The following is a 54014-nucleotide window of genomic DNA, read 5'->3' as shown; positions in this document are numbered from 1 at the left end:
TATTGGCCGCTTGTCTCATCCCATTCCCAGGCCGACCCGCCGAAATCGCTGATCCAGTTGTTGGGTGGCCCGCCGTCCGAGGCCGGATCGCGCCATATATACCAGTCACGCTTCGGGCTGCTTCGCGAAGCGCGGCTTTCGAGAAACCAGGGATGGCGATCCGACGAATGGTTGGGCACGAAATCGAGGAGCAATTTCAACCCTCGGCTGTGCGCGGCGGCGAGCAGCCGATCGAAATCTGCAAGGGTGCCGAACACCGGGTGGACATCGGTGTAGTCCGCAACGTCGTAGCCGAAATCGACCATCGGTGACGGGTAGATGGGGGAGATCCACAGCGCGTCGACGCCCAGATCGGCAAGATAATCCAGCCGCCGCTCGATCCCCGCAAGATCACCCACCCCATCGCCGTTGCTGTCCTGGAAGGAGCGGGGATAGATCTGATAGATCACGCCGCTCTGCCACCATTGCGTGTCGCTCATGCGAACCGGCTCTTGGGAATATGGGTGATGCGGCAGGCGAGATCGGCTTCGCCGCTCGCCACGATATAATCATCGCCCCCGTCGGCGATGCCGGTGGAGAATACGACTTCGGTGGGCAAATAGAGCTGATGCGCGATCGGCGCGGTCAGGGCCGGGGCGGCCTCGATCAGCGGCGCGCCGTCTTCCAGGCGCAGGATCTTCCAGGGTTCGTCCGCATCGAGCAGCGCCCAGAAGGTTCGATAGACGCCCACCTTCGCGCGCGTTTCCACGCCATGATACAGCATCAGCCAACCGCTATCAGTTCGAATAGGCTGCGTCCCGCCACCCAGCTTCATCGATGAAGTCGAGCCCTTGCGGGCGCGCAGGAACGGCTGATCGAGCGGCTTCCAGTGCAGTGCATCGGGCGATTGCGCGAGGTTGATCGAAGGCCCGCCTCGATAAGGGCTTTCATCCGGATAGGCGAAATAGACCTCCCCCAATGGCCGGGTCAGCGCCATGAACTTACCGCCGATCCGGCCTTCGAACAGGATCATGTCCTTGTTCTGATGATCCAGCACGATGCCGAGCAGCTCATAGTCGAGCCCGTTGGTGGAAACGTGCAGCGTGGTTGAATGGCGTTCCGCCGAGACAGAACAGGTGGTCATGTACCATGTGTCGCCGATGCGGGTGATGCGGGCATCCTCGACGCCATATTGCTGATAATCGGCGGCCGGCTCGATCGCCTTGTCGTAATGAACCGCAACGACGGCTTGCGCATCGGGAGTCAATTCGACCGGCAGCAGCCACGAGATCGAGGTCAGCGCCAGCGTGCGGTAATTACCGCCGGCGACATCGAACTGGCGCGGGTCGGTCATTGCAACGCCGGTAAGCAGATGGTTGTCGAGCACGTAGCCGGCGGCCGTCCAGCGGATCGCGCGGACATGATCGCCGATCACCGGTTCCAGCAATGCCTCTGCCACGCGTACCATCATCAGCAAATTGCCGTTGGGCAAGCGCGTGAAGCCTGGATTGAAGGCGCCCAGGACGTAGGTTTCAGCGTCGAGCGATCCTCGCAGCGGCGAGCGGGCGAGATCTACGTCGCCGGGTGTGAAGATCAGATAATCGCGCTTTCGATCCATTCCGCCCCCGAGCGTTGGTTTATACGGCAACAAATGACGCGCCTCGCGTTTGGCTCCCTCGAAGCGTTGAGAGGAGGCAGGACATGGCCGGACTGGGCAAGGGCGACAAGGTAAGTTGGAAATCGCACGGCGGCACAGCGCATGGCCATGTCGTGAAGGAACAGACCAGCCCGACCACCATCAAGGGCCATAAGGTCGCGGCATCAAAGGATAATCCGGAATATATCGTCGAAACCGACGCCGGTAAGCGTGCGGCACATAAGAAGAAGGCGCTCACCCCGGACTAAGAGAGGCTTGCCAAAGGCGCCTCCTCGCGGAATAGCAGCGTCAGCCTTGAGAGAGGGGCCGCAAGAGGAGGACTTTAACATGGCAACAAAGACCGGTGGCATTCACAAGCCCGTAACCCCGTCCGCTGAACTGGCGGCCGTTGTCGGCAAGGGCCCGATGCCCCGCAGCGAGATCGTCAGCAAGCTGTGGGAATATATCAAGAAGAACAATCTTCAGGACAGCAAGGACAAGCGGCAGATCAACGCCGATGGTTCGCTGGAAAAGGTGTTCGGCAAGAAGAGCGTCAGCATGTTCGAGATGAACAAGCACGTCTCCAACCACGTCAAGTAATTGAATTGAAAGGGCTGGCGCTGGTCGCCGGCCCTTTCATTTCTGGCACGGTCCCGGGATGCGATCGGAATGCATCCCGAAGTTGACAATCCGTCTGCGAATTCCGCCAGCAAAATTGCTCGCCCCCGCCGTAACGATCTGCTAGTTCGTGTCGCCTATACATAGGCCTCACACAGGGCAGCGAAACAATGGCCGAAGAACCCGCAATCGAACTCCTGGCGCTGACGGCGGACATTGTTGCCGCGCACGTCGCCCATAACCGCGTGACTGTCAGTGAATTGCCGGAGTTGATCGGCAAGGTCCATTCCGCACTGGCCGGTCTTGGCGAAACCGTCGAAACGGCGCCCGCAGAGCAGAAGCCGGCGGTTTCAATACGTGCTTCGATCAAGCCCGACCATCTTGTCTGCCTCGAAGATGGCAAGAAGCTGACCATGCTTAAGCGTTATCTGCGCACCAACTACGACATGACTCCGCAGCAATATCGCGCGAAGTGGAAGCTGCCGGCGGACTATCCGATGGTGGCGCCCGATTATGCGGACAAGCGTCGTACGCTGGCGAAGGCGATCGGCCTTGGCCGCAAGCGCGGTGCCGCCGCGCCCGCCTCCAAGCGGGGTCGTCCCGCCAAAAAGTAGGACGTCCTGGCGCGGAGTGCGCGCACACCGCAACTTCATTCCCGGATAGCCCATGCCCGTCTCCAACCAGCGCGCGGTGCGCTTCGTCGTCCTGACCGTGCTGATCGATGCGATCGGGTTCGGCATCGTCATGCCGGTGCTGCCGGGGATCGTGATGAAGCTTGGCCATGTCGGGCTGGCGGATGCGACGCGCATCGGCGGATGGCTGGGCGTGATCTACGCCGCCGTCCAGTTCCTGACCGGCCCGCTGGTCGGCAATCTTGGGGACAGGTTCGGGCGGCGTCCAGTGATCCTCGGCTCGCTCGCCGGCTTCGCATTGGATTACGCGCTGATGGGATTCGCGCCTTCGCTTGGCTGGCTTTTTGTCGGCCGCGCGCTCGCCGGTCTGTTCGGCGCGTCGTTCGGACCGGCCGGGGCAGCGATGGCGGATCTCTCGGCGCCGGAAGATCGCGCGCGCCACTTCGGCATGATCGGCGGAGCCTTCGGCGTAGGCTTCGTGATCGGGCCCGCAATCGGCGGACTGCTCGGCGAAATCGGGCCGCGCGCCCCTTTCTATGCGGCAGCAATGTTGGCGGCGGCCAACTTCCTGTTCGGGTTGGCCGCCTTCCCGGAGACGCACAAAGCGGAAAATCGGCGCGCGTTTCAGTGGAAGCGCGCCAATCCGCTCGGCGCATTACTGGCATTGCGGCGCCATCCTGGAGTGCTGCCGGTCGCCTTTGCCAGCTTCTGGTGGAACCTCGCCGGTATGGTCTACCCGGCTACGTGGGCTTATTTCACCATCGCCGCCTTCAACTGGACGCCAGGCATAATTGGCGCGTCACTGGCGTTGGTTGGGCTGCTGATGGCGCTGTCGCAGGTCTTCGTCGTCGGCCGCGTGGTGAAACGCGTCGGCGAGCGGCACGCGGCCGAGATCGGCATCCTGTGCGGGATGATCGGCTTTATCGCCTATACCTTCCTCCATACGGGCTGGCTGGTGTTCGCTTTCCTGTGCCTGACCGCCATGCAGAGTCTGGTGATGCCGTCGATGAACGGTCTGATGTCACGGCGGGTACCTGCCGACGCGCAAGGGGAACTGCAGGGGTTCGGCGGCAGCATCGCCGCATTGGGTGCGATTGCGGCTCCCGCGCTCTACAACCCTGCGCTCGCCTGGTTCACCCGCCCGGACGCGGTGTTCCGCTTTCCGGGCATCGTCTTTGCGATGGCGACGGCGGCGGCGCTGGTAGCGCTGCTCACGCTTTTGCTGATGCGGCGCGCGCCTCAGATCCCGCCCGCGACCGGCGCATAGCCCAACGCGACCAGCGCCGCTGTCAGATCGGCGGTGCAGGCCGTAAGCTTGGCCTCGTCAATCGATCGGATCACGAAATTGGCGCCGGTCCTGCCGTCGCGGAAGAATGGGTATGACCCGATCTGACAGCCCTCATGGCTTTTCTCGGTCTCCCCCAGCAGGTCGGCAATCTCGCTTTCCTGCACCCAGCAGCCGATCGTCGCGGAAACCACCGGACGACCCCCCTCCAGCTTGCCGGTGAGGCTGTCGAGCATGGCGGCGGCAATATGCGGGACGCCGGCCAGGATGAAGATGTTGCCGATGCGGATGCCGGGCGCGCCGGACCGCTCGTTGACGATCAATGACGCGCCCTCCGGCGTGCGCGCCATCCGCAGCCGCGCCTCGGTCAGTCCGCCGCGACTGACATAATAATCCTCGAGGATAGCGCGCGCCCCAGAATGGACGATCACCGGCACGCCAAGTGCCGCCGCGATCGCATCGACCGTGATGTCGTCGTGGGTCGGGCCGATGCCGCCGGTCGTGAACAGATAGTCGTTGTCATGCGCCAGCGCGGTCACCGCCGCGCCGATCGCCTCCATTTCGTCTGCGACGACCCGAACCTCACGCAGCCTGATTCCCTGCAGGTTCAGCCACAAAGCGAGCTGCGCGATATTCTTGTCCTGGGTTCGCCCGGACAGGATCTCGTCGCCGATGATCGCGAGGGCGGCAGTCCAGATACGCTCAGACATAAGCTTCGATAGCGGCTCGCCGGGCTCTCGCAAAGCCCGCGAGCGTCTTCTATATGAGGTTTATGACCCAATATCAGACTATCGCGGCGGGCGAGGCAGTCACCCGCACGGGCGCGATCAAGCTTTATGGACCGGAAGGCTTTGAAGGCATGCGCCGCGCCGGCCGGCTGGCGGCCCAAATTCTCGACGAGCTTGCCGCCCATATCAGGCCGGGCGTGACGACCGAAGAGATCGACCGGATCGTCTATGACATGACGCTCGCGGGTGGTGCGGTGCCGGCGACGCTCAATTATCGGGGCTATACCCACAGCTCGTGCATCAGCCTGAACCATGTTGTCTGCCACGGCATTCCCGGCAGCAAGACGATCAAGGAGGGCGACATCGTCAACGTCGACGTGACACCCTTGCTCGACGGCTGGCATGGCGACAGCAACCGCACCTATCTCGCCGGCGACGTGCCGCTAAAAGCGCGCAAGCTGGTCGAGGTGACCTATGAGTGCCTGATGTTGGGGATCGCGGCGGCAAAGCCCGGGGCGCGGCTGGGCGATATCGGCCACGCCATCCAGACGCATGCCGAGAAGCATCGCTACGGCGTCGTACGCGACTTTTGCGGTCATGGGGTCGGGCGCCTGTTCCACGACGCACCGGAGGTGGTTCATCTCGGCCGCCCAGGCACGGGCCCCGAACTCAAGCCGGGCATGTTCTTCACGATCGAGCCAATGATCAATATCGGCCGCCCCGACGTGAAGGTGCTGGACGACGGCTGGACGGCGGTAACGCGCGATCGCTCACTCTCGGCCCAGTTCGAACATTCGATCGGTATCACCGAGACCGGCGCAGAAATCTTCACCAAAAGCCCCAAGGGCCTCGACCTGCCGCACCGCCCTAACGAGGGCTAGGGCTTCACCTTGCTGCGGCGTGATATTCGGCCCGCGTCAGCAGCAGGTCGAGATCGTCGCGGCTGATGTCGAAGGCATCGCCCATATCGGCAAGCGCATAATCGATATCGGTCCGGTGGAAGAGCGCCGGTGCCGCGGGCGCCAGCTTGGTCGCCGGCCGGTGGGGATAGCTATGGCCGGATACGAGGTGGAACAGCCACGCCACTGCGACCAACAGGATGGCGTCGGCCGCGATCGGCAGCAGCGCGAATCCATAGCCCGACGCGGCGATGGCGGGCGATGCCATTGCGGTAACGAGGGCGGTGCCCCCGCCGGGCGCATGAAGGCAACGCAGCAGCGACATGGCAAGGATCGCCGCCGCTACCGCGACGCCGGCGGCGATTTCCGGTCGCGGAATCAGTTGCGCGGCGACCGTGCCGACGATGGCCGAGGCGATATTGCCGCCGATCACCGGCCACGGCTGCGATAACGGGCTCGCCGGTACGGCGAATACGAGCACGGCGGAGGCGCCCAGCGGTGCGGCGAGATAGGGTAGCCCCGGCGCGAGCGGCAGCAGGCGGTGGCACAAGGCGGCGACGACGGTGATCGCGAGCAGCGCGCCGACGCTCGCGATCAGCCGGTCGCGCGAGGAGGCGCCGGCGAGCAGCGGCGCGAGCAAAGGCAAGGTCGAGCGAGCTGTCTTTTGCGTCATGGCGGATCGTTAGAAGCGGATTGACGTCCATGCACCATGCGCTTTTCTTGAGCGGCCGAAAGCGACCAATTGCATATGGGGGTGATCCGAGCGTAGCTCGCACATCGATTGAAACGGAGGATGCCATGCCGACCCTCACCCGCCCTGAAGGTACTCAAGCCGAAGACCTGCACATTGGCCGTCGCCCGGCGGTGACGATGTTCTTCGCCGGCTATGCGGTGGCGGCGCTCGCGGCCGATGCCAAACCGATTCGCACGCCCGATGCCGGGCTGGTGATCGACGAGGTGCTGATCCCGAACGGCGCGCCCAAGCCGCTGCCGGCTTATGTTGCGCGGCCCAAGGGCGCGGGGCGCCATGCCACGATCATCGTCGTCAACGAGATTTTCGGCATACACGATTATATCAAGGACATCTGCCGGCGGCTGGCGAAGCTCGGCTACGTCGCGGTCGCGCCCGATTTCTTCTATCGCTCCGGCGTCAACCTGCCCGCGATCGGCGATTTCAAGCAGATCATGCCAATCGTCGCCCAGGCGAGCGAAGCCCAAGTCGACGGCGACGTGCGCGCGACCACCGCCTGGATCAAGCAGACCCCCTTCGCCAAAGCCGACCGCATCGGCATCACCGGCTTCTGCTGGGGCGGGGCGGTGGTGTGGCGCTCAGCGATGGTCAATCCCGACATCCGCGCGGGCGTCGCCTGGTACGGCCATGTCGAGAAACTGATCGCGCGGGCGGGCGAACTGCACGCGCCGGTGCTGGGACTATATGGCGCCAAGGATCAGGGCATCGGCCAGGATCAGGTCCAGGCGATGGCGGAAGCGCTGCGCAAGGCGGGCAAGAGCGGCTCGTCGATCCACGTCTATCCCGATGCGGGTCACGGCTTCCACGCCGATTATCGCGACAGCTACAATGAAGCCGACGCCAAGGATGGGTGGGCGCGGATGCTCGCGCACTTCAAGGCGAATGGCGTCGGCTGACGCGTTTCCTGTTTAGCGGGAAGTCGCGTTTCAGGGCGGCAACGGGGGTCCGGTGGCGCTCCATTACCGTCACCCCGGCCTAGGCCGGGGTTCATGCGGCAGCTTGGCGCGTCACGGAAACCTGGGCGGCATTGCTTATGACACGATCGACCCCGGCGTTCGCCGGGGTGACCGCTGAGAAGGTCAGGCGAGCAGTTTCTCCGCCTGGTCGAGCACGTCGGAAAAGCTGCGGATGATCGTCTGATAGGGCGTCGCGGTGGCCATATCGAGGCCTGCCTTCTTGAGGATGTTGTAGCCGTAATCCGAACCGCCGGCGCGCAGCACCGACAGATAATTCTCGCGATCATTGGCCGTGCCGCGCATCACCTTGTCGGCGAAGTAGTTCGCCGCGGTGATCGAGGTCGCATATTGGAAGACGTAGAAGCCGTAGAAATAATGCTGAATATAGGCCCATTCGATGCCGTAGGCCGGGTCCATCACGAATTTGGGTCCATGATATTTCTTGAGCAAGTCGAGATTGACGGTCGTCATCTTCTCGCCTGACAGGCCCTCGCCCTTCTCGGCGAGATCGTGGACGGCGAGCTGGAACTCGGCGAACATCGCCTGGCGGTAAAAGGTGCCGCGATAATTCTCCATCATCTGGCCGAGATAGAAGAGCTTCTCCTGCTTGGTCTTGGCCTGACCGAGCATGTAATTGGCGAGCAGCAATTCATGGCAGGTCGAGGCGATCTCGGCGGTAAAGGTCGGGTAGCCGGCGGTCTCGAATGGCTGCGCCTTGTTGGCGAGCAACGTGTGCATCGCGTGGCCCCATTCGTGGGCGTAGGTGGTCAGCCCGTCATATTTGTCGCTGAGATTGAGCAGCAGATAAGGGTGCACGTCATAGGCCGAGCCCGACATGTAGGCGCCCGATTGCTTGCCCGGACGCGGGCGCGGATCCATCCATTTGTTGGCGGTCGCCTTGGCGAATTGTGCGCCGTAATCCGGCCCGAGCGGCTTGATCGCCGCCAGTGTCAGCGACCGCATCTCGTCGAGCGTGAAGCTCCGGTCGAGCGACACCAAAGGCGGGTAAATATCGTAATAGGCGATTTCGGGCAGGCTGAGCATGCGGCGCCGCAACTCGAAATAACGGTGCAGCACGGGCAGGCCCTTATTCGCCTCCGCTACCAGCGACCGGTAGACGCCTTCGGGGATGTTCGGGCCTGACAGGGCCGAGGCCAGGGCGCTGGGATATTTGCGCGCCTTCGCCTGAAACATCTCCCCCTTGGTCTGGCTGGCGAGCGACGCGCCGAGCGAGCTTTCGAAGCTCTTATAGCTTGCCCAGAATTGATCGAAGACGAGCTTGCGATCGGCACGGGCGGGAGCCGTGCGGCCGAGCGTATAGCCCTGATCGTCGAGCCGCAGCTTCCTGCCATCCGACAAGGTGACGGTGGGGCGCGGCATGTCCGACGAGACCAGCTGGACGCGGATGTCGCCCGGACCGGCGAGCGGCGCCGCAGTGGAGGCGAGCAAAGCCTCGCCTTCGGGCGACAGGGTATGCGGCGCCTGGCGCACGACGTCTTCCAGCTGGAAGCGGAATTTGGCGAGGCCGGGATCGGCCGCAAGGTAGGATTGGACCTTGGGCGCGCCGAGCGCGAGCAGCTCTGGGTTCACCCACGAACTTGCCTCGCCGAACGAGGTGAAAAGGTCGACCGCCTGCTGGCGCCGCTCCTGATTGGGCGCCACGCGCAAATCCTCGTCGCCCTTGAGCCCGGCATAGGTGAACAGCCGATAGACTTTTAGCGCGAGATCCGACTGCAGCTGGAGCATGGCGCGCAGCGTGCCCGCGCCCTCGCCCAGGCGGCCCTTATAGGCGGTGATCTCAGGCAGGCGGGCCATCACCGCATTGCGCTCGGCCGCCCAGGCGGTATCGTTGGGATACAGATCGGTCAGATCCCACACCGCGCCGGCCGGGGCGGCATCGGCGGCGGCGGCGCCTGCCGACAATGCGAGCGCACCGACGGCGGCGGCCGAGATCATGGCTTCGCGGCGGGAAAGTTCGGTCATGGATGCCCCATCAAGAAGATCGCCCGCAGCCACGGGCCTGCACGCTGTAAAGCGCATAAGCCGCCGCGCCGCTAGTGGCGGGATCGAGCGAGCGCGCCTAAACGTGGCCGCCCATTGCACCCGCAGGGCCGCTCGCCATATTGTCCGCGGGAATGGTTCGGGGGCGGGGCGGCATGAGACTTCGGATCGGATTGCAGGCGGCGATGTTATTCGCCTTGGTAGCCGGCGTGAGCGCATGCCGCGAGCAGCCGGCAGCCGCCGAGCAAAAGCCGCAGGCGGCCAAGCACAAGCTGCAGCTATTCCATCGCAAGAAGCCGCAATGGGCGCAGCCCTCGCCGACGGCGCACCTGATCCTCCTGCCCGACAGCGCGATTTCGGTGGAGCGCGGATCGACCGAAGAGCAACTCGCCGCCTTCCTCAAATCAGCCCAGCCGGCGCCGCGGAAATTCCGCTTTACCGGCATCGAATTCGAGCCGTGGCAGAGCAAGCCCAATCCCGCGACCCTGCGGACCATGTATGCGGTCGCGCAGATCCTGCGCGCCTATCCACATGCCCAGGTGACGCTGATCGGACATACCGACAATGATGGGACGCCCGAGCAAAATCTGGCGCTGTCGCGCGAGCGGGTCGAGCGCATGGCGGCGCTGCTGCTGCGCAGCGGCATCGAGCCGCGCCGGATCGCGACCGACGGGCGCGGGCTGACCCAGCCCGTCGCTAGCAATGCGACGCCGGCGGGGCGCGCGAAGAACCGGCGGATCGAACTGGTAGTCACGGCGAAATAGGATCGCCCGGGCCAGCCGACACGAGGTGGCGCGACCTAGAACAATTTGCGTATTGTAAACTTGAGGGTGCGGCCGACCGGCGTGAGCAGCGCCGCCTGAAAGCGGCTGGGGACGCGACCATTCCCGTCGCGAACGCGCTGGCGGCTGTTGAGCGCATCCGCCACGTCGAGGCTGAACTTCAGCTTCTGCATCCATGCCGGAGCATGCGGAATGAGCATGCGCGGCCAGATGTAGATGCCCACATCAAGATTGGGCTGCGCCAAGAAGCGGAGATCTGCGGCGGGCGCGTCGCCGCGCACCCGGCTGCTGCCGACCCACTGCGCATCGAACTTGGCGCCGAGCCCGCGATAGCCGATCCCGCCCCAGCTGTAGATCACGGCATGGGGACTACCGCCGCCGGTGATCGTGCCGCCCTCTATAATGTCCAGCGTCGGCGTGCCCGGCATGAGGCGGAGGCGGTTCTCGAGCGTCAGATAGGCACCGATCCCGCTATAATAGAATGCACGCTCGACCGGCTTGGGATTGGCCTCGCCGGCCTTCGGCGGCCGAGGAGTCGCCCCGATCTGCCCCGACGCATTGAGCTGGAGATTGAGGGTTTTCGTCCAGGTGCGATCGATGTTGATCGGCCGGAAGATCACCGCCGTGAGCTGCCCCTTGGCGTCGGTCACGAAGAGATTGGGGAGCGTTGCGCGGGTGAACGGCGTGAGGGCATAGACAGTCGCGACGGCGTCGCGCACGCGCGTCGCTTCGAACGTGGCGCTGAGACGCAGCTCGCTTTTCGCGAACGGCTTTATGGTGAGCGCGAGCGAACGAACCCTACGCCGCTCCGGCGCCAAGTCCGGATTGCCGCCGCTGACGATGGTCGCGATCAGCGTCCGCCCGGTCGCGTAGTCGAGTATGCTGGCATTGTCGCCGCGCGTGACCGGGTTGGAGCGCGCGGCCATGTCGGGCGCGGCCTGGCTTTGCTTGGCCGTCGCCAGCAATTGCACGCCCGCAAGCGGGCTCCAGCTGGCTCCGTAGGTGGTATCATGGAGCGTGCCATAGCCGGTCACTGCCCGTGCATTGGCCGAGGCGTTGATCGACAAATCTCCGACGAACGGCAAGATTCCGGCCTGCTTGCTGGTGATCGGCAGATCGATGGCGAGGCTGCCTTCGGCGCGGTTCCGGCCGAGGCTTGCACGGTAGGGATCCGAGCCGCGGGTGGTGGCGTCGGCGGTCGCCCGCTCCGCTTCCGCGCTCGCGGTCAGCGTCGCCTTCCCCGCCGGCAGCAGCAGGGGAGAACCGGTGACGACCGCCTTGCTGTTGGCGGTGGTCACCAGACTGTGCAGCCGATCGATGAGGCGGGCGCCGAGCAGGGACGGGTCCAGCGGCAGGAACGGATTGGCCCCGGCGGCGATCGCGGCATTGGCGGCGGCAAGATCGACCGAACGGCCGTTGCGCGCATTGGCTTCCTGCTGGTCGTAGGCGCCGGTTACGTCCCACTGCCAGCCCCTTATGGCGCCGCGCAATGTCCCCCCGGCGTGCAGCGTGGTCTTGACCTGATGCTGCCGCAGCGGGTCGGCCTCGGTCAGCGAGCGGTAAAGCAGCACGTCGCGATCGAACGGCGAGAAGGGGTTGCCACCCGGTATGGTAAGCACCGCCCGCGCCGGACCGGCGAGGCCACGTTCGATGCTGCGTTCGGCCGAAAGACTGATCGTTCCGGCGACCGATCTGCTGATCGGACCAGACAGAATGGCGTTCCCCTTAAGCGTGTCGTTGGTCGCGGTCAGCGAGCGCAGCCGGCCCGGTTCGAACGGCCGCAGCGTGCCCGCGCCGGCGGCATAAGCCGCCAGATCGGACCGTTGCGCGACCGCACCCGGCACCGGCGCCCTGGTGACGACGGTACCGGCCAACCCCGTAAGGAGCGGGTCGATCTCGCCGCCGCCGATCCCGCCCACATTGCCGATCGCATCGAACGGTACTTCGGGATCGGCGACGATCGGCCGCTGCGAGGCACGCAGACCATCGGTGTGGCTATAATCAGTCGACAAGGTCAGCCGGCTCTTGTTGCGCAACCGCGTCAGCGCCCCATGAACAGTCGCGTTGCCGGCCCCGCCATCGGTGGATGCACCGGCCGACAGACTCGTCTCGATCGTCCGGAAACGGCGCTTGGTGATGAAATTAACGACGCGCCGCGTTGGGGGATAGCCGAACTTGAGCGCTGCCGGCTCGGGCAGCACCTCGGTTTTTTCAAGCGCCTCCGGCGGCAAGGTGCCAATCTCGTCATAGCCCGAAACCCGCTGCCCATTGAGCAGATAGATGGGGGGCGAGCCGTCGGCGGCTGTGGTTACGGAGCGGATCGCGCGCAACAGCTCGGCCATGCTGCTGGCACCGGTGGCCGCGATCGTATCTGCGTCGAGCGTGGCCAGGGGGGCGATGTCAGTCACGGCCGATCCGCGGCGGCCGGTCACGACCACCTCAGCAGAGGGCGATGGCTCCGTTTGATCGGGCACGCGCGCCGTGTCCGCGGTCGGGGCGGTGCCAGCGGCCAGCAGCATGACGATCGCAAACCCGCAGCTGGTGAAGCCCAATCCCCCCTCCGCCGCGTTGCGATGGTCCATCCGTGCGGTGGCAGGTTATCGCCAGACTGCCGCATTTGAGAAGAGCGCCGCCCCAGAAAAAAAGCGTCTAACTGGGAGCGCCAGGAACAGTCGGCTGGAACGGTCGAATAAACATAGGTAAAAGAAATCGGTTGGCATCACCCTCAAAAGGCGGCGTCAATTCGTGCGCATGCGAGGCGGCGCCGAACCAAAGGAGATCTTCTTGGCAGCTGCCAGCCCTGTCGCCGAGCGTAAAAGGGAGCTCCTCGGCGGCGGCTCTCGTACCAAAACGTGATGGCGCTGAGGCGGGTGGCACGCATCGCTTCGATCGGCGCGCTACTCGCACTTTGTGCGTGCAGCAATGAGGCTCGCCAAGTCGGGCCGACGCCGCCGCAGACCCTTCCCGCCGGCGATAATGACCCGCGCATCGCTCAGTATCAGGCCAATCTTAATCAGGTGTCGCAGGGCGGCCGCTATTTCGCCTGGTACGGCTGTTCGCGCTGTCACACGGAAAGCGCCGACAAGGTGCTGAACCTGGCCGATAGCGATTGGCGCTACGGCTTCGGCTTCGCCCATGTCTATGATGCGATCACCGCGCGCCATGGCCGGCTCGATTACGGCCGGCGCATCCCGGTCGAGCAGCTGTGGCAGATCACCGCTTACGTGCGTGACCTGTCCAGTCATACTCCGGAGAAGCGGCGGCGCGTAGCGCTGGACCAGCGGGCGGAGCCGGTCGGCGACAATTGGCAGGGGCCGCAATGAGACGGCTGATCGCCATGTCCGCCCCGCTCATGCTCGCTGGGTGCGGCGGCAATCAGTCGCCCTTGTCGCCCGGCGGCGATCAGGCGGTCGCACTGTACAACCTGCTGCTGCTGTCCATTGTCGTGTGCGGAATAATCTATGTGCTGGTGTTGGCCGGGCTGGGCTGGGGCTTGTATCGCAGGCGCACAGGATCAGCGGTCGATCAGTCGGCGCTCGACCGCGGTGTGTGGGTCGCTGCCGGGGTGATCCTGGTCGGGCTGACCGTACTGATCGTAGGCAGCTTCCTTGCAGATCGCGCGGTGTTCGCGACGCGCGGCCGCGACGCGATGAAGGTACGCGTGACCGGCCATCAATATTGGTGGCGGATCGAATATCGCGATGCCGCAACCGGCCGCTGGATTGAGACGGCCAACGAATTGCACTTGCCGCAGGGCCGCACGACGCGCGTGTCGCTCGGCTCGGCCGACGTGATCCACAGCTTCTGGGTACCCAATGTCGCGGGCAAGCTGGATATGATTCCGGGCCGGCGCAACCTGATCGATCTCACGCCGCGCCAGCTCGGCTGGTTCCGTGGGCAATGCAGCGAATATTGCGGTGCCCAGCACGCGCACATGGCGTTCGACGTCAAGGTCGAACCACCGGCTGCGTTCGACGCCTGGCTGGCGGCGCAGGCGCTTCCGGCGGCCGCGCCGTCCGACCCGGTCGCGCAACGCGGCGCCGCTGCGTTCGCCGGCCCCTGCGCGGCCTGCCATGTCGTACACGGAAGCGCTGCCGCCGGCCGGGCAGGCCCCGATTTGACCCATCTCGCCGCGCGCCGCTCGATCGCGGCAGGCACATTGCCGATGACGCGGGGCAATCTGCAGGGATGGATCACGCAACCGCAGGCGCTGAAGCCCGGCACCATGATGCCCACCATCCCGCTCAATCCAGCCGACGCGAATGCGATCGCGCATTATCTGGCGACGCGGCGGTGACGCCCGATCAGGGCCAGCACGATCAGCTCGCCGCGACCTGGCGCGACCCGCCGGGACTGTGGGGGTTCCTGGTCACGGTTGATCACAAGCGGATCGCCGCGCGCTACATCGTGACCGCGCTGCTGCTGCTGTTCCTCGCCGGCATGCTGGCGCTCGACATGCGCTGGCAGCTGTCGGTGCCCGAAAATACCCGGATGAGCCCGCAGCTCTATAATGAGAGCTTCTCGCTACATGGTTCGACGATGCTGTTCCTCGTCTCCGTGCCGATCATGGAGGCGATGGCGATGTGGCTCGTGCCGCTGATGCTGGGCGCGCGCAACATGGCGTTCCCGCGCCTCGGCGCGTTCAGCTTCTGGCTGTATCTGGGCGGCGTGCTGACCCTGTGGATCGCGCACGCGATGGACATCACGCCCGATCTCGGCTGGTTCGAATATCCGCCGCTGGCGGGGCCGAACTATTCTCCCGGCCACCGCGCCGACATCTGGGCACAGATGATCACCTTCACCGAAGTCGCCGCCTTGTGCGCGTCGGTCAACGTCACGGTGACCATCCTCAAGATGCGCCCGCCAGGCATGACGCTCGCGCGCATGCCGGTGTTCCTGTGGGCGATGCTGATCGCATCAATCATGACGATCCTGTCGATGCCGGCGATCATGCTGGTGACCAGCATGCTGATCTCGGACCGGCTGGTTTCCACCCATTTCTTCTCGGCGGCGGCGGGCGGCGACGTCGTGCTGTTCCAGCATCTCTTCTGGTTCTTCGGCCATCCCGAAGTCTACATCATCTTCATTCCCGCCACCGGCTTCGTCTCCGCCATCGTCGAGACCTTTTCGCGCCACCGCCTGTTCGGCCACAGCGTGATCGTCCTTTCGATCATTTCGATCGGCGCGCTCGCCTTCGGCCTGTGGGTGCATCACATGTTCGCCGTCGGGCTGCCGCGGCTCGGCAACGATTTCTACACCGCGGCGAGCATGGCGATCGCGCTTCCGGCCGGCTTGCAGATCTTCTGCTGGATCGCGACGATCTGGAGCGGGCGGCCGCGCCTCGACACGCCGATGCTGTGGATGCTGGCCTTCTTCGCGACCTTCGTCATCGGGGGGCTGTCGGGCGTGATGACCGCCTCTGCGGCGCTCAACCTGCAGCTGACCGACACCTATTTCATCGTCGCGCATTTCCATTACGTGCTCGTCGGCGGCGCTCTGTTCCCGCTCTTCGGGGCCTTCTGTTATTGGTATCCTAAGGCGACCGGCCGGCTGATGTCGGAGCGCTGGGGCAAGGTCGCGCTGGCCGCGATCGTCGGCGGCTTCAACCTCGGCTTCTTTCCGATGCACCTGCTCGGGCTGCTCGGCATGCCACGCCGGGTCTATACCTATCCGGCGGGCATGGGCTGGGACCTGCTCAACCAGATCGCCACCGCCGGCAGCGTCATATCCGTATTGGGAGGGCTGGTCTTCGTCGCCAATGCGATCATCAGCTATTGGCGGGGTGCGCCGTCCGGGCCGGATCCATGGCAGGGATCGACGCTGGAATGGGCAACCGGCTCCCCGCCGCCGCCCTGGAATATGGATTATATACCGGTCGTCCACAGCGCGGCGCCGCTATGGGACGACGAGCCCCGGCTTCCCGTAATGCAGGGCCTGGCGAACGATCATCGTGAAGTGCTGATCACATCGGTGACCGATAGCGCCCCCATCTACCGCCACAAGAGCAGCGGGCCTTCGATCTGGCCGGTCATCGCGGCGCTGGCCGTCAGCGTCATGTTCATCGCCAGCATTTTCACCGCATGGGCAGTTCCCATCGGCACGGCGTTGATTGGCGTCGCACTGACCGGCTGGTTCTGGCCGCAGCGGGGGCGCGCGACGACCGGGCCACTGGGTGTGCGATCGTGAACAGCCCGCGCGAGATCGAGATCGTCGGCAATGTGGCCGATCTGCCGACTAGCGCCAGCGGTCCGCGCCATCTGGTGTGGTGGGGCAATATCGGCTTCATGGTAATCGAGGGAACCGGGTTCGCGCTGGCGGCGGCGGCATATCTTTACCTGATGACCCAGGCGGCGGCGTGGCCGCCCAAGGGCGATCAGCTGCCGGGCTTATTGTGGAGCGGCATCTTCACCGCATTGCTGCTGGTGAGCGAAGTCGTGGCAATATGGGTGCTGCGCCGCGCCCGCGCCCACGATGCCAACGGCGTTCGCTGGGGCACGCTCGTCATGTCCTTGTTCGGCCTAGCGCTACTGGTCCCGCGCGGCTTCGAATTCGCGCATCTCGGTGTGAGCTGGCATCAGGATGCCTACGGATCGGTCGTGTGGCTGCTACTGGTGCTCCACACCACGCATATCGTGACGGAGTTGGGCGAATGCCTCGTCCAGACCGCCTGGCTGTTCACCCACCGCATCGGCGACGACCAGTTTTGCGACGTCGAGGACAATTGCAATTACTGGACGTTCGTCGTCCTCACCTGGCTGCCTATCTATACGCTCATCTATTGGGCGCCGAGGGCGATATGAGCATTCGCGCCCGCGCCTGGACCGCGCTCCTGCTGCCGCCGGTGACGTGGTTCCTGTTCGAGCAGGGCTTGTCCGCCTTGTTGCACGCCGATTGCACGCGGGCCGGCGTCGGCATCGCCTGGGGTGTGGCCAGCCTGGCCGTTTGCGCCGTCGCCTTCCGGATCGCCTGGCCGTTGCACGCACATGAGGGCGTGCTGGTCCATCCGTGGCTGGCGCGGCTGGCATTGGTGGTCGCGGGCTTCTTCGCGCTCGCCATCGCCTTTCAGCTGCTCGCTTTGCTGATGGTGCCGCCATGCCTGCGCTGAGAAGGCAGCTAGCACCGCTCGCCGGGCTGTGGGCAATGCCGGCCTGGGCACACGACACGGGCGCCGCCCATTTCGAGACACCCGGCTGGACGTGGGACCCCTGGATAATCGTGCCGCTGGCGATTGCGGCAACGCTGTTCGCGTTTGGCTGGCGGCGGCTTCATGCGCGTTCGTCGCTCGGCGCCTACCGCCTGGTGGCGCGCGCCCGGCTGTTCGCCGGCGGGTGGCTTGTTCTTGCCATCGCGCTAATCTCGCCATTGCACCAGGCCGGCGAACGCTCTTTCGCGGCGCACATGTTCGAACATGAGCTGATCATGCTGCTGGCCGCGCCGCTGCTGGTGCTTGCGGAGCCGCTCGCGGTGATGATCTGGGCGTTCTCGCCGGGCGACCGGCGCCGCATCGGCCTGCTCGCCAATGCCCGCCCGGTCGAAAGCGCATGGCATTTCCTCACCGGCCCGGTCACGGCGACTTTGCTCCAGGCCGCCGCCTTGTGGTTATGGCACGCGCCCGCCTTATTCGACCTCGCGCTTGCCAGCGAGGGTTGGCATGCGGCGCAGCATCTGTCCTTCCTGATCAGCGCGCTCCTATTCTGGACGGCGATGCTGAGCCGGCGGACCGCGCCCGGCATTGCCGCACTGTGCCTGATCGCCACCTCCATCATCTCCGGTGCGCTCGGTGCGCTGATGGCGTTCGCGACCAGCCCCTGGTATGCTGGCTATGCCCGACTGGGGATTGCGCCGTTCGGCCTGTCGCCCGCCGAAGACCAGCAATTTGCCGGCCTATTGATGTGGGTGCCGGGCGGCCTCATCCATGCGGGCGCCGCTTTGCTGGTCGTCCGGCGCTTGCTGAGGCCGGCTTATGCGTAAGCGCCACGTCCCCTCCACCCTGATGTTTCTTGCCGCGCTCGTGCTGCTGGCGATCGCCGCCGCCGGGATCGGGGGTGTTACCCTCTATCTGCAAAATCGCGGACAAACCCAGGCGCGGGCCGAAGCGATCACCGGCGGCAAGGTTGCGAACGGCCCCGCGTTGATGGCCGGTTATGGCTGCGGAAGCTGCCATATCATTCCGGGTATCACCGGAGCCAATGGCAAGGTCGGGCCCGACCTCTCCGGAATTTCCAAGCGCACCACGATCGCCGGATCGCTGCCCAACGATCCGAAGACAATGATCCTTTGGCTACAGCATCCCCAGGCGTTGCGGCCGGGAAGCGGGATGCCGGAAATGGGCGTGACCGATGCCGCCGCCCGCGACATTGCGGCTTATCTCTATGCGCGGTCATAGCGGCGGCCGAACTGTTGCATTGCCTGTCGCGGAAGCGTCACGAACCGCGAACACAAGTGTCACATTCCCGCGCTAGCGCGTCGGCAAAGGGGCATTCCACCATGCGTATTCGCTTGCTTGCCGCCGTAGCTCTCGCGGCCCTGGCTTCCGCCGCTCATGCTCAGGTCGCTGCCGACGATCCGGCGCCCGGCGAAGAGGTCGTCATCACCGGGCAGCGCGCCAGCCAGCAGCGCGCGATCACCGCCAAGCGGGACGCGTTGGGCGTGCTGGACGTCGCAGCGGCCGACGAGATCGGGCGCCTCCCCGACCGCAATGTCGCTGAGGTGATCGAGCATCTGCCCGGCGTCGGCGTGACCTACGACCAGGGCGAGGGCCGTTACGTCTCGATCCGCGGCGTGCCATCCTATCTCAACAATTACACGTTGAACGGGCTGGAGATCGGCAACCCGGACGGGGCGACGCGTTCGCTGCCGCTCGATATCGTCTCCGGCCAATTGCTCAACCGGGTCGAGATCGCCAAGGTCAAGACCGCCGATATGGACGGCCAGGGCATTGGCGGCGTGGTCAATCTGGTCACGCAGACCGCGTTCGACTTCAAGGAAAGCTTCTCGCTCGCCGCCAGCGGCAAGGCCGGCAAGCAGCAGCTGAACGACAAGGTGCCGGTGCAGGGCGACGTCAGTGTCGCCAAGCGCTTCGGCGCGGACGAGCAGTTCGGCGTGACGCTCGGCGCGAGCTACTCCAACCGCGATTTCGTGAGCGAGGGCTTCTATCCGGACAATTGGCGGCCCGACGCGCGCTTCGCGCGCGGCGGCGTGCCCGACAATGTCAAATATACCGAATATTCGCTCGACCGGAAGCGGATCGGCGCGACCGGATCGTTCGATTGGCATCCGAGCGATACGCAGAGCTTCTTCGTGCGCGGCGTCTATTCCAAATTCACCGAGGACGAGGTCCGCCCGCGCTACCGGCTGGATTTCGCGACCGCCGCGCTGGCCGGCACGCCGGCATTCGTGCTCAACGCCAATGGCTTGACCGGCACGGTGGCGGGCACGCCGAGCTCGCAGACCGGAACGCCCGGCACCGGCCCGGAGCGGCGCGAGGATTTGCGGCTGGATTATAAGTCCAAATATCTGGCGACCGGCATGGCCGGCGGATCGACCGAGCTGGGTGCGCTCAAGCTGGATTATGAGGGCGCCTACAGCCGTAACCAGACGCTCGACCGCTACCCGATCTGGCAGTTCCGCTGCAATACCGGGCCGGTCAATTTCGATTTCAGCGACAAGGTCTATTCCGCCGCGCCGGTGACCGAATGCACCGCCGACCAGATGCAGTTCCGGCAGTATACGAAGTTCCACCAGCTCAACACCGAGAAGATCTGGCAGAGCAAGATCGACGCCAAATATGATCTGGGCGGGGGCAGCCTGCTGCAGTTCGGGGCGAAATATCGCAATACCGACCGCGATTTCGACCAGGACAACCCGACCTATGTGCGCGCGACGCCCACGGCCAATCGCTTCACGCTCGGCCAATATGGTCTCGGCGGGCCCGGCATCTGCGTGCAGCCGAACAGCGCCGACACCAGCCAATGCTATAATAACAGCCCGACCTTCAATATCCCGGCGCTGCAGGCCTTCACCGCCACCAATCTCGGCGGGCCGCTAATGCCGATCGACCCGGCGGCAACATTGCTCGCCAACACCACCGCCGATTTCAAGCTGACCGAGGATGTCGGCGCGGCCTATGCGATGGCGATCCTGCGCTTCGGTGCGCTGACGGTGACGCCGGGCGTGCGCTACGAACATACCAAGCTGGACGTGACCGGCTTCCAGCTGACCGGCACCAGCGTGACGCCGGCGGCGCGCACCAACCGCTATGGCGACTGGCTGCCGTCGCTGCTGGTGAACGTCCGTCCGTCGGGCAATACCGTCTTCCGGCTGGCTTATTCGCGCAGCCTGGGCCGGCCGGAATATAGCAATTTGTCGCCCGGAGGATCGATCGACACGGTCAACGGCGCGGTTTCGCTCGGCAATGTCGACCTCAAGCCCTATCGCGCCGACAATTACGACGCGACCGCCGAATGGTATTTCGCGCGCGGCGCGGTGCTCAGCGCGGGCGTGTTCTACAAGAAGGTCGCCAATCCGATCTTCAGCGCCACCACCGTGTTGCGCAACACCGTTTATCAGGGCGTATCCTATGCCACGCTCGCGATCACGCAGCCGCTCAATGCCGACAGGGGCGACATTGCCGGAATCGAGGCGCAATATCAGCAGCAGTTCAATTTCCTGCCGGGCCTGCTGTCGGGCTTCGGCATCCAGCTGACCGGCACGCTGACCGAGTCGACGCTGACCCTGCCCGACGGGCGCAGCTCCACCTTCCCCAACCAGTCCAAATATCTGTACGGCGCCGAATTATTCTACCAGAAGGGCCCCGTCGAGGCGTCGATCGCCTATCACAATACCGGCCATGCGTTGCTGGCGATCGGCACGCCTTCCTATAACGATCAGTACAATGACGATCTGCGCCGGCTCGACGCCAAGGCGAGCGTGGCCCTGCTGCGCAACGTGCAGATCTTCTTCGAGGCGCAGAATCTGACCGACGAGCCGACCCGCCAATATCAAGCGGGCAATCCCGATTGGCTGATCCAGAACGAACGTTATGGCCGAACCTTCTATGGCGGCGTATCGGTCAAATTCTGATGCTCGCCATGCCGGTCATCCTCGCCGCCGCGATGGCGCTGCAGGCGCAGGAGCTGCGCCGGATCGCCGCGGCCGATGCGGATCAGGGCGTCGCGTCGGACGGCCGCCACGTCTATGCGATCGACAACCACACCATCGCCAAGATCGACGCCCGGACCGGCCGGCAGGTGGCGCGATGGACGGGCGATCCGGCGCATTTCCGCCATATCAACAGCTGCACGGTCGAGCATGCGACCCTTATCTGCGCCGCGTCCAATTATCCGGACGTGCCGATGGCGAGCATGATCGAGCGCTTCGACGCGCGCGATCTGCATCACCTCGGGACGCAGGATATCGGCCACGGCCAGGGCTCGCTGACCTGGGTGTTACGCCACAAGGGCAGCTGGTGGGCGTGCTTCGCCAATTATGACGGGCATGGCGGTGAGCCGGGCCGCGACCACCGCACTACGACGTTGGTACGCTACGACCCTGAGTGGCATGAACAGGCGCAATGGGCCTTCCCGGAGGCTGTGCTGGGGCGGATGGCGCCAAAAAGCGCGTCGGGCGGCGCGTGGGGCAAAGACGGCCTGCTATACGTCACCGGCCACGATCGCGCGGAAGTCTATGCGCTGCGCGTTCCGGACGAAGGCGGGGTGCTCGAGCTGGTGGCAGTGATCGCCATGCCTACCGGCGGCCAGGCGATCGACTGGGATCGCCAGCGGCCGCGCACGTTATGGTCGATCGAGCGGGCGACTAAGGAGTTGGTGGCTAGCCGGGTCCCGCCGATCCTCCCGCGTTAGACTAGGGCCGCCAGCGCCGCGACGGCGGGCAACCGTCAATTAGGCAAATTGGCCGCGAAACGGTGCGGCCTGCGCTGGTGGAGTGGCAGGCTCGCCAACTGCTGGGCCAGCCGCGCGGCGGCAGCGAATTGTTCGAGGCGCGCCTCCGCACGCTCAGCCGAAAGCTGCAAGATGATCCGTTCGGATTCGATGCTCACCGTGCCCTAACGTATCAAACGCCACAAAGTTCGATTGGGCGTGAGGCACAACCGCGATTCGGGGCGCGGCTAAGCAGGTCCTGTTGCGCCGGCAGCCACTGCTGGAAAAAAGGGCAGATTACCGCGCGCTTGCCGGGTTTACGGGCAAAGTTTCGGCGTTGCAGCATTGATTTCGCGCCGCGCCTTGCGTGCGCTTGGGTGGCACGCTTATTGAAAGCGACAGCCACCGGGACGGGGAGCGTTGACGTGAAGAAGATCGAGGCGATCATCAAGCCGTTCAAGCTCGATGAGGTGAAGGAGGCGCTGCACGAGGTGGGCGTGTCCGGCATCACCGTAACCGAAGCGCGCGGTTTCGGCCGCCAGAAGGGCCATACCGAACTCTATCGCGGCGCCGAATATGTCGTCGACTTCCTGCCGAAGGTAAAGCTGGAGGTCGTTGTCGACGACGCGCTCGCCGAACGCGTGGTCGAGGCGATCCAAAATGCGGCCCAGACGGGACGTATCGGCGACGGCAAGATTTTCGTTACCACCATCGATACGGCGGTCCGCATCCGGACCGGAGAGAGGGACGCCGACGCGGTCTGACGACGCACGCCTCGTTATCCTGACGAAAGTCAGGATCGCGGGAGGTGGGCGTCAAGCCGAATGGGCAATTCACAGAAGACCCCAGCCTCCGCTGGGGTGACGGCTTAAAGAAGTCGCTGCGGCGACGACACGGGGAAGACAGACATGGCGAACAAGGCGTCCGACGTTCTCAAGATGATCAAGGACAAGGAGATCGAGTGGGTCGATCTTCGTTTCACCGATCCCAAGGGCAAGTGGCAGCATCTGACGATGGTCGCGAGTGTTGTCGGTGACGACGAGCTCAACGACGGCTTCATGTTCGACGGCAGCTCGATCGAGGGCTGGAAGACGATCAACGAATCCGACATGATCCTGAAGCCCGATCTGGACGCGGTGTGGATCGATCCCTTCTCGGCCACCCCGATGCTGATCCTGGTGTGCGACATCGTCGAGCCTTCGACCGGCGATCTTTACAGCCGCGATCCGCGTTCCACCGCCAAGCGCGCCGAGGCCTATCTGAAGACGCTGGGTATCGGCGACACGGTCTATGTCGGCCCTGAGGCCGAGTTCTTCATGTTCGACAATGTGCAGTTCGATACCACCTACAATGAGAGCTATTACAAGATCGACGATGTCGAGCTGCCGACCAACACCGGCAAGGAATATGAGCAGGGCAACCTCGCCCACCGGCCGCGCGCCAAGGGCGGCTATTTCCCGGTCGCGCCGGTCGACAGCGCGGTCGACATCCGCGGCGAGATGGTCTCGACCATGCTGGAAATGGGCCTGCCGTGCGACAAGCACCATCACGAGGTGGCCGCCGCCCAGCACGAGCTCGGCCTGACCTTCGGCACGCTCGTAACCACCGCCGACCGCATGCAGATCTATAAGTATGTCGTGTGGCAGGTGGCGCAGGCCTACGGCAAGACCGTCACCTTCATGCCGAAGCCGATCGCCAAGGATAATGGCTCGGGCATGCACACCCACATGTCGATCTGGGACGGCGGCACGCCGTTGTTCGCCGGTAACGGCTATGCCGGCCTGTCCGACATGTGCCTGTATTTCATCGGCGGCGTGATCAAGCATGCCAAGGCGCTGAATGCCTTCACCAACCCGACCACCAACAGCTACAAGCGCCTGGTGCCGGGTTACGAGGCGCCGGTGCTGCTGGCCTATTCGTCGCGCAACCGCTCCGCCTCGTGTCGCATCCCGTACGGCGCGGGCGCCAAGGCCAAGCGCGTCGAGTTCCGCTTCCCCGACGCGATGGCGAACCCTTATTATTGCTATGCCGCGCTACTTATGGCCGGTCTCGATGGGATCGAGAACAAGATCCACCCCGGCGAGGCGATGGACAAGAACCTCTATGACCTGCCGCCGGAGGAGTTGAGCCTGGTGCCGACCGTGTGCGCGTCGCTGCGCGAGGCGCTCGACAGCCTGGCCGCCGACCACGCCTTCCTTCTCAAGGGCGGCGTGTTCACCGAGGACCAGATCGAAAGCTATATGGAGCTCAAGTGGCCGGAAGTCGCCCGCTGGGAGATGACCCCGGCGCCGGTCGAGTTCGATATGTATTATTCGGCCTGATCCTGTCAGATCGAGCGAGCGAGACGCCCGGGGGGAAACCTCCGGGCGTTTTGTTGTGAGCCTTTTCCTTGGTTGCGGCCTGGGTTGCTTCGCTGCGCTCGCGATGACGCTCATAAAGCAATCTCGGTCCAGCCGTTAACCGGCCGCCAACTCGCCTTCAGGATAATCGGTCCCGAGTGCAAGATCCCGCTGGCTTTCGATCGTGGCGAGCCGTTCGCGCAGCGCCTTGGTGACCGCATCATAGCCCCAGGCGCCGAGCACGACATTGCTCGGCGGATCGGCCATCTCGGTCAGCGCGATCATCGCTTCGCCGGCCCGCACCGGATCGCCCGCCTGCGTGCCGCTGACGGCCCTGGTCCCTTCCAGCCTCTTGCCGGCGGTTTCGGCATAATCGGCGATGCGGTTGGGCGTCTGGCGGAGCGAACGGCCGGCCCAATCGGTGCGGAAGGGCCCCGGCTCGACGCAGATAACCTTGATACCGAGCGGTGCCGCTTCCGCGCGTAGCGCATCGGACCAGCCTTCGACCGCGTGCTTGGAGGCCGCGTAATAGCCCGAGCTGGGGAAGCCGACGAGCCCGGCGACCGAGGTGATGTTGAGGATATGGCCGCGATGCTGGCGACGCATCAGCGGCAACACCGCACGCGTCAATGCGAACAGGCCGAACACGTTGACGTCGAACTGCGCGCGTATCTCCGCCTCTTCGCCCTCTTCGATGCTGGATTGGTAACCGTAGCCGGCATTGTTGACGAGCACGTCCACGCGCCCGAAGCGCTCCGTCGCTGCCGCGACGACAGCGTCGATCTGCCCCTGATCGGCGACGTCGAGGGCCAGCGCCAGCGCACGATCGCCATAGGGCTCGGCCAGTTGCGCGACCCGGCTGGCATCGCGCGCGGTGACGACCGCGCCCCAGCCACGGTCGAGCACCAATTTGGCAAGCGCATTGCCGAAGCCGGTCGAACAGCCGGAAATGAACCAGACGGGCGTGTCGCTCATGATCGTTCCTCAGGAATGGAATGTCGCCACAACGCAGCGACGGCGGCGAATGTCCGGCGCGATATGGACTAAAATGCAACCCACCATTGCCCTTTCCGCACTTGGCCGATTCACGCCGGAGTCGCATTGTTGCGCCATCGCAATGAGCCACAGCCCAGGAGATTCGCCATGCCTTTCGTCACCACCGCCGACGGGACCGAATTATTCTACAAGGATTGGGGTCCCAAGGACGCCACGCCGATCTTCTTCCATCACGGTTGGCCGCTGAGCGCGGACGACTGGGACATCCAGATGATGTATTTCCTCGGCAAGGGCTATCGCGTGATCGCCTATGATCGCCGCGGGCACGGCCGCTCGACCCAGACCGACACTGGCAACGAAATGGATACCTATGCCGCCGACGTCGCGGTGGTCACCGACCATCTCGACTTGAAAGGCGCAATCCATGTCGGCCATTCGACCGGCGGCGGCGAGTGCATCCATTATGTCGCGCGCGCCAAGCCGGGGCGCGTCGCCAAGGCGGTGCTGATCGGTGCGGTCCCGCCAATCATGGTCAAGTCGGACAGCAACCCCGGCGGCACCCCGATCGAGGTGTTCGACGACATCCGCCAGCAGACCGCCTTCAACCACGCGCAATTTTATATCGATCTGCCGACCGGGCCTTTCTACAGCTTCAACCGGCCGGGCGCGAAGATCGTCCAGGGCGTGATCGACAATTGGTGGCGCCAAGGAATGATGGGCGGGATCAAGGCGCATGTCGATTGCGTGAAAGCCTTCTCCGAGACCGACTTCACCGAGGATCTGAAATCGGTCGACGTGCCGGTCTTGTTGATGCATGGCACCGATGACCAGATCGTGCCGATCGCGGACGCTGCTTTGATCGGGATCAACCTGCTCAAGCACGGCACGCTCAAGACCTATGAGGGCTTCCCGCACGGCATGGCGACCACCCATGCCGACGTGATTAATCCGGATCTGCTGGCCTTCATCGAAGCCTGAGCTAGGCTCTCAATCGTCACCCCGGATTTGTTCCGGGGTACACCACGCAGCAAGCGTATCGCTCGTGGGCGGGTGGGTGCCGGAACAAGTCCGGCATGACGGTTGCGGGAGCTCAAGCCCGCCTGAACATCCGCCCCAGAATTGATCGATCCTGCAGGATCGCCTTGGCAGCATTATGCCCCGGCGCGCCGGTGACGCCGCCGCCGGGGTGCGTGCCTGCACCGCACATGTAGAGCCCGGCGATCGGCCCGCGATAGGCGGCGTTGCCGAGAATGGGCCGCGCCGACCACAATTGATCGAGCGACATCGCGCCGTGCATGATGTCGCCGCCCATGAGCCCAAAGGTCCGCTCCAGATCGAGCGGCGACAATATCTGCCGGCCGAGCACGCTGTTGGTGAAACCCGGCGCCCATTGCTCGACCGTGGCGATGATCAGATTGGCGGCGGCTTCGCGCTCGTCGTCCCAGGAGCGGCCGTCGGGCAGGACCGGCGCAAACTGCTGGCAGAACAGGCTGGCGACATGCTGACCCTTGGGTGCGAGGCTGTCGTCGACGGTCGACGGGATAAGCATCTCCACGATCGGCGCCTTCGACATGCCGGTGGCGCGCGCATCGGTGAAGGCGCGATCCATATAATCCAGCGTCGGCGCGAGGATGATGCCGGACTTGAGATGATCTCCCGGCTCCGGCTTGGCGGTAAAGCGCGGCAATTCGCTCAGCGCGACGTTCATGCGAAATGTGCCCGAGCCCACCTTGAAGCCCTTTACCCGCCGTGCGAAATCGGGATCGAGGTCCGCCGGGTCGATCAGCCGGTCGTAAAGCAGGCGCGGCCCGACATTTGCGGCGACGATTGCAGCGCGATGTTCGCTGCCATACTCGAGCCGCGCACCGACTGCCTTGCCCTGCTCGACCAGCACGCGCGCCACCGGCGCGCCGGTAAGGATTTCGACCCCCTGTTCCTCGCACGCCTGGCGCATCGCTTGCGTGATCGCGCCCATGCCCCCGACCGCATGGCCCCATGCCCCCTTGACGCCGTTGACCTCGCCAAAGACGTGGTGGAGCAGGACGTACGCTGAGCCCGGCGTGTCGGGGCTGGCATAATTGCCGACGACCGCATCGAAACCGAAACCCGCCTTGACCGCGTCGCTTTCGAACCAGCCATCGAGGAAAGCGCGTGCAGACTTGGTGAAGAGGTCGAGCACGTCGCGCTGCTTCTCGATCGGCATGCGCGCCAGCCGCCCGCCCTGCTTGGCGGCGGCCAACAAGGCCGCGGGGCCGCCGCCGGCATTGGGCGGAATCTGGAGCGCAAGGTCGCGCAGCACGTCGGCGACGCCGTCGAGCATCGCATAATAAGCCGGCAGCGCGCGCGCATCGGCTTCTGAGAATTTGGCGAATTCGGCCTGGGTCTTCTCAAGCCCGCCGCCCACCAGCAGGTACCGCCCGTCGGGCTGCGGCAGGAAATTGGAGAAGGGCCGGTCGAGGATACGCAAGCCACGTTGGTGCAGCGCCATATCGTTGATGACCCTGGGCTGCAGCAGACTGACCGTGTAGCTCGCGACCGAATTGCGGAAGCCGGGATAAAACTCCTCCGTCACCGCCGCGCCGCCGACGACACCGCGCCGCTCGAGCATCCGCACCTTGAGCCCCGCTTTGGCGAGGTAGAAAGCACAGGTCAGCCCATTGTGGCCGGCGCCCACGATCAATACGTCAGGCTTCACACAAGCTCCGTTCCTCGAGGATCAATCCGTGTATCAATTCGACATCGCCGCCGGAAGCAAGGCCGAGCTGTACCGCGACCTGGCGAGCGCGCTCGACGGGCTTACTGCGGATGAGCCCGATGCCATAGCCAACATGGCGAATGCCGCGGCGTTGCTGTGGGAATATCTTCCCGATCTCAATTGGGCCGGCTTTTATCGCAATGTCGGCGGCGAGCTCGTGCTCGGGCCGTTCCAGGGCAAGGCTGCCTGTATTCGCATCGCCTTTGGCAGCGGCGTGTGCGGTACGGCGGCGGCAACCCGCGAAAGCCAGCTGGTCGAGGATGTGCACGCTTTCCCAGGGCACATCGCCTGCGATGCGGCATCGGCGTCCGAACTGGTGGTTCCGATCGTTGTGAATGGCGAATTGCTCGGCGTCCTCGATCTCGACAGCCCCAACGTCGCCCGCTTCGATGCCGAGGACCAGGCGGGCTGCGAGACACTTGTCGCACTGCTGGCGCTGCGCCTGCTGGGCAACTGTTAGCGGCAGCGCTTGCGGGAAGATTCATCGCCGAAAAACGTGCATCGTGACGATGGTTTGTCGCGGACGGGTGAGCTAGCCTGCCCTGATGGGCGTGGCACAATTCGACTTTGCCATTCGCATTTTCGCGATAGCGACACTCCTGCTGCTCGCCTGGCTGCTGTTCCGGCAGCGGCACGAAATCGGCATGCCGGCATGGCTATTCCTACCGCTGGCAGTCTGCCTCTCCGGCTTCCTGATCGGAAATACGCCCTTGGACGCACTGCGCCCCACGGGCCCAGCCGGCGCGGTTCCGCATTTCGCCAGCGGCTTCGCGGTCGTCTTTCTGTGGTGGTTCTGCCTTTCCTGCTTCGACCGCAGCTTCAGACCCAAAGGCGGAGTGCTGACTGTGGGGTGCGTATGGGCGCTGTTAGCAAGTGCCGACCGCGGGCTTATTGGCTCCGCAGCAGCCGATAGCGGCCTGTCCTATGTGCTTATCGCCCTGGGGTTCGGCATCGTCGGCCATCTCATCTGGCGACTGGCCGCAGAACGTCAGGGCGACCTGGTCCAGCGACGCCACGATGCGCGGATGATGGTCGCGGTCCTGCTCGGCGGCCAGCTTCTGGTGGATCTGTCGGTCGATGCGCTGTTCGGCGTTGCATGGCGCCCGCTCGCTTTCTCTATGGCGCAGAACATCGCGATTTTGGGTTTCCGCCTGTGGTTGGCGGGCAAGCTGCTGGACGTCAGGACAGACGTGCTCTCCTTCGGGCTAGCACGGGTCGCCAAGCTAGCACCGTCCTCTTCCCCAATCGACCAGGGCGTTGATCGCGCAGATGGCGCGCTACATGGACGGCTATCGGCGCTTATCGAGACCCGGCGCGTCTTTCTCGATCCTGACCTGACATTCGGGCGGTTCGTGGAACAGATGGAGGCGCCGGAGCGCAACGTGCGCAAGCTCGTGAACCACGAGCTCGGATTCGATCATTTTCGTACTTTCCTGAACCATTATCGGATGATCGAAGCGCGTCGCTTATTAGCCAACCCGCACCGATCCGCCGACAAGCTGATCACAATCGCGCTGGACAGCGGATTCGCGTCGCTTCCCAGCTTCAACCGCGTCTTCCGTGCCATCGAAGGCTGCACCCCGAGCGAATATCGAGACGCCCTGCGGGATCGATTGCCACCCGCTACGTCCCGGAAACCGGCCGATGGGGTGTCGGTGCCCGGTTTCAAGAAACGATCGGCCGTGTTTTGAGAAGCGTACACACGCTTCGCCGGTAAATCCACGATCTCTCGGTGCGGGGAGATTATAGTGAACGGACTTATCGGGCTGTGTGGAACTTTGGTGCTTCTCGTGGGGCTGGGAGGGCTGATCGGCGCCGCAACCCGCAAACGCTTCTTCCCGCGATGGCTGCTGATCGCGGCGCTGCTGGTGGCGATCAACGATGCCTTACTCACACGCGGATATGGGATGTTGCCAGATCTGCTTCCGGGTGCCGACTGGAACTGGCAAGGCAAGATCTTGGCACTGGCGTCGACGCTGGGCATCGCAGCTCTACCTGCCTTCGGCTGGAGCTCTGTGGGCCTGAGGCTGGCACGGGAACCAGGAAGCCTGAAGGCATCGATCCCGGTCGCGCTTCTCTACTGTGCCTTTTTCGTCGGCTTGGCACTGGCGTTTCCTGGCAGCAGGGCGAGCGGCGAGGAAATTGCCTTCCAGCTGACCATGCCGGGGCTCGAGGAAGAGCCGTTCTACCGTGGTATCCTGTTATTCGCGCTCGATCGCGCGTTTGCCGGCCGGGTGCGTTTCCTGGGCGTCGATTGGGGATGGGGCGCCGTGCTGTCATGCCTGCTGTTCGGCTTGGCCCATGCGTTCGGCTTTTCGGGCGGGCACTTCGTGTTCGACCCGGTGACGATGGGGCTGACGGCGCTGCCGTCGTTCATCGCCGTTTGGCTGCGGCTGCGCACCGGCAGTGTGCTGCTTCCGATCCTCATGCACAATTTCGGCAATTCGATATCGCTGATGATTTAGCGTGGTCGGCGTCAGTAGAAAACTCCACCTAGTCGAGCATTCCACCGCCCAGAAGGACCAGCAATTTCACGTCGATGAACATGCCCTGCGCGCGCTTGGCGGCCACAAAGGCCGGCACCTGCGGCAGCGGCACGCGATGGACGGTGATGTTCTCGCCGGGTTCGCCGCCGCCCTCGCCGGCCTTGGTCAGCCCGGTTGCGCGCACCAAGCTGAAGGTTTCCGACACCATGCCCGGCGACGAGGCAAAGCGTCCGATGATCTCGATCCTTTCCGGGCGATAGCCGGTCTCTTCTTCCAGTTCGCGCGATGCCGCGAGTTCGATCTCCTCGCCCTCCTCCTTGTCGCCGACAAGGCCGGCCGGAAGCTCCAGGCAGGGTCCGCCGAGGGGAACGCGATATTGCTCGACCAGCAACACGTCGCCGTCGACTACCGCGAGGATCACCGCCGCGTGGATGCCGCGCGTGCGGCCGACATATTCCCACGTTCCCCACCTGCGGGCGGTGATATATTTCCCCTGCCAGACGATCTCCGGCACGCCGGATTGCGGGCTGCTCACAGCTCGATCAGTCGATCGGGCATCTCGTTGGGGTCGGTGCCGGTATAAGGGAAGTGCTGCGCCAGCACGGCGCCGATCCGCTCGACCGCTGCGGCCATGCCGTCGCCCGGACGGTTGTCGCGCATGGCCTCCACCAGGGCGGTCATGGCCTCGCCCCAGACCTCCTGCGGTGCCTTGGCGTGGATCGCCGCGTCCGCGACGATCTCGGCGCGGCGCTCGGCCAGGCTCAGATAGAGTAAGACGCCTGTCTTGCTGAGCGTGCGCTGCTCGGTCCCGGCACGGAACAGCATGAGCGCCCGAGCGCGCACGCGGCGCTCCTTGGTCCCGCCCGGCGTCAGCGCCATACGGACGGCCGGGAGGCCGATCACGAACCGTGCGATCAGGAACAGGATGATGCACTTCACCACCAGCAGGCTCAGCAGCAATCGCAGCGACGGTGCCTCCCACCCCGTCAAGGGTGCGAGCGTCCAGAGCAAAAGGTTCGGCCAGGCGGCACTGATCGCAAGCGGGAACAGACCGGCGATCAACGCCCATTGCAGGACGATGTCGGTGTAGCTGTCCGACGAAGGCGCGACGATCGTGCTGATCTCGCCATCGGTGCCGGCCTCCGCCGCGCGAATTGCGGTCGCCACCTTGGCGCTGTCGTCAGGATCGAGACGCATCACCAACTCCCCGATGCACCGCCGCCGCCGAAGCTGCCGCCCCCGCCGCCGGTGAACCCGCCGCCACCCCAGCCGCCACCGCCGCCGCCGCTGTCGCCGCCACCCCAGGAGGAGCCGCCCCACGACGAACCGCTACTCCGGCTGCTGTTGGCGATCTCGCTCGCCGCCCACAGCCATACCGGCCAGTTGCTGCCGCCGCCGCGCGCGTAGCGCCGCCCGCCACGTCGGCCGAGATGCGACAGCAGGATGAAGCCGATGATGACGAACCAGATGATCGCACCGAAGGGAATGTGGCTGTTGCTACGCCGTGCAGAGTGCGCCTTGTCATATTCGGCTACGGCGGCAGCCGCCCGCGCCTTTGCCTGGTCATCCGGCAGGCTGAGCTGCTGAATGAGCGCATCGGCGCCCGCATCGATGGCGCCCGGCACATCGCCGGCCTTGAGCAACGGCATCATCCGGGTGTTGATGATCACGCTGGAAAGCGCATCGGTGACGACGCCTTCGAGGCCATCGCCGACTTCGATCCGTGGACCACGGTGCCCGGGTTGCTCGTTGGGGGCGATGAAAAGAATAATGCCGTTGTCGGCCCCCTTCAGGCCGACGCCCCAGGCACGCCCGAGCCTGTAGCCGTAATCGGCAAGTTCATATCCCTGCAGATCGGGAATTGTCGCCACAACCAGCTGATGGTTGGTTTGCTGTTGTAACGCCTCAAGCTTCGCTTCCAGGGCAGCCTTACGGTCAGCCGGCAGGACATTGGCCGCATCGACGACCAGGCCGGTAAATTTGGGGAAGGTCTGAGCCTGGGCCGCCGATGGCAGCAGCACGAGCACAAGCAACGCGAGCAGCGCCCGCCATTGCCTGCAAATGCCAAGCACGCTCACCTCAGAAGTTCACCGTCGGCGCGGCCTGCGCGTTGGGGGCGGTGGCCTGGAACGTCGCCATCGGCTTGGCACCATAGAAGACCTTGGCACCAACCGAATTGGGGAAGGTGCGGATCAGCGTGTTATAGCTCTGCACCGACGCATTGTAGTCGCGCCGGGCGATCGTGATGCGGTTCTCGGTGCCTTCCAGCTGCGATTGCAGCGCGAGGAAGTTGGCGTTCGACTTCAGGTCCGGATAATTTTCCGTAACCGAGAGCAGGCGGCCGAGCGCCTGCGACAGCTGGCCCTGCGCGGCGCCGAACTGCTGTAGCTTGCCGGGATCCTGAAGATCGTTGGCGCTGACCTGGATCGAGGTCGCGCGGGCGCGCGCTTCGGTCACGCCGACGAGCACACTCGATTCCTGCTTGGCATAACCCTTCACCGTGTTGACCAAATTCGGCACGAGATCGGCACGGCGCTGATATTCGTTCTGGACGTCGGCCCAGCGCGCCTTGGCGGCTTCTTCGGCGGTCGGGATCGAGTTGAGCCCGCAGCCGCTCAACGCCAGCGCGGCGACCGGAGCGAGTAGAGCGGGGGCAAAACGGTTCAGGCGGGACATAGCGGACCTCCGTCGGGGATCGACGAGCGGCGTTTTAGTGCGGCAATACACGTTGCGCAATCGGGCTTGATCATGACCCGCTGCAAGCGCCTAATCGGCTTTCCAAGACGATGGAGGGTTCGATGTTGAGGGAGTTCCGGGCGTTCATCGCCCGCGGCAACGTGCTCGATCTGGCGGTTGCCGTGATCATCGGCGCCGCATTCGGCAAGATCGTCACCAGCCTGACCGATGACATCATCATGCCGGTCATCGGCAAATTGTCTGGCGGGCTCGATTTCTCCAGCCATTTCGTACGACTCGGCGCGGTGCCGGCGGACTATAAGGGTTCGCTCACCTCCTATGCCGACCTGAAAAAGGCGGGCGTGCCGCTGATCGGCTATGGCGAGTTCCTGACCCAGGTGGTCGATTTCCTGATCGTCGCCTTCATCATCTTTCTGATCGTGCGTGGCCTGACGCGGGCGATCACGGCGCTTGAGAAGGAGAAAGCCGCCGCGCCGGCCCCGGCTAACCCCGCCGAGGTCATCCTGCTGCGCGAGATCCGGGATGCGCTGAAGGGGGGCACGCCGCCTGCGGCGCCGACACGCGGGGCCGGATCGCTGCCACTCGAGGGCGAATAAGCCCCGCCGTTTACCGAGATGCCAGCGCCGGCTGGCATCTCGGGAGGGGGAAGGGCGCCCCACGTTGCGAGACCCAGCTTTCGCTGGTGTGATGGTAGCTAAGGGAGGCGCCGCATGCCCCCTTTAATGGCGTCTGCATTACGCCTATATCAGGGGTGCCGGGTCGCCCGGCTATGGTGATAAAGTGCATAGTGTTTGGCGCAGCGGACCCGGGGGCAGTACCCGGCGGCTCCACCAAGAACGGCTCTTCGGAGCCGGTCCTGACGGGGCCGAACTAGGATCGACGTGTGTACGGATATTATGTTTTTGCCCGGCGTGATTGAGCCGTAAAACCGATCAAAACCACAAGTGCCAACGATAACGAGGCGCTCGCGATTGCTGCGTAATTGAGGCCTAACGGCTAAGATTACAAAGCTTGAACGCGGTTCGGGCCGAACCGGGCAACAGAATCGGATTCCGGCGGTACGGGGAGCACCGAGCAACAGAAGCTCCCCACTTATCCCCTACCTTCCGCTGATTGCGCGATCATCGCTGCGCGTGCACATCCGTCTCGACAACGGAGCGGAGAGAAAGATGATCGCGACGCGCCTGCTGCCCGCCTGTCTTCTAGCGGTCGCATCGCCGCTCGCCGCACAGACCGCGCCACTCGCCCCCGACTGGGCTTATCCCGATACCCCCACCCATCATCAGGTTGCGCCACCACCGGATTTCCATCGCCCGCCAACCACGGAGCACAGGCCGATCGGCGCCTTTACCGGTCAGACCGATGTCGGCAGTGCGGTCGTGCGGGGTTCTTCCAGTTATGACCCCGCCACGCGAACCTATCGGATCACGTCGGCCGGCTACAATGTCTGGTACACGCGCGACGAGTTCCGTTACCTGTGGAAACAGATGGCGGGCGATGTCAGCCTCGCCGCCGACATCGCCTATCCGGACCCCAATGGCTATGGCGACCGCAAGGCGGTCCTCGTCATCCGCCAAAGCCTCGATGATGACAGCCCGGAGGCGCTGGTTGCGCTCCACGGCGCAGGCATGATTCACCTCGCCTATCGCGGCGCGCCCGGCATCCGCATCAAGGACATGGAATATCGCATCGGCTCGCGCGGCGGCCTGCCCGGCGGCAAATCGCCCGACAGCCTTGTGCCCGCCATCGCCAAACGCATCGGGATCGAGAAGAAGGGCGATAGCTTCCAGCTGTTCGTCAGCCTGCTGGGCGAGCCGATGCATGCCTGGGGACCGCCGATCACGCTCCACCTGAACGGGCCGTTCTATGTCGGTATCGGCTTCTGCTCGCACCTGCCCGACAAGCTCGACACGGCATTGCTCAGCAATGTCGTAGTCGAGAATCGGGCGGGGCGGGTGCGGTAAGCTTGATCATCGTTCCCCGAGGGGAACGGTTGATACAAAAAGGGCGCCCCGAGAGGCGCCCTTTCCGTTTCAGCGTTGAACTGAAGATCAGTCGTCGGTGCGGGTAAGGAAGGCGGGCGCGAATTCAGGCGCGGGGCCTTCATCATTGCCGCCTTCGGTGCGGGCAGGACGCGGACCGCGATCGCCACGGCCTTCGCCACGATTCTCGCCGCCACCTTCGCGACGCGGACCACGATCGCCGCCTTCGCGACGAGGGCCGCGATCACGATCGCCATCCCGACGCGGGCCACGGTCGCCACGGCCTTCGCCGTCACGGCGCGGGCCACGATCGCTGCGCTCCGGACGATCCCCGGCTTCGCGCGGAGGACGCGTGTCCTCCAGCTCGGCACCGGTTTCCTGATCGACTACACGCATCGACAGGCGAACCTTGCCGCGCGGATCGATCTCGAGGACCTTGACCTTCACTTCCTGGCCTTCCGTCAGGACGTCGGAGACCTTGGCAACCCGCTCATTCTTGATCTCGGAAATGTGAACCAGGCCGTCCTTGCCGCCCATGAAGTTCACGAACGCGCCGAAATCGACCATATTCACGACCTTGCCGTTGTAGATCTTGCCTACTTCGGCTTCCTGCGTGATGCCTTCGATCCACTTGCGCGCGGCCTCGATCTGCGCCGGATCCGACGACGAGATCTTGACGGTGCCGTCATCCTCGATGTCGACCTTGGCGCCGGTGGTGGCGACAATCTCGCGGATCACCTTGCCGCCGGTGCCGATCACTTCACGGATCTTGTCCTTGGGCACCTGCATCGTTTCGATGCGCGGTGCGTGGGCGGACAATTCGGTGCGTGTGCTGTCGAGGGCCTTGGCCATCTCGCCGAGAATGTGGGCACGGCCCTCATTCGCCTGCGCGAGCGCGACCTTCATGATCTCCTCGGTGATGCCGGCGACCTTGATGTCCATCTGCAGGCTGGTGATGCCTTCGGACGTGCCCGCGACCTTGAAGTCCATGTCGCCGAGGTGATCCTCGTCGCCAAGAATGTCCGACAGGATCGCGAACTTCTTGCCTTCCAGGATCAGGCCCATGGCAATGCCAGAGACCGGACGCTTGAGCGGAACGCCCGCGTCCATCATGGCCAACGAACCACCGCAGACCGTCGCCATCGACGAGGAGCCGTTGCTCTCGGTGATGTCGGACAATACGCGGATCGTATAGGGGAATTCCTCGACGCTCGGCAGCACGGGGTGCAGCGCACGCCATGCCAGCTTGCCGTGGCCGACTTCGCGGCGGCCCGGCGCGCCGAAGCGGCCGACCTCGCCCACCGAATAAGGCGGGAAGTTGTAGTGGAGCAGGAAGCGCTCATACGACAGGCCGGTCAGCCCATCGATCATCTGCTCGCTTTCCTTGGTGCCCAGGGTGGTCGAGCAGATCGCCTGCGTCTCGCCGCGGGTGAACAGAGCCGAACCGTGCGTGCGCGGCAGGAAGTGGACCATCGCCTCGATCGGACGAACCGTCTTGGTGTCGCGGCCGTCGATGCGGACGCCCTCATTGAGGATCTGGCCGCGAACGATCTCGGCCTCGACCTTCTTGCCGAGCTTGGCGACCTTGAGCTTCGTCGCGCTGTCCGCGTCGGCGAAGGCTTCCTTCAGCGGCGCCTTGGCTTCGGCAATGGCGGCAACGCGCTCGGCCTTGGTCGTGATCTTATAGGCGGCGGCAATGCCGGCGCCGATCGTGTCGTGGACCTGCTTCTTGAGCGCGCTGTCGTCGCTCTGGGTCAGTTCCCACGGATCCTTGGCAGCCTTTTCGGCGAGATCGATGATCGCGTTGACGACCTTCTTCGACGCATCGTGCGCGAACACGACGGCGCCGAGCATGACCTCTTCCGAAAGCTCCTTGGCTTCGGATTCAACCATCATCACGGCGTTGCCGGTGGCGGCGACGACGAGGTCGAGGTCGCCCGACTTGATCTGGTCGAGCGTCGGATTGAGGATATATTCGCCGTCGATGTAACCGACGCGGGCCGCGCCGATCGGGCCCATGAAGGGCACGCCGGAGATGGTGAGCGCGGCAGAGGCGGCGACGATCGCGAGAATGTCGGGCTCGTTCTCGCCGTCATAGCTCAGCACCTGAGCGATGACGTTGATCTCGTTGTAGAAGCCTTCCGGGAACAGCGGTCGGATCGGGCGATCGATCAGACGCGAGGTGAGCGTCTCTTTCTCGGTCGCGCCGCGTTCGCGCTTGAAGAAACCGCCGGGGATGCGTCCCGCGGCCGAATATTTCTCCTGATAGTGAACGGTGAGCGGGAAGAAGTCCTGCCCTTCCTTGACCGAGCGGGCGGCGGTGACCGCGCACAACACGACCGTTTCGCCGAGCGTCGCGATGACCGCACCGTCAGCCTGGCGGGCGACGCGCCCCGTTTCGAGGGTCAGCGTCTTGCCGCCCCACTCGATTTCCGTCTTCTTGATATCGAACATGTGTTTTCCTTCACACCGGCGGCCAGATGCGCGCCGGGGCCATCGATTGCAGGCTTACCGGCCTGCGGCGGTGTGGGACCTTGGTCCCTGGACGTCGGCCGAATTGCCGATTGGTCCCGTCAGTTCGTCGCGGCTATGCCGGCGACGGATGAGCAGAATGCGAAAAGGGCGCCCGTGGGCGCCCTTTGATTATTTGCGGAGGCCGAGCTTGCCGATCAAAGCGGTGTAGCGGGCAGCATCTTCGCGCTTGAGATAGTCGAGCAGGCTGCGGCGGTTGTTCACCATCATCAGCAGACCACGGCGCGAGTGATTGTCCTTCGCGTGGGTCTTGAAATGCTCGGTCAGGTTGACGATCCGCTCGGTCAGGATTGCGATCTGGACCTCGGGGGAGCCGCTGTCGCCCTCGCTGCGGGCATGTTCCTTGATGACTTCGGCTTTGCGTTCGGCGGTGATCGTCATGTGTCTTCACTCCGACATCAGGTTGAAACCGCGCACCACCGAAATATCGGTTCCGACTTCGACCAATGCGACGGGCAAATCGCCCAGCATTGCGAGGTTGAGACCTGGTGGCGCTGCGTGACCGATAAGCCGGCGTCCCTGGCGGAGCGCTTGAGCCTGATCGGGGGAGACGGCGAGAACCGGGATGTCGTCCAGTCCGGCCGTCAGCGGCAAGAGCAGCTCCTGCAGCCGCGCGTCCTTAGCGGCTTGGTCCAATATGTCCAGCGATATCGCCGATTCAAGGGCGAAGGGGCCCGCTTTGGTACGGCGAAGCATGGTCACGTGACCCACCGTGCCCAGCGCGTAAGCGATGTCGCGGGCGAGCGACCGTATGTAGGTGCCCTTCGAGACGCGGGCCGAGAGCGTGATGTCGTGGTGCAGCCCGTCATGCCGGGCTTGTTCCGGCATCCATTCTACGGCTTGCGCTGACGCACGTGGCTCGGAGGACCTCGGAACAAGTCCGGGTTGACGAACCGTGAGCGCGTGGATCGTCACGTTGCGGCTCGCCAGCTCGACCGTCTCACCGGCGCGCGCCAGATCGTAGGCCCGCTTCCCGTCCACCTTCAACGCCGAATAAGCCGGCGGTATCTGGCTGATCGGACCGGTAAAGCGGGTCAGTACTGCCTCGACCTCCGCCAGCGTCGGCCGAACATCGCTTCTGCCTATGACCGCGCCCTCCGCGTCGAGCGTGTCTGTCTCTTCGCCGAAGCGGATGGTGAAATCATACGCCTTGTCGGCGTCGAGCATGCGCCCGGACAGCTTGGTCGCCTCGCCGATCGCGATTGGCAGCACGCCGCTGGCGAGCGGATCGAGCGTGCCGCCGTGGCCAACCTTGGCCTTGCCATGCCCCCCGGTCCGCAAGGCGCGCTTGACCGCGCTGACCGCCTGCGTCGAACCCAGCCCCACCGGCTTGTCGAGGATGATCCAGCCATGCAGCGGCGCGCCCGTCATGGCATCGTCGCCAGCACGGCCCTGATCTTCGCCGCAATCACTTCCAGCTGGGCATCGGATGCGATTGGCGCGGCCGTCTCCTTGATGCGGATGCGGCCGTAACGGGGAATGATGTGGACATGGAGGTGCGGCACCGATTGACCGAGCCCATTATTCTCGATGATGGTGAAGCCCTTCAAATCGAGCGCCTTGACCTCCGCCAACGCCACCTTTCGAACCGCGGCCATGACCTCGTCATAATCCTGCGGGTGCATTTCCAGCAGCGTTCGCGCATGGCTGACCTTGGAGATGACGAGGACATGCCCGGGTGACGCTGGCGCATGATCCATGAAGGCCAGCACCCGATCGGTCTCGTAGACCTTCACCGACTTGGCCTCGCCGCGAATGATCTTGGCGAAGATATTGGTAGGATCGTAAGTGCCGGTGAGGGGGATGGAGTTCAGGGGGGCGCCCGTACAGCCCGTCAGAGCCAGCGTCGCAGCCACGCCCAGAATCCAGATGCGCATCACCATTCCTTGCGGGATTGCCGCGTCTGCTGTGACGGCGGCGATTCAGGGCCCCTAACATGGTCGGGCTGTCGGCGCACGTGTTCGCCCGCATGCGTGCAACGCACCCGCCCGACACGTCTTCTCAATCGCCGAGAAACTAGCCTGGCGGGTAATGCTGCAGTGCACAACGAAAACATGGTTCAGCGAGAGGCACACCCCAATACGGAGTTGCCAAGATGACCAAATTTGTCCTCACTGCATTCGCTGCTGTTGCAATCGCGGCCCCTGCCTTCGCCGACACCCCGATCGATTTTACCTGGGAAGGTCACCGCATCGTCGGGACCGTTACTCAGGTGGGCGACGTCCAGGTGTTGAAGGGGGAAGACCGTACCGCCGGCAACGCCTTCGAACTGCGCGTCAAGAACGGCTACGTGCGCGGCACGATCGGCAATCAACTGGTCTCGTATCCGGTCCCGAAGCGCCGGACGCCTGCTCCAACCGCCGGCTGATTCCGTACGGCGGCGGGCGGGGCTTTGCGCTCCGCCCGTTCGCTTGTGGATTACTGCTCGACGGCTGCAGGCTTGGGCTCGCGCGACAGACGCATCGCATCGGTGCGTTCGCCCCGCTCCGCCATGGCGATCCAGGCGGATTCAGCGCGCAGGCAGCGCTCGCGGACATTATCGAGCGTCGCGGCATCCGCTTCGGCGCGGCATTGTTCGGCACGCGCGCGGTAGAGACTGCTCTCGTTCATCCCGGACATCTCCTCAGGGACAGTGCGTGAACGCGAAACAAAGGAAGACGGGCGGCGATCCAAAGACCGCCGCCCGAACATGCAAGCTTAGTCCTGCGGCTGCAGGTTGATCGCGCTGACGCGGCCATTACGGCCGGTCTCGAGCTCGTAGCTCAGGCGCTGATTCTGCTGCAGCGTCGACAGGCCGGCGCGCTCCACGGCGCTGATATGCACGAAGGCATCGGCGGTACCGTCCTCCGGCGCGATAAAGCCATAGCCCTTGTCGGCATTGAAAAATTTGACGGTTCCGGTGGTCATAGTCTGCTTCCTTCTGCGGCAACCCGGACGTCGGGCGGCCTCGTGCGAGCCAAGGGCAGGGAAAGAAGGAAGAAGGGCCGCAAAGCGCCAAAGACCATCGATTTGCGACTGGTAGCCCTAACCTTATAACTCAGGTGAACTCAAAAGGACAGAGCCCCACGGCAGGACCGGAAACCGATACGCTTGTCGTCAACCACGTTTGCGTCACCGCGCGGAATAGGCGCGCGGTGACGTGCAGGGTCAAGGGGATCAGGCCGTCAGGTCGGCCGGAACCTTGCCGCCATTGGCTGCCAGCTTTTGCATGACCGCCTTATGAAGCGCGATATTCTCCTCGGCGCTGCCGTCTGCCCCCACGTGAATGTTGAGCTCGTTGGCAAGCTCCTTGCGCGCCTGCAAACTTGAATCGAGCCCGAGCAATTGCAGCAGGTCGACGATCGACGTGCGCCAATTGCTCGGCCGGCCGGCGGCGGCTGCGCGTTGAGTCAGGATCGCCTCGACGTCGACCGGCGTGGCGGCCGTGGCGGGCGTTCCTTGCGCGGCGGGCGCCGCCTGTGGCGCAGCGTTGCCCATCGGGATCGCCGCGCGATTCGCGGTGTCGGGATTGGCGGCCGCCCCCGGCGAGGACACCGGGTGGTTGAACGAACCGAGCGGGCCGTGATCGCCGAAGATAGCGTGCTTGATGCTGTCGAAAATACCCATAACAGATACTCCTGGGTGGGGGCCTAACCCGGTAACAATGATGTCAAAGGGCGCCGATGGTGAGGCGGTTCAGTGGGTAGCTTCCAGCGCATGTTTGAGGTCGCGCATCTGATCGTGACCTGCACGAACCGATCCGTAGCCCGCTTCGATTGCCGCGCGCACCGCCGAGGACAGCGCATCATCCTTGAGCGCGTCTTCGAACTTCGCTTTGATATGATCCTCGCCGCGCTCGACCTCGTTGACGATCGCCTGCTTGTCCTGTCCCGTAACCGCAGCCTTCAGATTGACGAACATGCGATGGGCGCCGCCGAGCAACGTGCCACCCTGTGCAGGAGAGCCGCCAACGCGGCTCACTTCACCCTGAAGCGCGGTGGCAACTTGCGTTCGTTCGTTGGCGCGATCACTGAACAGGGCACCGAGGCGCCCGCCTTCAATGTCCTTCGACGCCTCGCGATAACCTTCGACGCTGTCGAGGGTGGTGGCGATTAACGAGTTGAGCGTGCTGATATCGTGGTCGTTGCCGGCCATGCGCAATTCCTTCGATTAAGACAGGGGCAGAACGCCCTTGCTCGCATAAAGGACCCGGCGTGCCGGGGCGCTCGTCCCATTTTCATACCTCCACGGCCTGCCGTCCGGCCGCAGGATCCGGGCAACCGCTACTTGAGCTGGCCGCGCAGTGCCCCAGCCGGGAAGGCGGCGGTATGCACGTTGACGTAATAGTCGGAGGGCGTCGCCAGGATCGCCGCGAGCAGGTCGCGCGCAACCGCCGCGCAGCCCTCGGACGTCCCGTCGGTGGGCGCGGTGAGCGGTAGGACGACCCCGCCGGCAGTGCCGGCCGCACCTTTGTGGATATGCGCCATCGTCGGCGTGTCGGTACCCATGGCGTGGAGCCGGTAGCAGAGCTGGTTCTTGCCGGTGTCGAAAGTCAGTGCAGCCTCTCCCATCCCCTGGGCGGCACCCGGCCCCGGCACCTCGGCGGCGCCGGCCAGTTGCACCTGGAATTTGGTCGTCGCTGCGGCAACGGGAATGGGGGCGGCGGCAGCGAGCAGGATCAAAGCGGCGCGAAACTGGATCATCTTCGTCTCTCCTCCGGATCGCCTCGCGGCGATGGCAAGATGCTGATCCTCCGTGCCGTCCGCGTCAATGCGCCTGCCGATCGGCGATCAGCGCACCTGCCGTACGTCGAGCGTGCCGGCGGAAAGCGGACGGCACAGCTCCGCCGCGGGTGCGGAGCCGTCGAGCCAGCGCGCATAATCGGCGGGGGTAAGCAGGACGACCTGGCGATCATGAAACGGCGCTATGTCCGGACCTGGAGCCGTGGTCAGCATCGTCCACGCCTCGCCAACATTCGGATCGGTCCGCCACAGCCCCGCGATACAGAACCAGTCGAACCCGCGCAGGCGCAGTTCCCATTTCGACTTTGCCGGCTTTTTCGTTGGAGCTTCGCCTTCGCGCGCTGGAGGCGGAGTGGTGAACTCGTAAAATCCGTCGGCAGGAATCAGGCAGCGGCCGCTTGTGACGCCGTTGGTGAATTCGCGCCCGTCGGATCGAAAATTGTAGACCGGCTTGCCGTTGGCCTGGGGCCAGCTCCACCGGCGGGTTATTACCTCGGCACCCTCTTCTCGCTGCGCTGCGCGGATGATGATAGCCGGATCGGTGATGCGGATGCTGTCCAGCGCGGGCATGTTTGGCAGCGCTTCGGGGAAGAGCAATTTCGTGTCCGCCGCGACCCACCCGGCGCGAAGCTGATCAAGCGAAATGCGGCGGGCAAATTCGTTGCACATGACGCGTCAGCCCTCGTCCGGGGCGCGCGCCACGATCGCCAGCGCATGGACACGATCGCGCAGCAGATCCGCTAAGGCCTGATTGACCAGCCGGTGGCGCTGCACGCGCGCCTTACCCGCAAAAGCCTTAGCCGTGATCTCGACGGTGAAGTGGCTTTCGCCGCGCGGATCGTGGCCGGCGTGGCCGCGATGCTTGATGCTGTCGTCGATCACGGCAAGCCGTTCAGGCGCTAGGGCGGCCCGAAGCAATTGTTCGATCTGGGTGGCCACGGGACCGGTGGGAGTTTGCGTCATGCTTCTTATATAGCGGGGTTTAAGGGAGAATCATGCGTGGCAGATGCCGGGCAAAGACAACCGCGTTTTCACGGTCGCGTGCCGGGCGAGCGCCAGTGCAGCGAGCCGGGATGCGCCGAGCCCGGCGAATTCCGTGCGCCTCCGGAAGACGGTCCGCGTTCGGGTTTCAACGGACCCGGTGAATGGCGCTTCCTCTGCCTGAATCATGTGCGCGAATTCAACGGGCGCTACAATTTCTTCAACGGCATGAGCGCCGAAGAGATCAACGCGCAACAGCGCCCCTATGCCGGCTGGGAGCGCGAGACGCGCGCCTTCAACGTCGGGGCTGGCGGCACGCCGCGCTGGGCCGACTTCCTCGATCCGCTTGATGCGATCCAGGCCCGTTATGGCACCGGCCGCCACGCCGCGCGTAAGGACGGCAAGCCGCTCAGCGACAACGAGCGTCGTGCGTTGCGCGTGCTGGGGCTGGAGGCGGATGTCGATCGCCGCGCGCTGCGCGAACGCTACAGCGAATTGGTGCGGCGCTATCATCCCGACCGTAACGGCGGCGATCGCAGGCACGAGAAAGCACTGCAGGAGGTGATCGATTCCTACAAGCTGCTGAAGGGCGCGGCCGCCTTCGCCTGATGCGGCGGGACGCTTACGTCCCGACCAGCCTCTTCGCGACCGTCTCGACGGTGCATTCGATCGAGAGCTCGAAAAAAATCCGCGCTCACGCTTCCTCTCCGCGGAAAGCGCGCTCCAACGCCGCAATGTCGATCTTGTGCATCGTCATCATCGCCTCCATCGCGCGCTTGGATGCGGCAGCATCCTTGCTCGTCATCATCTCCGTCAGCACCTTCGGCGTAATCTGCCAGGACAGGCCGAACTTGTCCTTGCACCAGCCGCACGCGTTGGGCGCGCCGCCGTTGGCGATAATCGCGTCCCAGTAACGGTCGGTCTCTTCCTGATCCGCAGTGTGGACCTGGAAGGAAACCGCCTCGTTCAATTGGAAGTAGGGTCCGCCGTTCAGCCCCATGAACTTCATGCCGAGTACGGTGAAATCCACCGTGAGGACGTCGCCGGCCTTGCCGCTCGGATAATCCGCGGGCGCGCGATGGACCGCATCGACCGAGGAATCGGGAAATATGCTGGCGTAAAGCTTGGCCGCCTCTTCGGCAGTTCCATCATACCAGAGGCAGGGGGTGATACGGGCCATCGTCTCTCTCCTGAAATATCGTTTTGGTGCCGCGTTTCAGCGCGGCCCGACTACGGCGACATAGGCACCCTGCGGATCCGTCAGCTGGGCAATGTACATTGGCCCCGGCACCTCCATCGGCCCATTCAGGACCGCACCGCCATTAGCCTTGGCCCGCTCGATCGCATCGGCGGCGGCGTCCACGCCGAAATAATAGCCCCATGAGGGCGGTACATTTTCCGGCGCGCGCATCATGCCGCCGATGTCGACGCCGTCGGCCTGGACCAATTGGTAGTCGCCCATCGCGCCCATCGGCATGGTCATGCCCCTGGTCCAGCCATATTGGCCGGCATAATAATCCAAGGCCGCGACCGGATCGGGGCTGTAGAGTTCGTGCCAATTGCCATGGCCTGGCTTGCCTACGGCAAAGGCCTCGCTCTTCCTGTCGCTATAGCCCTGAATGATCGCATAGCCGACGCCCTGCGGGTCGCTCAGCAAAGTGATCTTGCCAACAGTAGGAATCTCCATCGTGCGATGGATGTGGGCACCGGCGGCTTCGGCGCTTGCGGTCGCGGCGTCGCAATCGCCAACGCCGACATAACCGAGCCAGAACGGCGTGGTCATGCCCTCGGGCAGCGGCATCAATCCGGCTATGCCGGCCCCGTTCATCGAAAAGATCCGATATTCCGGGGTTTCCGCCGAACCGGAGCCTCCGAACGGGGCACAGGTCCATCCTAGCAGCCTTTCGTAAAAGGCCTGCGCGCCATCGAGATCATTGGTACACAGCTCATACCAGACGAAATTATCGGTCATGATCCCTCTCCCTCAGCCAGCGCTGTGTCGAGAATGACTTCGAACCCGCCGAAGATCATGCGCTTCATGTCGAACGGCATCTCGCCCAAATTCTTCATGCGATCGTCCGCCATGACCTTCGCCATGCCGGCGTTGCGCGTTGCCTTCGATGGCCACAGGATCCACGAGAAGTTCACCAGCTCGCCCTCTTCCGCCGAGACCGCACGGTAGAAGTCGGTAACCTTCCCGTGGGGGACGTCGTCACCGATGCTTTCCACGACCTGCAGCGCGCCATGTTCGAGGAAGATCGGCGCAGCGGCCATTGCTGTTTCGCGATAGGCGTCGCGCTTGCCCGGCAGGATCGGCACCACAAAACCATCGATATAAGCCATATCCCTCTCCTATGTGTCTGGTCAGGCCGCAATCGGCGGTGTTTCGTCGAAATCGGCGAGATGCGCCGCCAGCGCGCGCTGAAAGGCTGGCCGCGCCTGACATCGGGCGAGGTAGGCGTCGAGGTTGGGATAGTCCGCCAGCAGTCCGGATCGCGCAGTCCCGCGCAACACGCATGCCATCATGAGGTCGCCGGCGGTGAACTCGCCTTCCAGATAAGGCTTGTCGCCCAGCCGGCGGGACAGGTCCTCGAGCCGGTCGCGCACGCGTTGCACGCTGAGCGGGCGACGTGCCTCCTTCCAGGGCTTGTCGGCTTCGAACACATCGACCAGCGCCAGATCCTGCACCGCAGGTTCGACCGACGTCATCGCGGCGAACACCCATTGTTCCGCGGCGGCCGCTGCGGCCGGATCGGCCGGCAGCAACCCCTTCCGGGTGCGCGCGATGTGCATCAGAATCGCACCCGACTCGAACAGGGTAAACCCGTCCTGCTCATAGGTCGGCACCTGACCGAACGGCTGGAGACAGCGATGCTCGGCCGCCTTGACGCTTGCGCCATCGACCAGTCGGACATGATAGGGCTGGCCGACCTCTTCCAACGCCCAGCGCACGCGAAGATCGCGCACCTGGCCTTTGGCGAAATCGGGAACCCAGCGGAACGCGGTAATTACGGGGATGGGATCGGACATTTTCGGCTCCCTCTCGTCGAGCGATCGAATCGCCTCGCTTGCACTTGATGCGCCAGTCAGTTATTAAAAACAACTGTGACGTTAGAAAAAGTAACCAATAAGCTTGTGGTACCCGGCCGGCTCTACGATGACGCCTGCGGCATGGCTTTTGCCCTCGAATTGGTCGGGGAACGCTGGGTCCCTTTAATCCTGCGCGAGCTGATGTTCGGGCCGCGCCGCTTCAGCGAACTGCGGCGCGGCCTTCCCGCGATCAGCGCAAACGTGCTGACGCAGCGGCTGGAAAGCTTGGAAGCGAACGGCGTGCTCCTGCGCCGGCGCCTGCCCCCTCCGGCGTCCGCGCAAGTCTATGAGTTGACGGAGTGGGGATATGAGAGCGAGGCCGCGCTGGCAGCGCTCGGTCGCTGGGCAGTACGCTCGCCGCTGCACGATCCGCGCCTGCCGCTGAGCGGCGCGTCGCTGATGATGTCCTTCCGGACCATGATCGATCCCGCGCGCGCTGCAGGGATCGATGCAGAGATTGGTTTTCGCATCGGACCCGACCCTTTTGCAGCTCATCTCGGCAATGGCGCGCTTGAAGTCACGCGTGCCCCGGCGACGGCTCCGGCATTCGCAATGAGCACGGACGAGGCCCGCAACATCGCCGCTGCCGTCTATGCGGGCGAGCCGCTCGCCCGCCTTGAAGCGGCCGGGCTGGTGCGCGTCGAAGGCGATCGCGCGCTGGCGGCACGCTTCGTCACCCTGTTCCCGCTCCCAGCAAAGGTAGCCTGATCGGCGTTGCGACGAGAGCAACGAGGCTTTACCGCCGTTTCGACTCCCCCATTCCCGCCGACCGAGACTGATATGGCCGATATTTCCAACATCCAGCCCGATAGCCGTTCCGATACGGTGATGGACGCGCCCGACCAGATGAAGAAGGTGCGCGACCTGTTCGGCATTGACTCCGATATGGAAGTCCCCGCCTTCTCGGAAGCCGACGAGCGCGTTCCCGATCTCGATCCGGCCTATGTGTTCGATCCGGACACGACGCTCGCCATCTGCGCGGGCTTTGCCTTCAACCGCCGCGTGATGATCCAGGGCTATCATGGCACCGGCAAGTCAAGCCACATCGAGCAGGTCGCCGCCCGGCTGAACTGGCCGATGATCCGTATCAATCTCGACGCGCATATCAGCCGGATCGATCTGGTCGGCCGCGATGCGATCGTGCTGCGCGACGGCCAGCAGGTCACCGAATTCCGCGAAGGCCTGCTGCCATGGGCGCTACAGACGCCGTCCGCCCTGGTGTTCGACGAATATGATGCCGGCCGTCCCGACGTGATGTTCGTGATCCAGCGCGTGCTGGAGACCGAGGGTAAGTTGACCCTGCTCGATCAGAATCGTGTGATCCGCCCCAACCCCTATTTCCGCCTGTTCGCGACCTCGAACACCGTCGGCTTGGGCGACACGACCGGCCTTTATCATGGCACCCAGCAAATCAATCAGGGGCAAATGGATCGCTGGAACATCGTCGTCACGCTCAACTATCTGCCGGCCGCGATCGAGGCGCAGATCGTGCTCGCCAAGTCGGGCGAATATGACAAGCCCGACGGCAAGAAGACGGTCGACAATATGGTCAAGGTCGCGGACCTCACGCGCCAGGGCTTCATGGCGGGCGACATCTCCACCGTGATGAGCCCACGTACCGTGATCTCGTGGGCGCAGAACACGCTCATCCTCGGCGATATCGGCTTTGCCTTCCGCCTGTCCTTCCTCAACAAATGCGATGAGGCGGAACGGCCATTGGTGGCCGAATATTACCAGCGCGTGTTCGGCAAGGATCTTCCCGAAAGCATCGTCGGCAAGGCCTGATGGCCGAGCAATCGCCCCTCGACGCCTTGCGATCCGTGCTCGCCGGTGCCGCGCGGGCGATGGCGCATGAGCCGGAGCTGGAACTGAGCTTCACCACCGAAGCGCCATCGGCCTCGCTCAAGCAATTGCGCGTGCCGATGCCGGGCCGCAACCTGCCGCGCGAGCAGGTCGCCGAGGCGCGGGGCTTCGCCGACAGCTTTGCGCTGCGCGAGCGCCACCACGATTCCAAGCTGCATGCCCGCGGCGCTCCCCTCGACCCTGCCGCGCGGCTGGTATTCGACGCGGTCGAGCAGGCGCGGGTCGAGGCGCTGGGGGCACGCGCGATGGAGGGGGTGCGCGCCAATCTGACGCATGCGCTGGAAATGCGGCTGCGGTCCGATTCGCTGACACGGGCGCGCAGTCGCGCCGAGGTGCCGCTCGCTTCCGCGCTTGCGCTGATGGTGCGCGAGCGGCTGACAGGGGAAAAGCCGCCGATCATCGCCGAGGGCGGCATTGCGCTGGTGCGCGACTGGATTGAGGAGAAAGCCGGCGCCGACCTCGACGCGCTCGAATTGCTACTTGACGACCAGCGGGCCTTTGCCAGGCTGACGACGCGGCTGCTCGAGGATCTGGAACTGGTCGAGGCACAGCCCGAAGCAACCGAACCCGAGGAATCGAGTAGCGAGCAGGGCGAAGAACCTGAGGAAGGTGAGGACACCGAGAACGGCGACGAGGATCAGCCCGGCGGGCAGAGCGACGGCCAGATGGACGTCCGCTCCGACGCGTCCGAGAGCGACGAGCAGGGCGAAACGCGGGAATCGGAAGAAGGCGAGTTCGAAGGCGACGGCCAGGAGGGCGATCAGGGCGACGAAGGCATGCAGCCGGTCCGTCCAAATCGGCCGGCCGCCGACACGCCGGGCTTCCTCGACTACAAGGCCTATACCACCCGCTTCGACGAGGTCGTGACCGCGAGCGAATTGTGCGACGAGGAAGAACTGACGCGGCTGCGCGCCTATCTCGACCAGCAGCTCATCCATCTGCAGGGCGCGGTCACCAAGCTTGCCAACCGCCTCCAGCGCCGGCTGATGGCGCAGCAGAACCGGTCGTGGGAGTTCGACCAGGAAGAAGGTTTGCTCGACGCGGCGCGGCTGGCGCGGGTCGTCGCCAGCCCTACCCATTCTTTGTCCTACAAGATCGAGCGCGACACGGACTTTCGGGATACGGTCGTGACGTTGCTGATCGACAATTCAGGATCAATGCGCGGACGTCCTATCTCGATCGCGGCGATCTCGGCGGACATCATGGCGCGCACGCTCGAGCGGTGCGGCGTAAAGGTGGAAATATTGGGCTTCACCACCCGCGCCTGGAAGGGCGGGCAGTCGCGCGAGGCGTGGCTGCAGGCAGGCCGCCCGGCCACCCCCGGCCGCCTCAACGACCTTCGCCATATCGTCTACAAGCGGGCGGACGAACCCTATCGCCGGGCACGCAAAAGCCTTGGGCTGATGATGCGGGAAGGGCTGCTCAAGGAGAACATCGACGGCGAAGCTTTGTTATGGGCGCACGGCCGGCTGATGGCGCGCGCCGAGGAGCGACGCATATTGATGGTCATCTCTGACGGGGCGCCGGTCGACGATTCGACCCTGTCGGTGAACAGCGGCTCCTATCTTGAGAAGCATCTGCGTCAGGTGATCGCGTGGATCGAAACCAAGTCGCCGGTCGAGCTGGTGGCGATCGGGATCGGCCACGACGTGACGCGTTATTATGCGCGCGCGGTGACGATCATGGATGCCGAACAGCTGGGCGGAACCATGGTCGAACAGCTTGCCGGGCTGTTCGACGCCGCCTGAATTCCGATCAAAGTCGGGAACCGCGCCTTAGCAATCGCGGTCGATCGCGTTCCCGGCGAGCGCGCCCACGCCTGCGCCCGCAAGCGCACCGGCCGTATGATTGCCGCGACGGCCCACTGCGGCATTGCCGAGCAGTCCGCCGGCAATAGCACCCAGGATGGTGCCGCCGGTACCGCGGTCACAATGGCGATAGTCGCGGCGGTCGCGATTGGCATGACGGCGGTCGCGGTCTCGCCGGCCCCGGTCGTAGCCATAGCCGTCGCGATCACGGGAATAACCGTCGCGATCGGAGGCATAGCCGTCCCGGCTATAGCCAGCCTGATAATAAGGAGCGGGGCCGCGGTAATATTGGGCGCCGGCGAAGGTCGGCACAAGCATGGTCGCGGCAATGATCGCCGTTCCAGCAAGTCTGAGCGTTTTGAACACCATCGCCACAATCCTCGTACTCATGGCGATACCTCCGCCACGCACGGGTTTATGCAGCAAGGCCGCTGAGTCGATACTGAATGAGCATGTTAGCCGCCGTTAACGTTGGCGGCAGGCGGCTCAGGCGGCGACGGAGGCTTTCTCGATCTCGCGCTTGAGGCGGCGCGCGCGCAGCGAGAGCGTCTCGCCCTTGGCCTTAAGCAGCCAATTGTCGAGACCGCCGACATGCTCGACCGAGCGCAGGCCGTGGGTCGACACGCGCAGCTTCACGCCCTTGCCGAGCTTGTCCGAGATCAAGGTCACGTTCTGCAGATTCGGCAGAAACGTCCGCTTGGTCTTGTTGTTGGCGTGGCTCACATTGTGGCCTACCTGCCGGCCCTTGCCGGTCAGCTCGCAAATACGCGACATGCGCTGAAATCCCGAAATCGATGGTCTGGAAAGAGCGGCCGGATAACGGCAACCCGCCAATTCGTCAAGGAGCCTGCTGACGAAGGATGCAACCGACTCGACTAACGCACGTTAGGCGCCTCAGTTATAACAGGAGAAACCGATGCGCGCGATTGTAACGATTTTGGCTATCATCGTTGTCATCGGCATCATTGCGGTCGCGACCGGCTATGTCGATCTTCATGGTAAGTCCGGGACGCTGCCGACGGTGAGCGTCAAGGGCGGCGAAGCGCCGGCCGTGTCGGCCGATGTCGGCAGCATCGACGTCGGCACGAAGAATACGACCGTTGATGTCCCCAAGGTCGAAACCACGAAGAAGACCGTGGCCGTCCCGACCGTCGCGGTCCACAAGGCCAACTGATGCAGCGTGACGTCAGCCCGGCGGCGGTTATCGCAGCGATATTGCTGCCGCCGCTGGGCATCTATCTGGCGCGCGGGATTGAGCCGGCATTCTGGATCGGGACCGTTCTGACGATCCTGTTCTGGGTGCCGGGCATCCTTTTCGCGCTGGCGGTCGTGCTGCGCCCGGACTTCCTGGCTCGCGCCTGACCCGATCCGCCGATAAGGCGGGTTCATGCGATTAGCTTTGCCCGTGCCGATGCGCATTGCGCTGGATCTTGCTGCGGAGGCTGCCCTGGCCGGGGAGGTGCCGGTCGGCGCGGTCGTGACGCTCGACGGGTCAGTGATAGCCACGTCCGCGAACATGATGCTGGCCGGGAATGACCCGACCGCACACGCCGAGATCGTCGCCATTCGCCGCGCGGCACAGAAGCTTGATCGGCCGCGCCTCGAGGGCTGCGACCTGTGGGTCACGCTGGAGCCATGCGCAATGTGCGCCGGCGCAATTGCCCACGCGCGAATCGGGCGCCTTTACTACGCCGCGGAGGACCCCAAGGGCGGGGCGGTCGTGCACGGTCCGCGTTTCTTCGCGCAGCCGACATGTCATCATCGCCCTGAGGTTTATGGCGGCATCGGTGCGGGCGAGGCTGCCGATCAGCTCCGCCAATTTTTCGCGATACGCCGCTAGTTCAGCATCATCCGGCTGTTGCCCCGCGCGATAAGGCGGCCGATCGCATCGAACAATTTGTTCATGGCGACAGGCTTCAAAATCACTTCGTCGGCCCCCTGATCGATACAGTCGCGGCAGATATCCAGTGCGGTATCGGCCGTGACGACGATCACAGGTACGCTCGCTTTATCGTCAGTGCGCGCACGGATGTGGCGGATGGCGGTCAGTCCATCCATTCCGGGCATGCGCAGATCCATCAGCACGATGTCATAATCATAAGCGTCGATCATCTGGAGGCCGCTCTCGGCATCCTCCGCCTCATCCATCGTCGCACCGGCCACGGTCAGCATGTCGCGGACCACGCGGCGGTTCATTGCATCATCTTCGACGAACAATATGTTCATCTTACGCCTCCGCCTAGCCGATCACGCCGCAATGTCCCGACTGGCGACCGGTTGTCCATAGGCCCTGTTCAATTCGGAAAGAAGATCGGCCGCGCTGATCGGCTTGGCGATGACATGCGTTACACCTTGCTCCGCGAAAGCCGCCAGCAGCGCCTCGTCCGGCTCGCGCCATAACAAGGTGAAGCGAGCACCCGCCGCGACGCATGTCGCCGCGAGTTCGCCAGCGCTTTTAGGATTGAGCCCGAGCGCGTTACCCTCGGCTACGACGCTGTCATAGCTGGCAGTCATGAGCGCCTGCTGCGCGCCGTCGACGTCACTGGCAAAGTGCAGGCCGGCGCATTCCGCCGCGAGCAGAGCGCGCATGATCCCCTGACCGAGGGGATTCGGCTCGATCATCAATATCTCGGCGGTTGCGAGACTGGTGGCGGGCACACGGTCCGCGCGCGCAACTTCCACCTCGCCTCGCTCCAGCGGTAGCATGAGAGTGAAAGTCGAGCCCGCACCAAGCATGGAGCTGACGGTCACGTCGCCACCCATCGCGCGTGCTAGGCTGCGGCAGATCGCCAGACCCAGACCGGTCCCGCCATGCCGCCGGGTGACCCCTCCGTCGACCTGACGGAAGGACTCGAAGATATCCTCCATCCGCTCTGGCGGAATGCCGATGCCACTGTCGGCAACACGGACAATCAGCCGTTCGCCTATTGCCTCGCCATCGACTTCTTCTGGTTCCGCGAATGCCGCCAGTCGCACTTGTCCGCGGTCGGTAAACTTGATCGCGTTCGACATCAGGTTGAAGATGATCTGGCGCAGCCGCACCTCGTCCGCGATGATCTTGCCCGGGCAATGATCCAGGTCGAACTGTATGTCGATCCGCTTGGTCTCTGCCTGCCCCGTCCACACCTGGACAGCATCCTGGAGCAGGCGCTTCAGATCCATCTCCGCGGTCTGGATGCGCAGTTCGCCTGTCTCCATCTTGGCAACGTCGAGGATATCGTCGACCAGAGCCTTCATCGTCTCCCCCGCGCCGTGCAGCAGCTCGATCCGGCCGCGCAGCGTCGGGTCGAGCGCGCGACCGGCGAGGATGACCTGGGTCATGCCAAGAATGCCATTCAGCGGCGTGCGGATTTCGTGGCTGGTAGTGGCGAGAAATTCGGTCTTCGCCGCCAGCGCCTTTTCGAGCGCTTCGTTGGTGCTCAGCAAGGTCGTATTGGCAGCACGCACTTGATTGCGGCTGCGTCGGATCGACAGGAAGCCGATCAGCAGCAGGGTCGAGACCAGGATCGCTGCCGCGAGCAGTCCGCGGGTAAGAACGTTGCGGAAGCGCGCGGCCGATTCGGTCTTTTCGCGATCGAGGCGGGCAATCTTCACCTCCTGGTTCGCAAAGTTGAAGCG

The 54014-nt window shown here is 64.3% G+C and carries 64 protein-coding genes and 1 other RNA gene (2 of these 65 cut by a window edge); 33 read left to right on the top strand and 32 right to left on the bottom strand.

Annotation, left to right across the window (positions count from 1 at the left end; translation table 11 throughout):
* Together DX905_RS09915 and DX905_RS09910 are read right to left on the bottom strand one after the other, a co-directional pair.
* A protein-coding gene (locus DX905_RS09915; RefSeq protein WP_116091203.1) for an alpha-amylase family glycosyl hydrolase crosses the window boundary here: on the bottom strand, nt 1–479 show its 5' portion. 1093 nt of this gene lie to the left of the window's left edge; 479 of the gene's 1572 nt are visible here — the first part of the coding sequence; the start codon lies at nt 477–479; its stop codon lies beyond the left edge, outside the window.
* Nucleotides 476–1597, bottom strand: a complete 1122-nt coding sequence (locus DX905_RS09910; RefSeq protein WP_116091202.1) for a glycoside hydrolase family 130 protein — start codon at nt 1595–1597, stop codon at nt 476–478. The genes DX905_RS09915 and DX905_RS09910 overlap by 4 nt, the downstream gene beginning before the upstream one ends.
* Nucleotides 1598–1680: 83 nt before the next feature.
* Here DX905_RS09910 and DX905_RS09905 point away from each other — a divergent pair, with 83 nt between their 5' ends.
* From DX905_RS09905 to DX905_RS09890, 4 genes are all read left to right on the top strand, one after another.
* The gene (locus tag DX905_RS09905; protein WP_116091201.1) at nt 1681–1884 is read left to right on the top strand and encodes a hypervirulence associated TUDOR domain-containing protein; all 204 of its coding nucleotides are present in this window, start codon (nt 1681–1683) and stop codon (nt 1882–1884) included.
* A gap of 79 nt (nt 1885–1963) precedes the next feature.
* On the top strand, nt 1964–2215 hold the full coding sequence (locus tag DX905_RS09900; protein WP_116091200.1) for an SWIB/MDM2 domain-containing protein: 252 nt from the start codon (nt 1964–1966) through the stop codon (nt 2213–2215).
* Nucleotides 2216–2403: 188 nt separating this feature from the next.
* Nucleotides 2404–2847 (top strand): Ros/MucR family transcriptional regulator, encoded by a 444-nt coding sequence (locus DX905_RS09895; RefSeq protein WP_116091199.1) that lies wholly within the window; start codon nt 2404–2406, stop codon nt 2845–2847.
* A gap of 52 nt (nt 2848–2899) precedes the next feature.
* On the top strand, nt 2900–4132 hold the full coding sequence (locus DX905_RS09890; RefSeq protein ID WP_116091198.1) for an MFS transporter: 1233 nt from the start codon (nt 2900–2902) through the stop codon (nt 4130–4132).
* Here the strand turns inward: DX905_RS09890 and DX905_RS09885 are convergent.
* Entirely contained in the window at nt 4105–4860 is a 756-nt protein-coding gene (locus tag DX905_RS09885) for a competence/damage-inducible protein A (protein WP_116091197.1), read from the bottom strand. The two genes, DX905_RS09890 and DX905_RS09885, sit on opposite strands and share 28 nt — an antisense overlap.
* Nucleotides 4861–4922: 62 nt before the next feature.
* On the opposite strand from DX905_RS09885, the gene map reads away from it, so the two are divergent.
* Nucleotides 4923–5759: a type I methionyl aminopeptidase gene (gene map, locus DX905_RS09880; protein ID WP_116091196.1), complete on the top strand. Its 837-nt coding sequence runs from the start codon at nt 4923–4925 to the stop codon at nt 5757–5759.
* Nucleotides 5760–5763: 4 nt separating this feature from the next.
* On the opposite strand, the gene DX905_RS09875 is transcribed toward map, so the two are convergent.
* A complete protein-coding gene (locus tag DX905_RS09875) occupies nt 5764–6450 on the bottom strand; it encodes an HPP family protein (RefSeq protein WP_240320807.1) in 687 nt (228 codons plus the stop codon).
* A 125-nt stretch (nt 6451–6575) separates the two neighbouring features.
* On the opposite strand from DX905_RS09875, the gene DX905_RS09870 reads away from it, so the two are divergent.
* Nucleotides 6576–7424 carry a dienelactone hydrolase family protein gene (locus tag DX905_RS09870; protein ID WP_116091195.1) on the top strand — a complete coding sequence of 283 codons (849 nt, stop codon included), beginning with the start codon at nt 6576–6578 and terminating at the stop codon, nt 7422–7424.
* Between the two features lie 183 nt (nt 7425–7607).
* Here the strand turns inward: DX905_RS09870 and DX905_RS09865 are convergent, their stop codons facing one another.
* Entirely contained in the window at nt 7608–9467 is a 1860-nt protein-coding gene (locus DX905_RS09865; RefSeq protein ID WP_116091194.1) for a M3 family oligoendopeptidase, read from the bottom strand.
* Nucleotides 9468–9640: 173 nt separating this feature from the next.
* Here DX905_RS09865 and DX905_RS09860 point away from each other — a divergent pair, with 173 nt between their 5' ends.
* Entirely contained in the window at nt 9641–10249 is a 609-nt protein-coding gene (locus DX905_RS09860) for an OmpA family protein (protein WP_162875549.1), read from the top strand.
* A gap of 35 nt (nt 10250–10284) precedes the next feature.
* On the opposite strand, the gene DX905_RS09855 is transcribed toward DX905_RS09860, so the two are convergent.
* The gene (locus tag DX905_RS09855) at nt 10285–12849 is read right to left on the bottom strand and encodes a TonB-dependent receptor (RefSeq protein WP_116091192.1); all 2565 of its coding nucleotides are present in this window, start codon (nt 12847–12849) and stop codon (nt 10285–10287) included.
* Nucleotides 12850–13137: 288 nt separating this feature from the next.
* On the opposite strand from DX905_RS09855, the gene DX905_RS09850 reads away from it, so the two are divergent.
* The 9 genes from DX905_RS09850 to DX905_RS09810 all read left to right on the top strand — a co-directional run bounded on the left by DX905_RS09850 (nt 13138) and on the right by DX905_RS09810 (nt 22128).
* On the top strand, nt 13138–13590 hold the full coding sequence (locus tag DX905_RS09850) for a cytochrome c family protein (RefSeq protein WP_162875548.1): 453 nt from the start codon (nt 13138–13140) through the stop codon (nt 13588–13590).
* A complete protein-coding gene (locus DX905_RS09845) occupies nt 13587–14564 on the top strand; it encodes a cytochrome c oxidase subunit II (RefSeq protein WP_116091190.1) in 978 nt (325 codons plus the stop codon). The genes DX905_RS09850 and DX905_RS09845 overlap by 4 nt, the downstream gene beginning before the upstream one ends.
* Nucleotides 14561–16453: a cbb3-type cytochrome c oxidase subunit I gene (locus DX905_RS09840; RefSeq protein WP_116091189.1), complete on the top strand. Its 1893-nt coding sequence runs from the start codon at nt 14561–14563 to the stop codon at nt 16451–16453. The genes DX905_RS09845 and DX905_RS09840 overlap by 4 nt, the downstream gene beginning before the upstream one ends.
* Nucleotides 16450–17067, top strand: coding sequence for a cytochrome c oxidase subunit 3 (locus tag DX905_RS09835; RefSeq protein WP_240320806.1), 618 nt, complete (start codon nt 16450–16452; stop codon nt 17065–17067). Before DX905_RS09840 ends, DX905_RS09835 begins: the two co-directional genes overlap by 4 nt.
* Nucleotides 17064–17372, top strand: coding sequence for a hypothetical protein (locus DX905_RS09830; RefSeq protein ID WP_162875547.1), 309 nt, complete (start codon nt 17064–17066; stop codon nt 17370–17372). The genes DX905_RS09835 and DX905_RS09830 overlap by 4 nt, the downstream gene beginning before the upstream one ends.
* 35 nt (nt 17373–17407) lie before the next feature.
* Nucleotides 17408–18238: a cytochrome c oxidase assembly protein gene (locus DX905_RS09825; protein WP_162875546.1), complete on the top strand. Its 831-nt coding sequence runs from the start codon at nt 17408–17410 to the stop codon at nt 18236–18238.
* Nucleotides 18231–18653 (top strand): c-type cytochrome, encoded by a 423-nt coding sequence (locus DX905_RS09820; RefSeq protein WP_240320805.1) that lies wholly within the window; start codon nt 18231–18233, stop codon nt 18651–18653. Before DX905_RS09825 ends, DX905_RS09820 begins: the two co-directional genes overlap by 8 nt.
* Before the next feature lie 101 nt (nt 18654–18754).
* Complete coding sequence (locus DX905_RS09815) at nt 18755–21349, top strand: TonB-dependent receptor (RefSeq protein WP_116091185.1); 2595 nt, start codon at nt 18755–18757, stop codon at nt 21347–21349.
* Nucleotides 21350–21357: 8 nt separating this feature from the next.
* The gene (locus DX905_RS09810; RefSeq protein ID WP_240320804.1) at nt 21358–22128 is read left to right on the top strand and encodes a hypothetical protein; all 771 of its coding nucleotides are present in this window, start codon (nt 21358–21360) and stop codon (nt 22126–22128) included.
* Between the two features lie 35 nt (nt 22129–22163).
* Here DX905_RS09810 and DX905_RS16050 read toward each other — a convergent pair whose 3' ends face one another.
* A complete protein-coding gene (locus tag DX905_RS16050) occupies nt 22164–22325 on the bottom strand; it encodes a hypothetical protein (RefSeq protein WP_162875545.1) in 162 nt (53 codons plus the stop codon).
* 246 nt (nt 22326–22571) lie between these two features.
* On the opposite strand from DX905_RS16050, the gene DX905_RS09805 reads away from it, so the two are divergent.
* Nucleotides 22572–22910: a P-II family nitrogen regulator gene (locus tag DX905_RS09805; protein WP_116092465.1), complete on the top strand. Its 339-nt coding sequence runs from the start codon at nt 22572–22574 to the stop codon at nt 22908–22910.
* Between the two features lie 144 nt (nt 22911–23054).
* On the top strand, nt 23055–24467 hold the full coding sequence (gene glnA, locus DX905_RS09800; RefSeq protein ID WP_116091183.1) for a type I glutamate--ammonia ligase: 1413 nt from the start codon (nt 23055–23057) through the stop codon (nt 24465–24467).
* A 135-nt stretch (nt 24468–24602) separates the two neighbouring features.
* Here the strand turns inward: glnA and DX905_RS09795 are convergent, their stop codons facing one another.
* Nucleotides 24603–25460, bottom strand: a complete 858-nt coding sequence (locus DX905_RS09795; RefSeq protein WP_116091182.1) for an oxidoreductase — start codon at nt 25458–25460, stop codon at nt 24603–24605.
* Nucleotides 25461–25628: 168 nt separating this feature from the next.
* Here DX905_RS09795 and DX905_RS09790 point away from each other — a divergent pair, with 168 nt between their 5' ends.
* Nucleotides 25629–26459, top strand: coding sequence for an alpha/beta fold hydrolase (locus DX905_RS09790; RefSeq protein ID WP_116091181.1), 831 nt, complete (start codon nt 25629–25631; stop codon nt 26457–26459).
* A gap of 112 nt (nt 26460–26571) precedes the next feature.
* On the opposite strand, the gene DX905_RS09785 is transcribed toward DX905_RS09790, so the two are convergent.
* A complete protein-coding gene (locus tag DX905_RS09785; protein ID WP_116091180.1) occupies nt 26572–28176 on the bottom strand; it encodes a phytoene desaturase family protein in 1605 nt (534 codons plus the stop codon).
* 28 nt (nt 28177–28204) lie between these two features.
* On the opposite strand from DX905_RS09785, the gene DX905_RS09780 reads away from it, so the two are divergent.
* From DX905_RS09780 to DX905_RS09770, 3 genes are all read left to right on the top strand, one after another.
* The gene (locus DX905_RS09780) at nt 28205–28696 is read left to right on the top strand and encodes a GAF domain-containing protein (protein WP_116091179.1); all 492 of its coding nucleotides are present in this window, start codon (nt 28205–28207) and stop codon (nt 28694–28696) included.
* Nucleotides 28697–28781: 85 nt separating this feature from the next.
* Nucleotides 28782–29927, top strand: coding sequence for a helix-turn-helix transcriptional regulator (locus DX905_RS09775; protein ID WP_116091178.1), 1146 nt, complete (start codon nt 28782–28784; stop codon nt 29925–29927).
* 57 nt (nt 29928–29984) lie between these two features.
* Nucleotides 29985–30701 (top strand): CPBP family intramembrane glutamic endopeptidase, BDIM_20840 family, encoded by a 717-nt coding sequence (locus DX905_RS09770; RefSeq protein WP_116091177.1) that lies wholly within the window; start codon nt 29985–29987, stop codon nt 30699–30701.
* 28 nt (nt 30702–30729) lie between these two features.
* Here DX905_RS09770 and DX905_RS09765 read toward each other — a convergent pair whose 3' ends face one another.
* From DX905_RS09765 to DX905_RS09750, 4 genes are read right to left on the bottom strand one after another with little or no spacing between them, the layout of a single operon-like run.
* Nucleotides 30730–31257 (bottom strand): NUDIX hydrolase, encoded by a 528-nt coding sequence (locus tag DX905_RS09765; protein ID WP_116091176.1) that lies wholly within the window; start codon nt 31255–31257, stop codon nt 30730–30732.
* Nucleotides 31254–31919: a TPM domain-containing protein gene (locus DX905_RS09760; RefSeq protein ID WP_116091175.1), complete on the bottom strand. Its 666-nt coding sequence runs from the start codon at nt 31917–31919 to the stop codon at nt 31254–31256. Before DX905_RS09760 ends, DX905_RS09765 begins: the two co-directional genes overlap by 4 nt.
* A complete protein-coding gene (locus DX905_RS09755; RefSeq protein ID WP_420822142.1) occupies nt 31919–32794 on the bottom strand; it encodes a TPM domain-containing protein in 876 nt (291 codons plus the stop codon). The genes DX905_RS09760 and DX905_RS09755 overlap by 1 nt, the downstream gene beginning before the upstream one ends.
* 7 nt (nt 32795–32801) lie before the next feature.
* Entirely contained in the window at nt 32802–33398 is a 597-nt protein-coding gene (locus DX905_RS09750) for a LemA family protein (RefSeq protein ID WP_116091174.1), read from the bottom strand.
* 122 nt (nt 33399–33520) lie between these two features.
* Here DX905_RS09750 and mscL point away from each other — a divergent pair, with 122 nt between their 5' ends.
* From mscL to DX905_RS16185, 3 genes are all read left to right on the top strand, one after another.
* Nucleotides 33521–34015 carry a large conductance mechanosensitive channel protein MscL gene (gene mscL / locus DX905_RS09745; protein WP_116092463.1) on the top strand — a complete coding sequence of 165 codons (495 nt, stop codon included), beginning with the start codon at nt 33521–33523 and terminating at the stop codon, nt 34013–34015.
* Between the two features lie 118 nt (nt 34016–34133).
* Nucleotides 34134–34473: a transfer-messenger RNA gene (ssrA, locus tag DX905_RS09740) on the top strand.
* Nucleotides 34474–34588: 115 nt separating this feature from the next.
* On the top strand, nt 34589–35383 hold the full coding sequence (locus DX905_RS16185) for a hypothetical protein (RefSeq protein ID WP_205412237.1): 795 nt from the start codon (nt 34589–34591) through the stop codon (nt 35381–35383).
* 87 nt (nt 35384–35470) lie between these two features.
* On the opposite strand, the gene pnp is transcribed toward DX905_RS16185, so the two are convergent.
* The 4 genes from pnp to DX905_RS09715 all read right to left on the bottom strand — a co-directional run bounded on the left by pnp (nt 35471) and on the right by DX905_RS09715 (nt 39810).
* Nucleotides 35471–37855 carry a polyribonucleotide nucleotidyltransferase gene (gene pnp / locus DX905_RS09730; RefSeq protein WP_116091173.1) on the bottom strand — a complete coding sequence of 795 codons (2385 nt, stop codon included), beginning with the start codon at nt 37853–37855 and terminating at the stop codon, nt 35471–35473.
* A 189-nt stretch (nt 37856–38044) separates the two neighbouring features.
* Nucleotides 38045–38314 carry a 30S ribosomal protein S15 gene (gene rpsO, locus DX905_RS09725; RefSeq protein ID WP_116091172.1) on the bottom strand — a complete coding sequence of 90 codons (270 nt, stop codon included), beginning with the start codon at nt 38312–38314 and terminating at the stop codon, nt 38045–38047.
* A gap of 6 nt (nt 38315–38320) precedes the next feature.
* Nucleotides 38321–39304, bottom strand: coding sequence for a tRNA pseudouridine(55) synthase TruB (gene truB / locus DX905_RS09720; RefSeq protein ID WP_116091171.1), 984 nt, complete (start codon nt 39302–39304; stop codon nt 38321–38323).
* Nucleotides 39301–39810, bottom strand: coding sequence for an HIT family protein (locus tag DX905_RS09715; RefSeq protein ID WP_205412236.1), 510 nt, complete (start codon nt 39808–39810; stop codon nt 39301–39303). The genes truB and DX905_RS09715 overlap by 4 nt, the downstream gene beginning before the upstream one ends.
* 218 nt (nt 39811–40028) lie before the next feature.
* Between DX905_RS09715 and DX905_RS09710 the strand changes: the two genes are divergently transcribed.
* On the top strand, nt 40029–40301 hold the full coding sequence (locus DX905_RS09710; RefSeq protein WP_116091169.1) for a hypothetical protein: 273 nt from the start codon (nt 40029–40031) through the stop codon (nt 40299–40301).
* Between the two features lie 50 nt (nt 40302–40351).
* On the opposite strand, the gene DX905_RS09705 is transcribed toward DX905_RS09710, so the two are convergent.
* The 7 genes from DX905_RS09705 to DX905_RS09675 form a co-directional block, all read right to left on the bottom strand.
* Nucleotides 40352–40543, bottom strand: coding sequence for a hypothetical protein (locus DX905_RS09705; RefSeq protein WP_205412235.1), 192 nt, complete (start codon nt 40541–40543; stop codon nt 40352–40354).
* An 87-nt stretch (nt 40544–40630) separates the two neighbouring features.
* The gene (locus DX905_RS09700) at nt 40631–40840 is read right to left on the bottom strand and encodes a cold-shock protein (protein WP_116091167.1); all 210 of its coding nucleotides are present in this window, start codon (nt 40838–40840) and stop codon (nt 40631–40633) included.
* Nucleotides 40841–41089: 249 nt separating this feature from the next.
* Nucleotides 41090–41539, bottom strand: a complete 450-nt coding sequence (locus DX905_RS09695) for a DUF3597 domain-containing protein (protein ID WP_116091166.1) — start codon at nt 41537–41539, stop codon at nt 41090–41092.
* Nucleotides 41540–41608: 69 nt separating this feature from the next.
* The gene (locus tag DX905_RS09690) at nt 41609–42067 is read right to left on the bottom strand and encodes a PA2169 family four-helix-bundle protein (RefSeq protein ID WP_116091165.1); all 459 of its coding nucleotides are present in this window, start codon (nt 42065–42067) and stop codon (nt 41609–41611) included.
* A 128-nt stretch (nt 42068–42195) separates the two neighbouring features.
* Nucleotides 42196–42615 (bottom strand): CHRD domain-containing protein, encoded by a 420-nt coding sequence (locus DX905_RS09685; protein WP_116091164.1) that lies wholly within the window; start codon nt 42613–42615, stop codon nt 42196–42198.
* An 87-nt stretch (nt 42616–42702) separates the two neighbouring features.
* Nucleotides 42703–43323, bottom strand: a complete 621-nt coding sequence (locus tag DX905_RS09680; protein ID WP_116091163.1) for an SOS response-associated peptidase family protein — start codon at nt 43321–43323, stop codon at nt 42703–42705.
* Nucleotides 43324–43329: 6 nt separating this feature from the next.
* Complete coding sequence (locus tag DX905_RS09675; RefSeq protein ID WP_116091162.1) at nt 43330–43617, bottom strand: BolA family protein; 288 nt, start codon at nt 43615–43617, stop codon at nt 43330–43332.
* Nucleotides 43618–43653: 36 nt separating this feature from the next.
* Here DX905_RS09675 and DX905_RS09670 point away from each other — a divergent pair, with 36 nt between their 5' ends.
* Entirely contained in the window at nt 43654–44244 is a 591-nt protein-coding gene (locus DX905_RS09670; RefSeq protein WP_116091161.1) for a J domain-containing protein, read from the top strand.
* Between the two features lie 85 nt (nt 44245–44329).
* Here the strand turns inward: DX905_RS09670 and DX905_RS09665 are convergent, their stop codons facing one another.
* The 4 genes from DX905_RS09665 to DX905_RS09650 are packed head-to-tail and all read right to left on the bottom strand — an operon-like array spanning nt 44330 to nt 46665.
* Nucleotides 44330–44815, bottom strand: coding sequence for a VOC family protein (locus tag DX905_RS09665; protein WP_116091160.1), 486 nt, complete (start codon nt 44813–44815; stop codon nt 44330–44332).
* 36 nt (nt 44816–44851) lie between these two features.
* A complete protein-coding gene (locus tag DX905_RS09660) occupies nt 44852–45607 on the bottom strand; it encodes a VOC family protein (protein ID WP_116091159.1) in 756 nt (251 codons plus the stop codon).
* Nucleotides 45604–45978: a DUF1428 domain-containing protein gene (locus DX905_RS09655; RefSeq protein ID WP_116091158.1), complete on the bottom strand. Its 375-nt coding sequence runs from the start codon at nt 45976–45978 to the stop codon at nt 45604–45606. The genes DX905_RS09660 and DX905_RS09655 overlap by 4 nt, the downstream gene beginning before the upstream one ends.
* 21 nt (nt 45979–45999) lie before the next feature.
* The gene (locus DX905_RS09650; RefSeq protein WP_205412234.1) at nt 46000–46665 is read right to left on the bottom strand and encodes a glutathione S-transferase family protein; all 666 of its coding nucleotides are present in this window, start codon (nt 46663–46665) and stop codon (nt 46000–46002) included.
* 141 nt (nt 46666–46806) lie between these two features.
* Here DX905_RS09650 and DX905_RS09645 point away from each other — a divergent pair, with 141 nt between their 5' ends.
* The 3 genes from DX905_RS09645 to cobT all read left to right on the top strand — a co-directional run bounded on the left by DX905_RS09645 (nt 46807) and on the right by cobT (nt 50336).
* The gene (locus DX905_RS09645; protein WP_205412233.1) at nt 46807–47433 is read left to right on the top strand and encodes a winged helix-turn-helix transcriptional regulator; all 627 of its coding nucleotides are present in this window, start codon (nt 46807–46809) and stop codon (nt 47431–47433) included.
* A 72-nt stretch (nt 47434–47505) separates the two neighbouring features.
* Nucleotides 47506–48510 carry a cobaltochelatase subunit CobS gene (cobS, locus tag DX905_RS09640; RefSeq protein ID WP_116091156.1) on the top strand — a complete coding sequence of 335 codons (1005 nt, stop codon included), beginning with the start codon at nt 47506–47508 and terminating at the stop codon, nt 48508–48510.
* On the top strand, nt 48510–50336 hold the full coding sequence (cobT, locus tag DX905_RS09635) for a cobaltochelatase subunit CobT (protein ID WP_116091155.1): 1827 nt from the start codon (nt 48510–48512) through the stop codon (nt 50334–50336). The genes cobS and cobT overlap by 1 nt, the downstream gene beginning before the upstream one ends.
* A 27-nt stretch (nt 50337–50363) precedes the next feature.
* Here cobT and DX905_RS09630 read toward each other — a convergent pair whose 3' ends face one another.
* Nucleotides 50364–50786: a glycine zipper 2TM domain-containing protein gene (locus DX905_RS09630; RefSeq protein ID WP_240320803.1), complete on the bottom strand. Its 423-nt coding sequence runs from the start codon at nt 50784–50786 to the stop codon at nt 50364–50366.
* A gap of 96 nt (nt 50787–50882) precedes the next feature.
* Nucleotides 50883–51170 carry a 50S ribosomal protein L28 gene (rpmB, locus tag DX905_RS09625; RefSeq protein WP_116091154.1) on the bottom strand — a complete coding sequence of 96 codons (288 nt, stop codon included), beginning with the start codon at nt 51168–51170 and terminating at the stop codon, nt 50883–50885.
* 142 nt (nt 51171–51312) lie between these two features.
* On the opposite strand from rpmB, the gene DX905_RS09620 reads away from it, so the two are divergent.
* The 3 genes from DX905_RS09620 to DX905_RS09610 are packed head-to-tail and all read left to right on the top strand — an operon-like array spanning nt 51313 to nt 52236.
* Nucleotides 51313–51570 carry a hypothetical protein gene (locus DX905_RS09620; RefSeq protein WP_116091153.1) on the top strand — a complete coding sequence of 86 codons (258 nt, stop codon included), beginning with the start codon at nt 51313–51315 and terminating at the stop codon, nt 51568–51570.
* The gene (locus tag DX905_RS09615) at nt 51570–51758 is read left to right on the top strand and encodes a YqaE/Pmp3 family membrane protein (RefSeq protein WP_116091152.1); all 189 of its coding nucleotides are present in this window, start codon (nt 51570–51572) and stop codon (nt 51756–51758) included. The genes DX905_RS09620 and DX905_RS09615 overlap by 1 nt, the downstream gene beginning before the upstream one ends.
* A 25-nt stretch (nt 51759–51783) precedes the next feature.
* Nucleotides 51784–52236 carry a nucleoside deaminase gene (locus DX905_RS09610; RefSeq protein ID WP_116091151.1) on the top strand — a complete coding sequence of 151 codons (453 nt, stop codon included), beginning with the start codon at nt 51784–51786 and terminating at the stop codon, nt 52234–52236.
* Here the strand turns inward: DX905_RS09610 and DX905_RS09605 are convergent.
* Nucleotides 52233–52622 carry a response regulator gene (locus DX905_RS09605; RefSeq protein ID WP_116091150.1) on the bottom strand — a complete coding sequence of 130 codons (390 nt, stop codon included), beginning with the start codon at nt 52620–52622 and terminating at the stop codon, nt 52233–52235. The genes DX905_RS09610 and DX905_RS09605 overlap by 4 nt on opposite strands.
* A gap of 21 nt (nt 52623–52643) precedes the next feature.
* Nucleotides 52644–54014, bottom strand: partial view of a tetratricopeptide repeat-containing hybrid sensor histidine kinase/response regulator gene (locus DX905_RS09600; RefSeq protein WP_162875544.1) — the 3' portion only. 1152 nt of this gene lie beyond the right edge of the window; the window shows 1371 of its 2523 coding nt (coding positions 1153–2523); its start codon lies off the right edge, out of view; the stop codon is at nt 52644–52646.

The sequence above is a fragment of the Sphingomonas crusticola genome, assembly GCF_003391115.1.
Taxonomy (GTDB): Bacteria; Pseudomonadota; Alphaproteobacteria; order Sphingomonadales; family Sphingomonadaceae; genus Sphingomonas_I; species Sphingomonas_I crusticola.
Note: the sequence above shows the minus strand (reverse complement) of the source record. Positions and strands in the feature narration are given on the sequence as shown.

Excerpts from the sequence above, each read along its gene's own strand:
- DX905_RS09655 (WP_116091158.1), bottom strand. The coding sequence starts at position 45,978 with ATGGCTTATATCGATGGTTTTGTGGTGCCGATCCTGCCGGGCAAGCGC.
- DX905_RS09750 (WP_116091174.1), bottom strand. The coding sequence starts at position 33,398 with ATGTCCCGCCTGAACCGTTTTGCCCCCGCTCTACTCGCTCCGGTCGCC.
- DX905_RS09890 (WP_116091198.1), top strand. The coding sequence starts at position 2,900 with ATGCCCGTCTCCAACCAGCGCGCGGTGCGCTTCGTCGTCCTGACCGTG.
- DX905_RS09855 (WP_116091192.1), bottom strand. The coding sequence starts at position 12,849 with ATGGACCATCGCAACGCGGCGGAGGGGGGATTGGGCTTCACCAGCTGC.
- DX905_RS09650 (WP_205412234.1), bottom strand. The coding sequence starts at position 46,665 with ATGTCCGATCCCATCCCCGTAATTACCGCGTTCCGCTGGGTTCCCGAT.
- DX905_RS09820 (WP_240320805.1), top strand. The coding sequence starts at position 18,231 with ATGCGTAAGCGCCACGTCCCCTCCACCCTGATGTTTCTTGCCGCGCTC.
- DX905_RS09885 (WP_116091197.1), bottom strand. The coding sequence starts at position 4,860 with ATGTCTGAGCGTATCTGGACTGCCGCCCTCGCGATCATCGGCGACGAG.
- DX905_RS09895 (WP_116091199.1), top strand. The coding sequence starts at position 2,404 with ATGGCCGAAGAACCCGCAATCGAACTCCTGGCGCTGACGGCGGACATT.
- DX905_RS09665 (WP_116091160.1), bottom strand. The coding sequence starts at position 44,815 with ATGGCCCGTATCACCCCCTGCCTCTGGTATGATGGAACTGCCGAAGAG.
- DX905_RS09865 (WP_116091194.1), bottom strand. The coding sequence starts at position 9,467 with ATGACCGAACTTTCCCGCCGCGAAGCCATGATCTCGGCCGCCGCCGTC.
- DX905_RS09905 (WP_116091201.1), top strand. The coding sequence starts at position 1,681 with ATGGCCGGACTGGGCAAGGGCGACAAGGTAAGTTGGAAATCGCACGGC.
- DX905_RS09900 (WP_116091200.1), top strand. The coding sequence starts at position 1,964 with ATGGCAACAAAGACCGGTGGCATTCACAAGCCCGTAACCCCGTCCGCT.
- DX905_RS09690 (WP_116091165.1), bottom strand. The coding sequence starts at position 42,067 with ATGGCCGGCAACGACCACGATATCAGCACGCTCAACTCGTTAATCGCC.
- DX905_RS09630 (WP_240320803.1), bottom strand. The coding sequence starts at position 50,786 with ATGAGTACGAGGATTGTGGCGATGGTGTTCAAAACGCTCAGACTTGCT.
- DX905_RS09695 (WP_116091166.1), bottom strand. The coding sequence starts at position 41,539 with ATGGGTATTTTCGACAGCATCAAGCACGCTATCTTCGGCGATCACGGC.
- cobT (WP_116091155.1), top strand. The coding sequence starts at position 48,510 with ATGGCCGAGCAATCGCCCCTCGACGCCTTGCGATCCGTGCTCGCCGGT.
- DX905_RS09860 (WP_162875549.1), top strand. The coding sequence starts at position 9,641 with ATGAGACTTCGGATCGGATTGCAGGCGGCGATGTTATTCGCCTTGGTA.
- DX905_RS09775 (WP_116091178.1), top strand. The coding sequence starts at position 28,782 with ATGGGCGTGGCACAATTCGACTTTGCCATTCGCATTTTCGCGATAGCG.
- DX905_RS09795 (WP_116091182.1), bottom strand. The coding sequence starts at position 25,460 with ATGAGCGACACGCCCGTCTGGTTCATTTCCGGCTGTTCGACCGGCTTC.
- DX905_RS09845 (WP_116091190.1), top strand. The coding sequence starts at position 13,587 with ATGAGACGGCTGATCGCCATGTCCGCCCCGCTCATGCTCGCTGGGTGC.
- DX905_RS16185 (WP_205412237.1), top strand. The coding sequence starts at position 34,589 with ATGATCGCGACGCGCCTGCTGCCCGCCTGTCTTCTAGCGGTCGCATCG.
- DX905_RS09675 (WP_116091162.1), bottom strand. The coding sequence starts at position 43,617 with ATGACGCAAACTCCCACCGGTCCCGTGGCCACCCAGATCGAACAATTG.
- DX905_RS09620 (WP_116091153.1), top strand. The coding sequence starts at position 51,313 with ATGCGCGCGATTGTAACGATTTTGGCTATCATCGTTGTCATCGGCATC.
- DX905_RS09830 (WP_162875547.1), top strand. The coding sequence starts at position 17,064 with ATGAGCATTCGCGCCCGCGCCTGGACCGCGCTCCTGCTGCCGCCGGTG.
- pnp (WP_116091173.1), bottom strand. The coding sequence starts at position 37,855 with ATGTTCGATATCAAGAAGACGGAAATCGAGTGGGGCGGCAAGACGCTG.
- DX905_RS09715 (WP_205412236.1), bottom strand. The coding sequence starts at position 39,810 with ATGCGCATCTGGATTCTGGGCGTGGCTGCGACGCTGGCTCTGACGGGC.
- map (WP_116091196.1), top strand. The coding sequence starts at position 4,923 with ATGACCCAATATCAGACTATCGCGGCGGGCGAGGCAGTCACCCGCACG.
- DX905_RS09875 (WP_240320807.1), bottom strand. The coding sequence starts at position 6,450 with ATGACGCAAAAGACAGCTCGCTCGACCTTGCCTTTGCTCGCGCCGCTG.
- truB (WP_116091171.1), bottom strand. The coding sequence starts at position 39,304 with ATGACGGGCGCGCCGCTGCATGGCTGGATCATCCTCGACAAGCCGGTG.
- DX905_RS09685 (WP_116091164.1), bottom strand. The coding sequence starts at position 42,615 with ATGATCCAGTTTCGCGCCGCTTTGATCCTGCTCGCTGCCGCCGCCCCC.
- DX905_RS09615 (WP_116091152.1), top strand. The coding sequence starts at position 51,570 with ATGCAGCGTGACGTCAGCCCGGCGGCGGTTATCGCAGCGATATTGCTG.
- DX905_RS09645 (WP_205412233.1), top strand. The coding sequence starts at position 46,807 with ATGGCTTTTGCCCTCGAATTGGTCGGGGAACGCTGGGTCCCTTTAATC.
- DX905_RS09810 (WP_240320804.1), top strand. The coding sequence starts at position 21,358 with ATGCCGGTCATCCTCGCCGCCGCGATGGCGCTGCAGGCGCAGGAGCTG.
- glnA (WP_116091183.1), top strand. The coding sequence starts at position 23,055 with ATGGCGAACAAGGCGTCCGACGTTCTCAAGATGATCAAGGACAAGGAG.
- DX905_RS09790 (WP_116091181.1), top strand. The coding sequence starts at position 25,629 with ATGCCTTTCGTCACCACCGCCGACGGGACCGAATTATTCTACAAGGAT.
- DX905_RS09660 (WP_116091159.1), bottom strand. The coding sequence starts at position 45,607 with ATGACCGATAATTTCGTCTGGTATGAGCTGTGTACCAATGATCTCGAT.
- DX905_RS09700 (WP_116091167.1), bottom strand. The coding sequence starts at position 40,840 with ATGACCACCGGAACCGTCAAATTTTTCAATGCCGACAAGGGCTATGGC.
- DX905_RS09815 (WP_116091185.1), top strand. The coding sequence starts at position 18,755 with ATGCGTATTCGCTTGCTTGCCGCCGTAGCTCTCGCGGCCCTGGCTTCC.
- DX905_RS09610 (WP_116091151.1), top strand. The coding sequence starts at position 51,784 with ATGCGATTAGCTTTGCCCGTGCCGATGCGCATTGCGCTGGATCTTGCT.
- DX905_RS09710 (WP_116091169.1), top strand. The coding sequence starts at position 40,029 with ATGACCAAATTTGTCCTCACTGCATTCGCTGCTGTTGCAATCGCGGCC.
- mscL (WP_116092463.1), top strand. The coding sequence starts at position 33,521 with ATGTTGAGGGAGTTCCGGGCGTTCATCGCCCGCGGCAACGTGCTCGAT.
- rpmB (WP_116091154.1), bottom strand. The coding sequence starts at position 51,170 with ATGTCGCGTATTTGCGAGCTGACCGGCAAGGGCCGGCAGGTAGGCCAC.
- cobS (WP_116091156.1), top strand. The coding sequence starts at position 47,506 with ATGGCCGATATTTCCAACATCCAGCCCGATAGCCGTTCCGATACGGTG.
- rpsO (WP_116091172.1), bottom strand. The coding sequence starts at position 38,314 with ATGACGATCACCGCCGAACGCAAAGCCGAAGTCATCAAGGAACATGCC.
- DX905_RS09680 (WP_116091163.1), bottom strand. The coding sequence starts at position 43,323 with ATGTGCAACGAATTTGCCCGCCGCATTTCGCTTGATCAGCTTCGCGCC.
- DX905_RS09870 (WP_116091195.1), top strand. The coding sequence starts at position 6,576 with ATGCCGACCCTCACCCGCCCTGAAGGTACTCAAGCCGAAGACCTGCAC.
- DX905_RS09825 (WP_162875546.1), top strand. The coding sequence starts at position 17,408 with ATGCCGGCCTGGGCACACGACACGGGCGCCGCCCATTTCGAGACACCC.
- DX905_RS09705 (WP_205412235.1), bottom strand. The coding sequence starts at position 40,543 with ATGAACGAGAGCAGTCTCTACCGCGCGCGTGCCGAACAATGCCGCGCC.
- DX905_RS09760 (WP_116091175.1), bottom strand. The coding sequence starts at position 31,919 with ATGCGTCTCGATCCTGACGACAGCGCCAAGGTGGCGACCGCAATTCGC.
- DX905_RS09605 (WP_116091150.1), bottom strand. The coding sequence starts at position 52,622 with ATGAACATATTGTTCGTCGAAGATGATGCAATGAACCGCCGCGTGGTC.
- DX905_RS09910 (WP_116091202.1), bottom strand. The coding sequence starts at position 1,597 with ATGGATCGAAAGCGCGATTATCTGATCTTCACACCCGGCGACGTAGAT.